This window comes from Sphingobium sp. BS19 (assembly GCF_027925545.1).
GTDB lineage: Bacteria > Pseudomonadota > Alphaproteobacteria > Sphingomonadales > Sphingomonadaceae > Sphingobium.
The window spans coordinates 57,320-114,577 of sequence record NZ_BSEF01000011.1; the positions used below are offsets into that span (position 1 = coordinate 57,320).

General features: G+C 60.0%; 51 protein-coding genes, 1 tRNA gene and 1 pseudogene (1 of these 53 running past the window's edge). 23 read left to right on the plus strand and 30 right to left on the minus strand.

Annotated features, from left to right (window positions below; all coding sequences use genetic code 11):
- Positions 1–55: 55 nt before the first annotated feature.
- Positions 56–1,057, plus strand: a complete 1,002-nt coding sequence (locus tag QMG56_RS14050) for an adenosine kinase (protein ID WP_281822932.1) — start codon at positions 56–58, stop codon at positions 1,055–1,057.
- A gap of 50 nt (positions 1,058–1,107) precedes the next feature.
- Here QMG56_RS14050 and QMG56_RS14055 read toward each other — a convergent pair whose 3' ends face one another.
- From QMG56_RS14055 to tsaD, 3 genes are all read right to left on the minus strand, one after another.
- A complete protein-coding gene (locus QMG56_RS14055) occupies positions 1,108–2,619 on the minus strand; it encodes a lipopolysaccharide biosynthesis protein (protein ID WP_281823043.1) in 1,512 nt (503 codons plus the stop codon).
- 109 nt (positions 2,620–2,728) lie between these two features.
- The gene (locus tag QMG56_RS14060; protein ID WP_281822933.1) at positions 2,729–3,715 is read right to left on the minus strand and encodes an NAD(P)H-dependent glycerol-3-phosphate dehydrogenase; all 987 of its coding nucleotides are present in this window, start codon (positions 3,713–3,715) and stop codon (positions 2,729–2,731) included.
- The gene (tsaD, locus tag QMG56_RS14065) at positions 3,712–4,746 is read right to left on the minus strand and encodes a tRNA (adenosine(37)-N6)-threonylcarbamoyltransferase complex transferase subunit TsaD (protein ID WP_281822934.1); all 1,035 of its coding nucleotides are present in this window, start codon (positions 4,744–4,746) and stop codon (positions 3,712–3,714) included. Before tsaD ends, QMG56_RS14060 begins: the two co-directional genes overlap by 4 nt.
- A 44-nt stretch (positions 4,747–4,790) precedes the next feature.
- Between tsaD and hemC the strand changes: the two genes are divergently transcribed.
- From hemC to QMG56_RS14085, 4 genes are all read left to right on the plus strand, one after another.
- Positions 4,791–5,735, plus strand: a complete 945-nt coding sequence (gene hemC, locus QMG56_RS14070; protein WP_281822935.1) for a hydroxymethylbilane synthase — start codon at positions 4,791–4,793, stop codon at positions 5,733–5,735.
- A 20-nt stretch (positions 5,736–5,755) separates the two neighbouring features.
- The gene (locus QMG56_RS14075) at positions 5,756–6,412 is read left to right on the plus strand and encodes a uroporphyrinogen-III synthase (protein ID WP_281822936.1); all 657 of its coding nucleotides are present in this window, start codon (positions 5,756–5,758) and stop codon (positions 6,410–6,412) included.
- 40 nt (positions 6,413–6,452) lie between these two features.
- Entirely contained in the window at positions 6,453–7,436 is a 984-nt protein-coding gene (locus QMG56_RS14080) for a hypothetical protein (protein ID WP_281822937.1), read from the plus strand.
- A gap of 70 nt (positions 7,437–7,506) precedes the next feature.
- A complete protein-coding gene (locus QMG56_RS14085) occupies positions 7,507–8,217 on the plus strand; it encodes a triacylglycerol lipase (RefSeq protein WP_230186316.1) in 711 nt (236 codons plus the stop codon).
- A gap of 21 nt (positions 8,218–8,238) precedes the next feature.
- Here QMG56_RS14085 and QMG56_RS14090 read toward each other — a convergent pair whose 3' ends face one another.
- Both QMG56_RS14090 and QMG56_RS14095 read right to left on the minus strand, forming a co-directional pair.
- Positions 8,239–8,634, minus strand: coding sequence for a thioesterase family protein (locus QMG56_RS14090; RefSeq protein ID WP_281822938.1), 396 nt, complete (start codon positions 8,632–8,634; stop codon positions 8,239–8,241).
- A gap of 4 nt (positions 8,635–8,638) precedes the next feature.
- Entirely contained in the window at positions 8,639–10,699 is a 2,061-nt protein-coding gene (locus tag QMG56_RS14095) for a S9 family peptidase (RefSeq protein ID WP_281822939.1), read from the minus strand.
- A gap of 101 nt (positions 10,700–10,800) precedes the next feature.
- On the opposite strand from QMG56_RS14095, the gene QMG56_RS14100 reads away from it, so the two are divergent.
- Entirely contained in the window at positions 10,801–12,582 is a 1,782-nt protein-coding gene (locus QMG56_RS14100) for an aminopeptidase P family protein (protein WP_281822940.1), read from the plus strand.
- A 278-nt stretch (positions 12,583–12,860) separates the two neighbouring features.
- Positions 12,861–12,935, plus strand: a tRNA-Thr gene (locus QMG56_RS14105).
- Positions 12,936–13,630: 695 nt separating this feature from the next.
- On the opposite strand, the gene QMG56_RS14110 is transcribed toward QMG56_RS14105, so the two are convergent.
- On the minus strand, positions 13,631–15,217 hold the full coding sequence (locus tag QMG56_RS14110; RefSeq protein WP_281822941.1) for a xylose ABC transporter: 1,587 nt from the start codon (positions 15,215–15,217) through the stop codon (positions 13,631–13,633).
- 23 nt (positions 15,218–15,240) lie between these two features.
- On the minus strand, positions 15,241–15,603 hold the full coding sequence (locus QMG56_RS23485; RefSeq protein WP_375713700.1) for a LysR family transcriptional regulator: 363 nt from the start codon (positions 15,601–15,603) through the stop codon (positions 15,241–15,243).
- A 491-nt stretch (positions 15,604–16,094) separates the two neighbouring features.
- Between QMG56_RS23485 and QMG56_RS14120 the strand changes: the two genes are divergently transcribed.
- From QMG56_RS14120 to QMG56_RS14135, 4 genes are all read left to right on the plus strand, one after another.
- Positions 16,095–16,751 carry a hypothetical protein gene (locus QMG56_RS14120; RefSeq protein WP_281822943.1) on the plus strand — a complete coding sequence of 219 codons (657 nt, stop codon included), beginning with the start codon at positions 16,095–16,097 and terminating at the stop codon, positions 16,749–16,751.
- Between the two features lie 569 nt (positions 16,752–17,320).
- Positions 17,321–17,677, plus strand: a complete 357-nt coding sequence (locus QMG56_RS14125) for a transposase (RefSeq protein ID WP_281822944.1) — start codon at positions 17,321–17,323, stop codon at positions 17,675–17,677.
- Positions 17,674–18,027, plus strand: a complete 354-nt coding sequence (gene tnpB / locus QMG56_RS14130; protein WP_281822945.1) for an IS66 family insertion sequence element accessory protein TnpB — start codon at positions 17,674–17,676, stop codon at positions 18,025–18,027. Before QMG56_RS14125 ends, tnpB begins: the two co-directional genes overlap by 4 nt.
- Before the next feature lie 67 nt (positions 18,028–18,094).
- Entirely contained in the window at positions 18,095–19,654 is a 1,560-nt protein-coding gene (locus QMG56_RS14135; RefSeq protein WP_281822946.1) for an IS66 family transposase, read from the plus strand.
- Between the two features lie 150 nt (positions 19,655–19,804).
- Here QMG56_RS14135 and QMG56_RS14140 read toward each other — a convergent pair whose 3' ends face one another.
- From QMG56_RS14140 to QMG56_RS23490, 3 genes are all read right to left on the minus strand, one after another.
- Positions 19,805–20,230, minus strand: a complete 426-nt coding sequence (locus QMG56_RS14140) for a MarR family winged helix-turn-helix transcriptional regulator (RefSeq protein ID WP_281822947.1) — start codon at positions 20,228–20,230, stop codon at positions 19,805–19,807.
- A gap of 303 nt (positions 20,231–20,533) precedes the next feature.
- Positions 20,534–21,655: a mechanosensitive ion channel family protein gene (locus QMG56_RS14145; protein ID WP_281822948.1), complete on the minus strand. Its 1,122-nt coding sequence runs from the start codon at positions 21,653–21,655 to the stop codon at positions 20,534–20,536.
- Positions 21,656–21,795: 140 nt separating this feature from the next.
- Positions 21,796–22,095, minus strand: a complete 300-nt coding sequence (locus tag QMG56_RS23490; protein WP_375713701.1) for a DUF4168 domain-containing protein — start codon at positions 22,093–22,095, stop codon at positions 21,796–21,798.
- Between the two features lie 388 nt (positions 22,096–22,483).
- Between QMG56_RS23490 and QMG56_RS14155 the strand changes: the two genes are divergently transcribed.
- Positions 22,484–23,677 carry a chloride channel protein gene (locus tag QMG56_RS14155; protein ID WP_309298567.1) on the plus strand — a complete coding sequence of 398 codons (1,194 nt, stop codon included), beginning with the start codon at positions 22,484–22,486 and terminating at the stop codon, positions 23,675–23,677.
- Positions 23,678–23,978: 301 nt separating this feature from the next.
- Here QMG56_RS14155 and QMG56_RS14160 read toward each other — a convergent pair whose 3' ends face one another.
- Positions 23,979–25,253, minus strand: a complete 1,275-nt coding sequence (locus QMG56_RS14160; protein WP_281822951.1) for a mechanosensitive ion channel family protein — start codon at positions 25,251–25,253, stop codon at positions 23,979–23,981.
- A gap of 221 nt (positions 25,254–25,474) precedes the next feature.
- The gene (locus tag QMG56_RS14165; protein WP_281822952.1) at positions 25,475–25,954 is read right to left on the minus strand and encodes a hypothetical protein; all 480 of its coding nucleotides are present in this window, start codon (positions 25,952–25,954) and stop codon (positions 25,475–25,477) included.
- A gap of 975 nt (positions 25,955–26,929) precedes the next feature.
- On the opposite strand from QMG56_RS14165, the gene QMG56_RS14170 reads away from it, so the two are divergent.
- Positions 26,930–27,325, plus strand: a complete 396-nt coding sequence (locus tag QMG56_RS14170) for a PRC-barrel domain-containing protein (RefSeq protein ID WP_281822953.1) — start codon at positions 26,930–26,932, stop codon at positions 27,323–27,325.
- Positions 27,326–27,548: 223 nt separating this feature from the next.
- Here QMG56_RS14170 and QMG56_RS14175 read toward each other — a convergent pair whose 3' ends face one another.
- From QMG56_RS14175 to QMG56_RS14210, 8 genes are all read right to left on the minus strand, one after another.
- Positions 27,549–27,866 carry a hypothetical protein gene (locus QMG56_RS14175; RefSeq protein WP_281823044.1) on the minus strand — a complete coding sequence of 106 codons (318 nt, stop codon included), beginning with the start codon at positions 27,864–27,866 and terminating at the stop codon, positions 27,549–27,551.
- Between the two features lie 272 nt (positions 27,867–28,138).
- A complete protein-coding gene (locus QMG56_RS14180; RefSeq protein WP_281822954.1) occupies positions 28,139–28,552 on the minus strand; it encodes a Na+/H+ antiporter subunit G in 414 nt (137 codons plus the stop codon).
- Complete coding sequence (locus QMG56_RS14185; RefSeq protein WP_281822955.1) at positions 28,549–28,818, minus strand: K+/H+ antiporter subunit F; 270 nt, start codon at positions 28,816–28,818, stop codon at positions 28,549–28,551. The genes QMG56_RS14180 and QMG56_RS14185 overlap by 4 nt, the downstream gene beginning before the upstream one ends.
- Positions 28,815–29,306, minus strand: coding sequence for a Na+/H+ antiporter subunit E (locus QMG56_RS14190; RefSeq protein ID WP_281822956.1), 492 nt, complete (start codon positions 29,304–29,306; stop codon positions 28,815–28,817). Before QMG56_RS14190 ends, QMG56_RS14185 begins: the two co-directional genes overlap by 4 nt.
- On the minus strand, positions 29,303–30,829 hold the full coding sequence (locus QMG56_RS14195; RefSeq protein ID WP_281822957.1) for a monovalent cation/H+ antiporter subunit D: 1,527 nt from the start codon (positions 30,827–30,829) through the stop codon (positions 29,303–29,305). Before QMG56_RS14195 ends, QMG56_RS14190 begins: the two co-directional genes overlap by 4 nt.
- The gene (locus tag QMG56_RS14200; RefSeq protein WP_375713705.1) at positions 30,826–31,188 is read right to left on the minus strand and encodes a Na+/H+ antiporter subunit C; all 363 of its coding nucleotides are present in this window, start codon (positions 31,186–31,188) and stop codon (positions 30,826–30,828) included. Before QMG56_RS14200 ends, QMG56_RS14195 begins: the two co-directional genes overlap by 4 nt.
- Positions 31,189–31,190: 2 nt before the next feature.
- Complete coding sequence (locus QMG56_RS14205; RefSeq protein ID WP_281822959.1) at positions 31,191–34,010, minus strand: monovalent cation/H+ antiporter subunit A; 2,820 nt, start codon at positions 34,008–34,010, stop codon at positions 31,191–31,193.
- A 155-nt stretch (positions 34,011–34,165) separates the two neighbouring features.
- Positions 34,166–35,464, minus strand: coding sequence for an SLC13 family permease (locus QMG56_RS14210; RefSeq protein WP_281822960.1), 1,299 nt, complete (start codon positions 35,462–35,464; stop codon positions 34,166–34,168).
- A gap of 126 nt (positions 35,465–35,590) precedes the next feature.
- Here QMG56_RS14210 and QMG56_RS14215 point away from each other — a divergent pair, with 126 nt between their 5' ends.
- Positions 35,591–36,415: a hypothetical protein gene (locus tag QMG56_RS14215; RefSeq protein ID WP_281822961.1), complete on the plus strand. Its 825-nt coding sequence runs from the start codon at positions 35,591–35,593 to the stop codon at positions 36,413–36,415.
- Positions 36,416–36,423: 8 nt separating this feature from the next.
- On the opposite strand, the gene QMG56_RS14220 is transcribed toward QMG56_RS14215, so the two are convergent.
- The 6 genes from QMG56_RS14220 to QMG56_RS14245 form a co-directional block, all read right to left on the minus strand.
- A complete protein-coding gene (locus tag QMG56_RS14220) occupies positions 36,424–36,930 on the minus strand; it encodes a DUF421 domain-containing protein (RefSeq protein ID WP_281822962.1) in 507 nt (168 codons plus the stop codon).
- Between the two features lie 31 nt (positions 36,931–36,961).
- On the minus strand, positions 36,962–37,360 hold the full coding sequence (locus QMG56_RS14225; protein ID WP_281822963.1) for an MgtC/SapB family protein: 399 nt from the start codon (positions 37,358–37,360) through the stop codon (positions 36,962–36,964).
- A gap of 68 nt (positions 37,361–37,428) precedes the next feature.
- Positions 37,429–38,739, minus strand: a complete 1,311-nt coding sequence (locus QMG56_RS14230; RefSeq protein ID WP_281822964.1) for a DUF2254 domain-containing protein — start codon at positions 38,737–38,739, stop codon at positions 37,429–37,431.
- Positions 38,736–40,139, minus strand: a complete 1,404-nt coding sequence (locus QMG56_RS14235; RefSeq protein WP_375713706.1) for a L,D-transpeptidase family protein — start codon at positions 40,137–40,139, stop codon at positions 38,736–38,738. Before QMG56_RS14235 ends, QMG56_RS14230 begins: the two co-directional genes overlap by 4 nt.
- 388 nt (positions 40,140–40,527) lie before the next feature.
- Positions 40,528–41,913 (minus strand): mechanosensitive ion channel domain-containing protein, encoded by a 1,386-nt coding sequence (locus QMG56_RS14240; RefSeq protein ID WP_281822965.1) that lies wholly within the window; start codon positions 41,911–41,913, stop codon positions 40,528–40,530.
- Positions 41,914–41,949: 36 nt separating this feature from the next.
- On the minus strand, positions 41,950–44,355 hold the full coding sequence (locus tag QMG56_RS14245; protein WP_281822966.1) for a membrane-bound PQQ-dependent dehydrogenase, glucose/quinate/shikimate family: 2,406 nt from the start codon (positions 44,353–44,355) through the stop codon (positions 41,950–41,952).
- 54 nt (positions 44,356–44,409) lie between these two features.
- Between QMG56_RS14245 and QMG56_RS14250 the strand changes: the two genes are divergently transcribed.
- Together QMG56_RS14250 and QMG56_RS14255 are read left to right on the plus strand one after the other, a co-directional pair.
- A complete protein-coding gene (locus QMG56_RS14250; protein WP_281822967.1) occupies positions 44,410–45,165 on the plus strand; it encodes a cytochrome c oxidase assembly protein in 756 nt (251 codons plus the stop codon).
- Complete coding sequence (locus QMG56_RS14255; protein ID WP_281822968.1) at positions 45,162–45,833, plus strand: cytochrome b; 672 nt, start codon at positions 45,162–45,164, stop codon at positions 45,831–45,833. The genes QMG56_RS14250 and QMG56_RS14255 overlap by 4 nt, the downstream gene beginning before the upstream one ends.
- Positions 45,834–45,936: 103 nt before the next feature.
- On the opposite strand, the pseudogene QMG56_RS23495 reads toward QMG56_RS14255, so the two are convergent.
- Positions 45,937–46,311, minus strand: a pseudogene (locus QMG56_RS23495) (c-type cytochrome); the annotation flags it as partial.
- Here QMG56_RS23495 and QMG56_RS14265 point away from each other — a divergent pair.
- From QMG56_RS14265 to QMG56_RS14295, 7 genes are all read left to right on the plus strand, one after another.
- Positions 46,255–46,464, plus strand: coding sequence for a hypothetical protein (locus tag QMG56_RS14265; RefSeq protein ID WP_281822970.1), 210 nt, complete (start codon positions 46,255–46,257; stop codon positions 46,462–46,464). The pseudogene QMG56_RS23495 and the gene QMG56_RS14265 overlap by 57 nt on opposite strands.
- A gap of 105 nt (positions 46,465–46,569) precedes the next feature.
- Positions 46,570–46,857: a cytochrome c family protein gene (locus tag QMG56_RS14270; protein WP_281822971.1), complete on the plus strand. Its 288-nt coding sequence runs from the start codon at positions 46,570–46,572 to the stop codon at positions 46,855–46,857.
- Positions 46,844–47,791, plus strand: a complete 948-nt coding sequence (gene coxB, locus QMG56_RS14275) for a cytochrome c oxidase subunit II (RefSeq protein ID WP_281822972.1) — start codon at positions 46,844–46,846, stop codon at positions 47,789–47,791. The genes QMG56_RS14270 and coxB overlap by 14 nt, the downstream gene beginning before the upstream one ends.
- A complete protein-coding gene (locus tag QMG56_RS14280; protein WP_281822973.1) occupies positions 47,788–50,322 on the plus strand; it encodes a cbb3-type cytochrome c oxidase subunit I in 2,535 nt (844 codons plus the stop codon). Before coxB ends, QMG56_RS14280 begins: the two co-directional genes overlap by 4 nt.
- Before the next feature lie 2 nt (positions 50,323–50,324).
- Complete coding sequence (locus QMG56_RS14285; protein ID WP_281822974.1) at positions 50,325–50,609, plus strand: hypothetical protein; 285 nt, start codon at positions 50,325–50,327, stop codon at positions 50,607–50,609.
- Positions 50,610–50,657: 48 nt separating this feature from the next.
- Positions 50,658–51,554: an AI-2E family transporter gene (locus QMG56_RS14290; protein ID WP_281822975.1), complete on the plus strand. Its 897-nt coding sequence runs from the start codon at positions 50,658–50,660 to the stop codon at positions 51,552–51,554.
- A gap of 950 nt (positions 51,555–52,504) precedes the next feature.
- Entirely contained in the window at positions 52,505–53,608 is a 1,104-nt protein-coding gene (locus tag QMG56_RS14295) for a sensor histidine kinase (RefSeq protein ID WP_281822976.1), read from the plus strand.
- Positions 53,609–54,122: 514 nt separating this feature from the next.
- Here the strand turns inward: QMG56_RS14295 and QMG56_RS14300 are convergent.
- The 3 genes in view from QMG56_RS14300 to QMG56_RS14310 are tightly spaced (at most 15 nt apart) and all read right to left on the minus strand, a layout consistent with a single transcriptional unit that may run on beyond the window.
- Entirely contained in the window at positions 54,123–55,463 is a 1,341-nt protein-coding gene (locus QMG56_RS14300; protein WP_281822977.1) for an MFS transporter, read from the minus strand.
- A 4-nt stretch (positions 55,464–55,467) separates the two neighbouring features.
- Positions 55,468–56,745: an MFS transporter gene (locus QMG56_RS14305; protein WP_281822978.1), complete on the minus strand. Its 1,278-nt coding sequence runs from the start codon at positions 56,743–56,745 to the stop codon at positions 55,468–55,470.
- A 15-nt stretch (positions 56,746–56,760) separates the two neighbouring features.
- Positions 56,761–57,258: the 3' portion of an aspartate kinase gene (locus tag QMG56_RS14310; protein WP_281822979.1), read on the minus strand. It continues 945 nt past the right edge of the window; only the last 498 of its 1,443 coding nucleotides appear in the window; its start codon lies off the right edge, out of view; the stop codon is at positions 56,761–56,763.

Consider the following 57,258-nt stretch of genomic DNA (forward strand, 5'->3'; position numbering starts at 1 on the left):
GCCGGGACTTCACTACGACGCCGGGCAACCGCTTCTTTCAGGATCAGGATATACTGTGACGCAAAACCCCGCCAAATATGATGTAATCGCCATCGGCAACGCCATCGTCGATGTCATCGCGCGCGCCGACGACGCTTTCCTTGCCACCCATGCCCTCACCAAGGGCGCGATGCAGTTGGTCGATGCCGAGATGGCAGAATTGCTGTACGATGCGATGGGCGCGGCGGTCGAAATCAGCGGCGGATCGGCGGCAAATACGCTTGCAGGCATGGCGGCGCTCGGCAAATCCTGCTCGTTCATCGGGCAGGTGCGTGACGATCAATTGGGCGACGTGTTCGCGCATGACATCCGTGCACTGGGGATCGCGTTCGACACGCCCGTTCGTACCGAAGAACCGCCGACGGCGCGCTGCCTGATCATGGTGACGCCCGACGCACAGCGCACGATGAACACATTCCTTGGCGCGTCGCAGTTCCTGCCCGCTCAGGCGCTGGACAAGGCAAGCATTCAGGATGCGCAGATCCTGTATCTCGAAGGCTATCTGTGGGATCCTGAAGAGCCCCGCGCCGCAATGCGTACCGCCATCGGCTATGCCAAGGAAGCAGGGCGCAAAGTTGCCTTCACGCTTTCGGCGGATTTCGTCATTTCCCGCCATCGCGACGATTTCATGGCGCTGATCGACGAAGGGCTCATCGACATCCTGTTTTCGAACGAAGATGAGATCGGCACGTTGACCGAATTGCCCGATTTTGAGGCCGCCGTCGCTGCGATAGCGCCAAAGGTGCCGGTGTTGGTCTGCACCCGCAGCGAAAAGGGTGCGATTGCGATTGTCGATGGCGTGCGGTCCGAAACGGCGGCAGCGCCGGTAGCGCAGATCGTCGACACTACGGGTGCAGGCGATTTGTTCGCGGCGGGATTCCTCACCGGCTATGTCGAGGGCATTTCGGTAGAAGACAGCCTGAAGCTGGGTGCCCTCGCCGCAGCGGAAGTCATTTCGCATTATGGCGCACGACCGGAAGCAGACCTTCAGATTCTGCGCGCGCAGAATCTGGGATAATATTCCGCCTCATCGTCATTCCCGTCGCTATGGGAATGACGATGAGGCGATCACATCGCTGATTTTCGGAACAAGGCGCGGTCTTCCGGCCCAAAGCCCCGGTGCCAGATAACCAGCGCATACACGCCCAACACCACTGGCACACCGAATACCAGCTCGACCCATTCGAGACTGTGGGGCAGCGCGACGAACGCCGCACCGGCCAGCGCCGCCACCAGTGCCGCCCAAAGCAACGCCCACCGCCACGCATTTACCGGCGCATTCAACAACCGCGAGAGCAGCTTCGCCTTGACCAGCGAACCCAGGCCAAGCGCGACGGTCAGTGCCAGTGCGGGCGCAGCGGCGATGACCATTGGCCCAAGCTGCAACCGGCGCGCGGCGATGATGAGGATGAAGCTCAACCCCGCCTGCACCGCAATCATGCCAAGAGAAATCATCAGATTACGGTGGCGCGCCATGTATACGAGCGCCGATTCGCTGACGACGGCAGTTGCCGCCACCACTTCGGCCGCGAGCAGGAAAGCAAGCGCGCCTGTCCCACCCACGAAATTCGGCCCCACCAGACCCATCACCGCTTCGCCCGGAATGCCGAGCGCCAAGGCAATTCCTGCTTGTGCGGCGATGATCCAGAAGCCGACCTGGCTCACCTGCCGCGCGATGGCGGGCAAATTGTTCTCCGCCAGATTGCGCGTGATGACCGGACCGAGAATGGGATCGAAGCTGGTCTTCAGCTTTTGCGGCAGAGACGCGACCTGTTGGGCCACATAATAGATCCCGACGATATAGGGGGCGGCGAACAGGCCCAGGATCGCCAGGTCGAGCCTGCGCGATCCCCATTCCACGGCGTCGGCGGCGGCGAGCGGCAGGTTGTGTCGGGTTAATTGCGCCATGCTGCCCCATTGCGGACGCCATCCGCGTGGAAGGCCATAGTGGCGGATCATCGGCACCAGCGACGCGACCAGAGCCAGCACCATCGACAGCACATAGGACAGGATCAGCCCGTCCCGCACCGAGTAGAAATAAAAACCGAAGGCACCGATGCTGATCGCCCAAGGCTCTATGATCGATCGCGCACGCACGGTGGCGGCAATATCGAAGCGATAGGCGCATGCCGCCAACGCGATGTCCGATCCGGCCACTGCGATGATGATCAGCGGCAACAGCCGGTCGAGGCCGTTGATACCGCTGTTGGGGAACATTGCCTGCGGGAACAGGATAAGCAGTCCGGCTGCAGCGAGCGAAGCCAGCACCGTCACCAATATCGCTTCGGTGACGACGTGGCCATGCGGCCGCTCGGTCCGGCTGAGTTCTCCGGCAAGGCCGCGCTTCAGCCCGAGCGTAGCAAGCTGTGCGGCAAATTCGACGACCAGTATCGCATAGGCAAAGCGGCCCAGCACCTCCGCACCATAGAGCCGTCCGGCGATGAACAGAAACGGCAGGCGCGCCGCCAAACGCAGCAAGAAGCCGAATATATTGGTCCGTCCCCCTTTGGCGAGAGCGGCAATATCTTCCTCATCGCTGCGCACGCGATCGGCGGCGGCATTGGCCTGCCCCGCGTTCATTGCGCCGGAAGATGCCTGTACGGCCAAAATTCAGTAATCCCCTCTCGTTCAGCGACCGTCTGTATGGGATAATTACGCAGACGGGAAAGGATAAGATGCGCCGAAACGGTTAGCGGCCCGTCGATTCTGCGCGAATGGGACGCGAAAGCAACGCTTCCACGACCTCCGCCACCGGCTGGCTGCCTTCCAGTAGCGCACAGACGGCCTCAACGATGGGCATTTCCACGCCCGCAGCGCGTGCCACCTCGCGCAGCACGGGCGCAGTGAATGCACCTTCCGCCACCGTCCGCCGATTGGCGAGCAGTTCGGCGGCGGGCCGCCCTTCACCCAGCGCTTTACCTAGTGAAAAATTGCGAGAATCGGTGGAGGAGCAGGTCAGCACCAGATCCCCCAGGCCGGACAGTCCCGACAACGTCTCGGCGCGCGCGCCACGGGCAAGGCCGAAGCGCGTCATCTCCGCAAAGCCCCGGCTGATCAGAGCCGCGCGCGCGTTGAGGCCCAGCCCTGCACCATCCGCGACGCCGCAACCGATAGCGAGCACATTCTTCACCGCTCCGCCGATCTCGGCCCCGATCACATCGTTGGACAGATACGGGCGAAAGGCGGGCCGCTTCATGCGCGCTGCGATCCGTTCGCCCAGCGGCTTGTCTTCGCACGCCAGCGTCACGGCTGTGGGCAATCCGCGCCCCACTTCATGCGCGAAGGTGGGGCCGGACAGCACTGCCACCGGGGCATCGGGACACACCGCTTGCGCCGCTTCCGACATTAGCAGGCCCGTCCCTGCCTCGATGCCCTTGCAGCAGAGGATCAGGGGACGATTGCCGACATTGGCCGACGCCAGCACACTGCGCAGATGCTGTGCAGGGGTGACGAGCAGCAATGCGTCGCAATCAGCCAGGTCGTCGATGTCGCCAGTCGCCTGTATCCCCGTATCGAGCGCAATGTTCGGCAGATATAGCGGGTTTTCGCGACTCTCATTGATGGCAAGAACAACTTCCGGCTCCAGCGCCCATAGACGGACCGCTTCGCCGTCCGATGCAGCAACCTGCGCCAGTGCGGTGCCCCATGCGCCTGCACCGATGACTCCGATCTTCATGCTTTCACTCCTGCACTGCGCGCGGCCTGTGCGTCCGGGTCGAGCGGCCAGCGTGGACGCGCGGCGAAATCCAACGCATCCGTCATCCCCAGCGCGAAGCGTTCCGCCCCTGCCCATGCGATCATCGCGGCGTTATCCGTACATAGCCAGAGCGGCGGTGCCACGAAACGCAATCCTTGCGATGCGGCGAGCGTTTCGAGCGCCCCCCGAATCGCCTGATTCGCGGCAACCCCGCCTGCTACTACGAACGCGGTCACATCAGGGTATGCAACAAGCTGCCGCCGCGCCCGATCCACCAGACAGTCGATCACCGCCTGCTGGAAGCTTGCGGCGATATCCTCCACCGTATGCTGTCCCGATTGAGCCGCGCGCATGACTGCGCTTTTCAGCCCTGCAAAGGAGAAATGGGGCTCGCTTGTCCCCAGCAACGGGCGCGGCAAGGGTACGGCCTTGGGATTGCCGCGCGATGCCGCTTCCTCGACTGCCGGACCGCCGGGATAACCCAGCCCCAGCAATTTCGCGGTCTTGTCGAACGCTTCACCCGCTGCATCGTCGATGGTGGTCGCGAGACGCGCATAATTGCCCACACCCTTCACCAGCAGCAACTGGCAATGCCCACCGGAAACCAGCAGCAGCATGTAAGGAAATTGCAGCGTCGGATCAGACAAGCGCGGCGACAGCGCATGGCCCTCCAGATGATTGACTGCGACGAGCGGCTTGCCTGCCGCATGGGCCAGTGCCTTCCCCGTCACCAGTCCCACCATGACGCCACCGATCAAGCCCGGCCCCGCCGTCGCCGCAATCGCATCGACATCGGCGAGCGTCAGACCCGCATCGGCAAAGGCGGCCTCGACCAGCGGAGTCAGCATCTCGACATGCGCGCGCGCGGCAATCTCCGGCACGACCCCGCCATAGGGGCGATGCGCCTCCTCCTGCGTCGCCAGCCGATGCGCCAAAATCCGCCCGTCATGCGTGACCAGCGCGGCCGCCGTTTCGTCGCAACTGGATTCAAGGCCAAGGATGATTGTCATGGGGCTTCCCTCTAGTGCCTGTGCTGGATAGAAGGAAGCGACATATGGTCGAACGCCCTTCCCCTCTTCGCTTAGGCACACGCGGATCGCCGCTGGCCGTCGTCCAGGCCAATATGGTCGCGTCAGCGCTGTGCGCCACCCATGGATGGGAGCCGGAGGCAGTCGAGATCGTCACGGTGAAGACGAGCGGCGACCGGATTCAGGATCGCGCACTGGCCGATATCGGCGGCAAGGCGCTGTGGACCAAGGAACTGGACCGGGCGCTGATTGACGGCGACATCCATTTCGCAGTCCACTCGATGAAGGACGTGGAAACGATCCGTCCTGCCGAAATCGCTATTGCCGCCATGCTGCCCCGTGCCGATGTGCGCGACAAGCTGGTGGGGGCGGAGAGCCTTGCGGAATTGCGCGAAGGCGCGGTGCTGGGCACCAGCTCACCGCGCCGTGCCGCGCAGGTGCGCCGGATGCGGCCCGACATCACCACCACCCTGTTTCGCGGCAATGTCGCCACGCGCCTCGCCAAGGTTACGGCTGGCGAAGTCGACGCGACACTGCTAGCGGCAGCGGGGCTGGATCGTCTGGGCCAGCATGATATTGGCAACCCGATCCCGATCGACGTCATGATGCCCGCGCCCGCGCAAGGCGCGGTGGGTATCGAGACGCTGGCAGCCAATACAGAAGTGATTGCATTGCTCGCGGCGATTTCCGACGCCGATACGCTCGATTGCGTATTGGCGGAAAGGGCGTTGCTGCTGGCGCTAGGCGGCAATTGTCATTCGCCGATCGGTGCGCTCGCCCGGATCGAAGGCGACGCCATTTTCCTGACCGCCGAAATCCTGACGGGCGATGGCAGCGAGCGTGTCTCCGACACGGCACTGTTTCCCCGCGACGACCTGTCAGCGGCGTCCGATCTGGGCCGCGCGCTGCTGACCCAAGCCACGCCCGCGATCCGCGCTCTGTTCGATGGCGTGCCAGAGGCGTCGGCATAATCCTGTCTTGCCCCTTGCTGGTGCTGCGCCCGGACCCCGGTGCGGAAGGCACCGTCGCCAAAGCGCGCGAAGCGGGCTTCGACGCGCAATCCTATCCGCTGTTTCTGGTGGCCCCATTGCCCTGGACCGGACCGGAGCCGCATCTGGTCGACGCCGTGATGTTCACCAGCGCCAATGGCGCGCGGCTGGGCGGCGCGCAGCTTGCACGCTACACGCATCTGCCGGCCTTTGCCGTGGGTGGCGCAACAGCGCAGGCGGCGCGTGACGCCGGTTTCGCATCCGTGGAAAGCGGTGACGACGGCGTGCAGCAGCTTGTCCCGGTCCTAGCGCGGCAGGGCCATAGGAACATACTCCACATCTCCGGTCGGGACATTCGCACATTCGATCCGCAAGGGCTGCGCATCGTATCGGCGTGCGTGTATGCGGCGGTCGAGCGCGGCAATGCCGAGGATTTGCTTGCATTGCTGACGCCGGGCATGATCCTGCTGGTGCATTCACCACGCGCGGGCGGGCGGCTGGCGGATCTCGTCCCCCTTGATCGCCGTTCGCATCTGCATATCGTGGCGATCAGCGCCGCCGCGCAGACAAACTGCGGCGAAGGCTGGGCCAGTGCGTCCGCCGCCGCCAGCCCGAACGATCATGCAATGCTGGCTCTCGCCGCCGGATTGTGCGAATGACCATCCTGCTCCTGACTGATTGGGTCGATAAGGAAACGGCATGAGCCAAGACAGCCAAAGCCCCCTGCCGCTCGGCACAGCGGATGTAACCCCCGAAACTATGGTGGGCGATACCGCTTCTGCAGCAGGCGCTGCAGGCCCTGCCCCCCGCGCCTTTCGTGAACGGCGGCGCAGCAATACACGCTGGCTGATCCTGTTGATCGCTATTGCCTTCATTGGCGGCATCGTTGCCGCGATGATTGCCTACCCCAGAGTCGTCGCATGGCGCACGGGCACTACCGCGCAATCTGCTCAGGTTGCGTCGGTGAATGGAACAAATCCGCGCACCGCGAGCCCTGCCGTTCCCCTCGATGCCCAGCGTCAGGATGTGCTCGCCACCCGCATGACCGAACTGGAGGATCGCCTCGCGCGCGTTTCCGTCGCGGCGCAAACTGCTTCGGGCAACGCGACCCGCGCAGAGGGCTTGCTGGTCGCCTTCGCAGCGCGCCGTGCACTCGATAGCGGCGCACCTTTGGGGTATATTGAGGGACAATTGCGGCTTCGCTTCGGTCAGGCACAGCCGCGCGCCGTCGCCACCATCATCAATGCCGCGCGCGAACCGGTAACGCTGACAGACTTGCAAGGCGGATTCGAGGATATCGCGCCATCGCTGCGCACTAGCCCCCCCGGCACAAGTTGGTGGACGTCGGTGGAGCGCGAAGTGCGGGGCATGGTCATCGTGCGCAAGGCATCGACTCCTTCCCCCCTGCCCGAGCGCGTTATTCCGCGCATTCAGCGCCTTCTGTCGGCGGGACGGGTCGCGCCCGCGATGGAGGAAGTCGCCCGTTTGCCCGGTAAGGCCAATGCCGAACGCTGGCTACAGATTGCCCGTCGCTATCGCGAAGCAAGGCGTGCGCTGGATCTGATCGAGACTGCCGCTATTCTGGAAAGTCCGCCGGTGCGCCTCGTTCCAGCAGAAAATATGGCGACACCGGGCGCCACATCGCCAACCGCTCGCCCCACGATGAGCATGCCGCAAAACTAATTGCGTCATCGTCACGCAATCTTCACGTCATAAATCTTTCATAAATCTTCGACGTGTCTATATCGGTGGTATGTCCCGTGCCATCGCCCTTACCGATTCTCGCGCCATTGGCGTTGCTGCGCCCTCCAAGGCGTTGCTGGCGGGCGAAGTGCGCGCATTTGTCCATATGCGTTGGGCCGCAGCGTTCGGTCGAGCCGTCTCCCTTCCCGTACAGGGCGAAGGCCGTCCCGTGCTGGTGTTGCCCGGATTTATGGCTTCCGACAATACCACCGCGCGGTTGCGGCGGTCGTTGACCGCAGCCGGATTTGCAGCACATGGCTGGGGCCTTGGCCGTAATCTGGGCGTCAGTGCCGATATGCTCGAAGCGATCGACCGGCGCGTTGCCACGATTGCTGCCGACCGCCCCGTCACCATCATTGGCTGGAGTCTTGGAGGCTTGATCGCGCGCGAATATGCCAAGCGCGCGCCCGACCGCGTCAACCGCGTCATCACCATGGGTAGCCCCTTTTCGGGCGATCCCCGCGCGAACAACGCTTGGCGCATGTATGAACGTGTCGCCGGTCATCCGGTGGACCGCCCGCCCGTGCAGTGCATATTGTCGGAAAAGCCCAGCGTCACCACCATCGCCTGCTGGTCGGCTCGTGACGGCGTCGTTGCCCCTGCGTCAGCGCGCGGACAGGATGGCGAGCGCGACATGGCGCTGGAATTCGATTGCACGCACATGGCGTTCATTGCCGATCCCAAAGCGATCCGGACAGTGTCCCGACTTATCGTCGGCTGATTGACCGTCCCGACAGGGCGCTCACACCAGAAACGGCGCAGCCACCTCCGGCGGTATGCGCAATATCCTGCCACTGGCACGGTCCACGATCACCCAGGTCGATTTTGCGCTGACCTTTACCTTGCCGTCGGGTCCAGCGAACTCCACGAAGCGGTCGAAGCGCGCGCCGCGAGGACTGTCGCCGACCCATGTCGTCGCAGTCACCGTGTCGCCCATCTGTACATTGCCGCGATAGTCGATCTCGTGCCGGTTCACGACCCACACATATGCGTCTACATGCGCAGGGTCCGCCTTCGCCTGCCAGTGCCGGGTGGCGACCTCCTGCAACCACTGCACCCAGACCGCGTTGTTCACATGCCCCATCTCGTCGATATGTTCAGGGAGCGCGGTCAGGGTAGTGACGAACGGCGTCGGCATAGCTTCAGTCCGTCATGCCCATTTGCCAGAGGATGAACGCGAACTCCTCCGCGGACTCATGCAGGCTTTCGAAGCGTCCCGATTTGCCGCCATGCCCAGCGCCCATATTGACCTTGAGCAATAGGATATTGTCGTCCGTCTTGGTCGCGCGCAGCCGCGCGACCCACTTTGCCGGCTCCCAATAGGTCACGCGCGGATCGTTGAGACCGGCCGTAACCAGCAGAGGCGGGTAAGCCTGCGCCTTCACATTGTTATACGGGCAGTAGGACAGGATCGTTTCGAACGCTGCCTTGTCCTCAATGGGGTTGCCCCATTCGGGCCACTCGCCCGGTGTCAGCGGCAGGCTTTCGTCCAGCATCGTGTTCAGCACATCGACGAAGGGCACATGCGCCACCACCGCGCCCCATAAATCGGGATCACTGTTGATGACCGCGCCCATCAGCTCTCCGCCCGCAGACCCGCCTGAAATGCTGATCCGACCCTTTGCGGTATAGTCGCGCTGGATCAGACCCTTGGCGACATCCACGAAATCATTGAAGGTGTTAGTTCGCTTTTCCAGCTTCCCGTCCAGATACCATTGCTGGCCCAGATCGTCGCCGCCGCGGATATGCGCCAGGGCAAAGGCAAAGCCCCTGTCAAGCAGCGACAGCCGCCCGGCGGAAAAGCCCGGCTCCATAGCTATGCCATAAGCACCATAGCCATACAGATGCAGTGGCCCCGTGCCGTCCTTCGCAAAATCCTTGGGGTAGACGATCGATACCGGAATGTCCGTGCCGTCACGCGCCGGGATCATCAGCCGCTCGGTCGTGTAGAGCGAGGCATCGTAACCGGACGGAATTTCCTGAATCTTCAGGACTTCCAGCCGGTCGTCCGCCATATGGTAGTCGTAGATCGTGTCCGGCGTAACCATGGATTCATAGCCAAGACGCAGCACCTTGACGTCATATTCGGGATTGTCGTCCAGGCTGGCGGAGTAGCTGGCTTCAGGGAAAGCGATCCGCTTCGCACTATGCGTATCGTAATCCCGGATTTCCACCTGATCGAGCCCGTCGTCGCGCCCTTCCGTGACGTAGAAATTCTTGAAGAGCGTGAAATCGGTCAGGTAAAAGCGTTCCGATGCACCTATAACTTCGGTCCACTGGTCCGGCGTTTCCAGCGGCGCCTTGACCAGCCGGAAATTGGGATGCGTATCGTTCGTGCGGATGTAGAGCGTTCCTTCCCGCTCATCGACATCATATTCGCGCCCTGCCTGCCGCGCCGATACCAGCACCGGCTTTGCCAGCGGGTCATTGGCGGGCACCAGCCATGCTTCGCTCGTCACATGATCGCCCGTCGCCAGCACGATCCACTTTTCCGATGAGGTCAGCCCAATGCTGACACGAAAGCCTTCGTCATCCTCATGGAACAACTCGACATCGCTTTCGACAGGCGTTCCCAGCCAGTGGAGCCGCGCATTGTCCGTCCGCCAGTTTTCATTGGCGAGGCTGTAGAGCAACCCCTTGCTGTCGCTCGTCCATACCAGGGACGACAGCGTGCCGGGAATGACGTCGGGGAGCATCTCGTCTGTCGACAGATCCTTGATCCGCGCTTCGAACCGTTCCGATCCATCGGTGTCGATGGCGTAAGCCAGATAGCGTCCGCAATGGGAGACGGACATCGCACCCAGCCGGAAATACTCATGGTCCTGCGCCAACGCAGGCTCATCGAGGATCAACTGGTCCGCGCCACCGCCCACAGGACGACGAAACCATTTGCGGTACTGCGCGCCCTTTTCGAATGCGCGCCAGTACACATAGTCGCCATCCTTTTGCGGAACCGAGCTATCGTCTTCCTTGACCCTTCCCTTCATCTCGGCAAACAGCGTGTCGGTCAGCGCCTTGTGCGGCGTCATCGCGCCTTCAAAGAAAGCAGTTTCCGCTTTGAGATGGGACAGCACATCTTCGTCCGTAACCTTAGGATAGCCCGGATCGCGGAGCCAAGACCAAGGATCCTCGATGGTTATGCCATGAGTCGAAAAGCTGTGCGGACGGGTAAGTGCCTTTGGAGGCGTCGTGTTTTCTGTCATGCGGGCCTTTTGTCCTGACAGCGGCGCTGGCGCAACTGCCTGTGCGTGGCTATGTTAGGGTGGTAACCCACGATACAAGTCGCACAACCGGGAAATTTTGCATGTCCACTTATGAAGCACGCCTGACGGCGTTGCGCGAACAGTTGAAGAAGGATCGTCTGGACGGCTTCGTCGTGCCGCTGACCGACGAGCATATGAGCGAATATGTGGGTGCCTATGCGCAGCGCCTGTCCTGGTTGACGGGTTTTCAGGGATCGGCCGGTAGCGCCGTGGTCCTCCCCGAAGCCGCGGCGATCTTCATCGATGGCCGCTACACGCTGCAAGTGCGCGAGCAAGTCGATGGCAATCTGTGGCAGTATCAAAGCGTCCCGAAAACCAGCGTTGCTGCGTGGCTGGGCGAGCATGCCGCCGATGGTGGCCGCATAGGCTATGACCCTTGGCTGCATACCCGCGCATGGGTGAAGCAGGCGACAGAAGCCTTGGCCGAAAAGGGCGCAACTCTGGTGCCAGTGGACACCAATCCCGTCGACACGATCTGGCCCGACCGTCCCGAGCCGAGCAAGGCGCATCTGGTCGCGCACGACGATATCTATGCAGGCAAGAGCGCGCGCGACAAGCGGCAGGACATGGCCGACTGGCTAGAAACGCGGAAGGCCGACGCGGTCGTGCTCTCCGCGCTCGACTCGATCGCCTGGGCCTTCAACATTCGTGGCGCTGACGTGGAGCGGACGCCGGTCGCGCTGGCCTATGCCATCGTTCATAGCGATGCGACCGCCGACCTCTATGTCGCACCCGAAAAGATCGGCGAGAGCGTGATCCAGCATCTGGGCAATGCCGTGCGCGTCCATGACCGCGCCGACTTCGCCGATGCATTGGCGGACCTGTCGGGCAAGACAGTCGTTGCCGACCCTGAACGCGCTGTCGCAGCGATTTTCGACGCGCTGGACAAAGGAGGCGCCAGAATATTGGCGCTCCGCGATCCTGCAGTGCTGGCGAAGGCAATCAAGAACGACGCTGAAATCACCGGCCACCGTGCGGCGCAGGCGCGCGATGGCGCTGCGCTGAGCCGTTATCTGCACTGGCTGTCTGTCGAAGCGCCCAAAGGTGCACTTACCGAACTGACTGCAGCGGCAAGGCTTCAAGAGTTTCGCGAGGAAACTGGCAAGCTCAAGGATTTGTCTTTCGACACCATTTCCGCCTTCGGTCCCAATGGTGCAAGCCCACACTACAAAGTCGACGAGACATCCAGCCTACCGATCCAGCCGGGGTCCTTATATCTGGTCGATTCGGGCGGTCAGTATCTTGACGGTACCACGGACGTAACGCGCACGATTGCGGTGGGTACGCCCACCGATGAAATGCGAACCCGTTTCACCCTCGTTCTTAAAGGGCATATTGCTCTGGCCCGCGCGGTCTTCCCGACCGGTACAAGTGGCGGACAACTCGATGCCCTCGCGCGGCAGCATCTTTGGGCCCACGGCTTCGATTACGCGCACGGCACCGGCCATGGCGTTGGTAGCTTCCTATCGGTGCACGAGGGGCCGCAACGGATTGCGACATTCGGCGGTGCAGACGAGCCATTGCGCGCGGGCATGATCCTCTCGAATGAGCCGGGTTACTATAAGGCAGGCGAATATGGCATTCGCATCGAAAATCTGGTGCTGGTGGAACCACGTGACGTCCCCAATGCCGAACATGCGATGCTGGGTTTCGAAACACTAACGTTCGCACCGATCGACAAGGCGCTCATCGATGCGCAGTTGCTGTCGCCGGAGGAGCGCGACTGGCTGAACAGCTATCACGCCCGCGTTCTGGAAGTCGTCGGCCCGCAAGTAGAAGGCGATATCCGAGCTTGGCTCGATGCTGCCTGCGCGCCGTTATAGGCCGTCTTTCGGCTCGTCTTTGGGGGCAGGCGTTGTACCGTTTTCACGCGCCTGCCCTTTGCGCTTTCTCAGGTTTTCGCGGAGCGCCTGCGCAAGCCGACGCTTGCGGTCTTCATCATTACTCATGCGTGCTTTAATAATGGGGTTTGGCCTGTCCCGGCAAGTCGTTATGCCGGGGCTGTCCGCCAATCCAGCGCTTGACAATAGGGTCCAGAGAAGGCCATAGGCCCGCTTCCCGCGCAGTACGCAGAGCCGTTCTGTGCGCCAGAAAATGGTATGCTGCCGTAGCTCAGTGGTAGAGCGCATCCTTGGTAAGGCTGAGGTCGGGAGTTCAATCCTCCCCGGCAGCACCATTTTCCCCTTAATAAACAAGGACATGTGTTGTTTATTTGCGGGAATGCCTGCTGACAGTGGAAGTGTCAGATACTTTGTCAGCAAAATGTCAGCATCCTTCGCGAGCGGCCTTGCCGACGTTAGGGCTGAGGGTTCGACTCCCTTCCCCCGCACCACTTTTTAATGACTTAGCGGGCTAATTTGAATGGCCTAACGCGGTTAGGGTCGACTACGAGAAAAGCCTGCCGTTAGCCCTATCGCTGGGGAACAGTCGCTAAGTAACAGCTACCGCCTACCAAGATCGACCCTTGCGTGTAGATTGGCGTTGAAGCCGGATCCCACCTAGACGAGACCTACTGATTTGATTTTCATATACAACTAGCCTTGGGCCGGGGTCCTGATCGGCGCCTATCGGGACCCGGCTAAGTTCGGAATTTTTTGTTGATTCAGAATGTGACTGCGCATGGGCTGGGGTCCCACTTCAACGCCGGTCCACAATCGTTGCGCCCTTTAAGGTCGGGATCAGCTTAAACGCCGATTCACACGCTAAACATTGCTGAGCTCGCAACCGAACAGCGACGTGCCACCAACTGCCGTCCGTTCAGGTGCTGATCTATGGACAATGCCGGATCCTAGACTATTTTCACGCCGCAAGCATGTTGGTCCTGATACTCAGCAAGAGCGTCGACGCGCAGGCTCCCTAACCATGAACGACTTAACGACGCGATTCGACAAAGGTCGTCATCCTCGGCTGAATCGGTCGGACGGATGTGCGCAATTCTCGCTCTAACATCGTTAGCATCCAGCTCCGGTGCTGAAGAATAAAGGTGGTGAAATCGCCTGCGCGGGAAGGATCGAAAACCGGCACTGCCCAGTCCGCTTCGGGCTCGGCATAGGCTGCCTCGAAAACGCCGCGCTCATCTGTAGGCGGATCGATATGGCGGCCCAGAAAGCTATTGCCCCGGAACCGGATATTTTCTGCCGGCGAGAACCCCGGCGCTATCACATAGTCAGGACCGCTTCGTCCCGCCTCATGGCCGTAACGCCCGGTGCCTGTTACCGCGAACCGGTTGTCGATAAACCGAACATCATTTGCCCAACCTTGCCATTCGGTAGCAATGACCATTTGTGCATCGATCTGCTGTCCAACATGCACGACATTATCCTTGATTAACACATCCGACACAGGGCCGGAGAGCTGAAAAATGCGACCTGCGTCGTTGCGACTGACGTTGAAGCGTGCGGTCGTTCCGTAATTGCCCAGATTATCGGTATTGTTTCTGCGCGGAGAACAGATGAGCAGAAAGCCGCCTGCGTTATCATGACTGTAATTGTAAACGAAGGTTGTTCGTCGAGAGTTGAAATCAGAATCAAATCCCTGACCATCGTAGCGGGTAACAGTAAACGCCGCCTCGTTGAGCTGTATAAGACTGTGGTCTGTGCTCCACTGCCAGATCGCAGCGTTATAGCCAGGCGCTCGGCTGCCCGCGTAGCGCACTATATTATGTTCTATAAACGCGCCGTCAGTCCCGCGCGGGACGATGCCGTCTCCGCCTACATCTTCGACAAGATTATCGCGGATCACAACCTTTCCGCTGGGAAACCATCGCGCTATCGTCACCTGATCGCTGATCCCGGCGATGCCTGACCTGTCGACGCGCCAGACGATATTGCGCTCGATCCGCAAATCTTCGAACCGGGTCGCCCGTTTCGGTCCAAGAGCGCGGAACACGATCCCGCCATTATCCTTGCGGTCGTTGGTCCCGCGCACGTCATGCACATACATGTCGGTGATACGAATGCCGCGCTTGACGCCGCTGTCTTCCGCTGAAACGAGAACGCCATAGCGCGGCTTCACGGGCGTCGCGTCATTCGTGACCTCAAGTCCACTGATGGCCACGAATTCTGCATTGAAAATAGCGATGCCATAGTCTGCGACACCACCTGCCTCAATCCGCGGTCGTGGGCCAACTCCGGCCACGCGGACCGAAATTGGCGCATTGTTGCGCCCGGAACGCGTAATAACCAGGGGCTCTCGCCACACAGAACCTGCAGCGAGCAGGATCGTATCGCCTGGTTGGAAGGGCGTGTCCCTTACCCGTTGAAGCGAGCGCCATGGTGCGGCGGCCGACCTACCGTCATTTCCGTCGTTGCCCACGCTGGAGTCGACATAATAAGTTGCGGCCCATCCGCTCGTGGAACCGATCAGCCCAATCGCCGCAGCGAATATCGCGAGACAATGCCAGAGCACGCGGTGTCGGGCTGTCTGCAACAACGGTAAAATATTCACGGTGGTGCTCATCCCGCCTCAAACAATTTGAAATTTTATCGCGAGCCTTCTGATAGCGCGTAATATCTCTCGTTCAATTTGCTTGCCGCATTTTTTTGCCGAGGGTCGAATCGGATTGTTCCGATGGGTTCGCCGACGCTGCGCCGAATTATATCTTCCACGTCGCGTATATCGAAAAGCCGTTTGCACGCTCGCGAGGGCACCTCACGTTCAACTGCTGTCAGGTGCGCGGTGGCGTGGCTGCGATCGACGAGCCTGACGCCAAATTGATCGTCGAGCTTGCAAAGCTGCATGCCCAGCGTGGGCAAAGAAACGTGCAGCGAACTGGCGGCGCGTCCGAAATGACCGTGATCAGCAACCGCGACTATTGCGACTGAAGGAATGAGAGGATTGTTCAACGATGGATTAAACCTATCGGAAAGTCCCTGTCATTCCGATTTAAACTATCGGTAGCGGTATGCAAGCTGGGGAGCTTATAGAGAAGTGATATGACGAATTGAATTGAAGAGCTTTCGCCAAACCGACGTCGGCTCAATCTTTGGTTAGACACTTGCAAGCCGCTAGGCCAGCAGAGCGACATGCAAAAACTTGAGCGACTCGGTCCTGGTATTAGTTGCGCTGCGATCCTGGTGCAGAGGCGAAGCGCACATTCTGAAATTTAAGTTCATGCATCCCGCCCGGAAATGCCGCGCCTGCTGCCTGCCGCATGATTTCACGTAAGCCGAGCGCGCCGCCGTGTGACGGCGCCGCCAAGTAGTTGCGCTGCACCGGATGATATTTAGGCGACCTAGATCAGTCGGGTGCACACTTCGACAAAGCCGGCGGATCTCAACATGTCCGGCAACACAAAAAGAGATGTCAGATGCTAGAAAAACGAGCTGCAAAAGATATGGGCACTACCATTTTCAATGGTGTGCGCAGCATCCACCACTTCTGTTACGGACGCTATCAATCAGCCGAACGACTAAACTGGGGCAATCTGCGTGTCTTGAACCACGTTCGGCTGGAACCGGGCGCTGCGCGTAGCCCTAACTTTCTTGGTAGCATGGAGGTGATCATCCTTGCCGAGGCAGGTGAAATCGAGATTCAGTGCGGCGACCGAAAATTGCGGCTTGCCAACGGCGGATGCGCCATTCTCACTATGGGGTTGGGTGGGGACTATGGCATCGCCAATGTCCAGAACACCGAAGCCGCCTATACTGAAATCTGGGTCAACGTGTCGGAAGCCGGTGCGTTGTTCTCCGGCACGGGGAACGACAACCTGCGGCACGCCGCATCGATCAGTACATCGCGTTCACGCGTTAAATTCTTAGCGTTGACGCCCCTCAGTCGAGCGCAAGCATCAATCCTTACCCTCGCCGATAGCGAACTGGTCGATTGGCGGCTTGAATACCCCCTCGCCTATGTCACCGTCCTAGACGGTCAGGCGCGGATCGAAGGAATATGGTGCGAGACCGGAGACGCCATTGCTCTCAATGATGAAAGCCAAATAGCGATCGTGGCAGAGGGACCTTGCGAAATCCTCACAATTCAGTTGCCGGTCTGAGCAAAAATCGCGATCGGGAAACGCCATGAACACAAGTGTGTGAACGTTGCGCATAGACCGCGTCCGGATGCACGGTTTGCCCTGGCTCTTACCAATACTGGGCTGAAGTTGGTGGTTCGGTGAACGTTTAAGTTATTATCATTGGAAATTCGCTGGTGTTCCCAGTTGTGACCGTGGCTGGCGGAACTGTGACGAACACTGGCCTTCCGGCGAGAGACTGTGCTTCAACCTGTTCTCGAGACCGGCCAAACATGAAGCATTGATCTGGGGCACGTGTGGAAGCAGTCAGCAAAACGCTCGCTTGCCTAGCAAGTAAGGGGCACGGTCATCCATACGGAACATTTAAAATCGCGAGGTCGGATGGTTAACATGAATCCGTCGGCCCTTCGATTCCCGAGGTTGTCTGCTTTCAGAAGGCCCTTGAGGGTAAGCGCGAAAACCTCCCCACATTTTCGTAAGCGCTAATCTGGCTATGTTTTGCCCCTCATCCGAGGGGTATCGTAGTGACCGATGATGTAAGAACATTCGAAACAGGTTTCGAAAGGCAGGAGGGTCATCGACCCTCGCGTATGGACGTCATCCCAGCAGGGCCGATGCGGCGTCGCTGGTCGGCCGAGGCCAAGGCCCGGATCATCGCGTCGAGTTTTGAACCCGGCGCAAACATCGCGGAAATTGCGCGCACACATGGACTGCTGCCACAGCAGCTCTATGCCTGGCGGCATGACAGCGTTCCGGGCAAGCGCCTGACCAGCAAGAAGCTGGGCTTTGTCCCTGCGGTGATTGAAGATGCAGGCGGCACCGGCACTGCTGATGGTGGAGGCGATGAGATCGTGATCCGCACGGCCGCCCTTGCGATCCATGTGCCGCCAGGTGCGAGCGAGGATCATATCGCCCGGGTGCTCGCCGCTGTGAGCCGGGCGGAATGATCATCCCGCCAGGACCGCTCAAGGTGATGGTAGCGACAAAGCCGGTCGACTTCAGGAAAGGTGCCGTCAGCCTGGCGGCGCTGGTCGAGCATGAACTCGGGCTCAAGCCTTTCTCGGGGGTGGTCTTCATCTTCCGCTCGAAGCGGGCGAACAGGATCAAGCTGCTGGTCTGGGACGGCACCGGCCTGGTACTTGTGAGCAAGGTCTTGCAGACCGGGGGCTTTCATTGGCCACGGGCGCACGATGGCGTGATGCGACTGTCGGCGTCCCAGGCGTCGGCCTTGTTCGAAGGGCTGCAATGGTCGAAAATGCACATGCCGCGCACCCAGGTTCCGGTGACGACACTATAGGTCGCACGCCTGATTCTTCTGGTCGAAATAGCGTTGCCGTCCACTCGAAAACTGCCAGAAATGGGGCATGTCCGCCACCGCAGCCGACCTTCCTGACGATGTCGCCACCCTCAAGGCGATGGTCCTGGCCGGCCTCGAGCGTGAAGCTCGGATGCAGCATATCATCGACCAGATCACCCGCACGACATTCGGGAAACGGTCGGAAAAGCTGAGCGAAGATCAGCTGGCGCTTGCCTTCGATGATCTTGACGTCGCCCGTGCTGAACTGGAGGCGCTTGGCGAGCAGGCGGCAGGTCAGAAGAAGGAACGGGCGCGAAGGGAAAGCGGGACAGCGCGGGCGTCGCTGCCGGCGCACCTGACCCGCGTTGAGGAAGTGATCCTTCCAGGCGAGAAGGAATGCCCCTGCTGCGGAGGCGCGCTACACTGCATAGACAGCGACATATCGAGTCGGCTTGACGTCATCCCGGTCCAGTATCGCGTGATCGTGACGTCCCGCCCGAAAATGGCGTGCCGCGCCTGCAGCGATGGCGTGTTCCAGGCACCCGCGCCCAAGCATGTAGTGCCAGGCGGCCTGCCCACCGAGGCGCTGATCGCCGACGTCCTCGTCAAAAAATATGCCGATCACATGCCTTTCTATCGGCAGGCACAGGCGCTTCGGCGTCAAGGTATCGAGATCGACCGGGGAACCATGTGCAACTGGGCAGGCCGAGCTGCGGGCTGGCTCGGGCGCCTGACCAACCGGATGAAAGCCGATCTGCTGACGGGCGCGAGGCTGTTCGTCGATGAGACCACCGCCAAGGTCCTGGCCCCCGGCACCGGCAAGGTGAAGACGGGATATCTTTGGGCGATCGCACGTGATGATGGCGCGCATGGCGGCACCGATCCACCGGCGGTTGTCTACACCTACATGCCGGGTCGCGGGAAAGTCTGGGCGGAAAGGTTGCTTGGCGACTTCACCGGCATTGTCCAATGCGACGGCTATGGCGCCTATAAGCATATCGAAGCGCCGGACCGTAAAGGCGGCTCGGGAACGCTCGCCTTCTGCTGGGCGCATGTGAGGCGTGGCTTTTTCGACGATACCAAGGGCGGCAACGCCCCAGTCGCCGATGAAGCGCTGCGGCGGATCGCTAGCCTCTACAAGATCGAGGCGCGTATCCGAGGTTCCAGCCCCGAACACAGGTTGGCGGTCCGCCAGGCTGAATCCGCTTCGATCATCGCGGATATGCTGCCCTGGTTCGAGGGAATGCTGCCCAAGCTGCTCCGAAGCTCCAATACGGCTGAGGCCATCAGATACACCCTCAACCACTGGAAAGGTCTCGTCCGCTTCCTTGAGGATGGGCGGATCGAACTGGACAACAACACAGTCGAGCGATCAATCAGGCCGCTTACCCTTCAGCGTAAAAATGCCCTGTTCACAGGTCATGATCTGGGGGGCGAAAACTGGGCGACCTTCGCCAGCCTCATCGAAACCTGCAAGCTGGGCGGAATCAACCCTCAGGACTACCTCACCGATGTCCTCGCCCGTATCGTCCTGCGCAGCGACGCAGATCCGATCGATGATCTGCTCCCCTACAACTGGGTAGATAGTCGCGCCGCCGCCAGTGCTGTCATCGATCAGGCCGCTTAGCGCCGCCCGGTGGGGGTATTTTAGCGCTTACCCTTGAGGCGATAGATATCGACCATCACGTGCGAACCCTAAAACACTTTTAACCGCGCACAGCGCCGGATGCGACTTCCTGGTGGGGCGCGTTATGAAGATACGGCGCGTAAATCTCGCTCAGGTCGACTTAGGTCGTGAAAGCTTACGAAGCGCCCGCAGTAGGGATGGCTGGATACGTTCGATCTCCGAGCGATGCACGCTGGATAGTTCAGCAAGGATTTGCTCGGCTAATGGTGTCAGCCGCAAGCAGACCCTGCGTCCATCATGTTCGGAGCGCGAGCGGATCACCAAGCTTCGTGACTCGAGCCGATTGACCAATTCGCTAGCGCTGTGCGGTTTGATCAACAGTCGCTCTGCAACCCAATTAATGGAAACGTCTCCAGCGTAATGCCCCCTTATTGCCAAAAGCAGCTGATGTTGTTGGACAGTTAATCCCTTCTCCCGGGCGTTATCTTCGGCAAATGCGAGAAAGCGACGCAATTCATATCTAAAGTCGGATAGCGCTTCATAGCCGGCATCATCGAGCGGCGTAATATCTGTCATTTCTATGAAACCTTAGCAGGTTTGTGCGGTTAGTTACATCGTAACACGATTTACTATCGGGATGGATAAGGAGTGGCGAGCCAGATATGGCTGCACTCGCCTCAGCAAGCGGAGCACATGAAAGATCGGTTCGTAAGCCTTTGGACTGCTGCAGCAATGCTCCTTGTTATTGCCGGGGTGATCAATCAGCTCGGCGAGCCCTTGAGTAAGCTTGCGGCTCAGACCTCGAGTGACATAGTTGTGCGGGGCCGTGAACCTATGGAAAGCATCTAGCCGCTCGGGGATGGCATTACACGCTCGATCTCAGGATTGGCTCGAACCGTACCTCGTCGTTGCTCCCTGCATTTCAGACCATTCTCCTGGTCTTCCTACGATTTCGTTGCGTCTGCGTGGCAAGCTACTCACCGCCTCCTGCCCAAGATACGCCATCATCGCCTCGCGAACCTCGCATCGCAAATCGAAGGCGCTTCCCGCGTCAGCGGCACTGACTAACGCGCGCAATTCCATGACGTCTGGCGTCACATCCGTAACCTGAAGTCCCACCACACGTCCGTCCCAATTCTCGTTGGCTTCCACAATTGACCGAAGTTGGGTGCGCAACTTCGCCACATTGGCCGTAGGGTCAACATAGAGAAATGCTGTTCCTAGAAGCGCACTACTTTGGCGCGTCCAGTTCTGGAACGCATCCTCAAGGAACTTGCTCACCGGGACAATCAGTCTGCGGTCGTCCCAGATACGCACCACAACGTAGGTCAGCCTGATCTCCTCGATCCGGCCCCATTCACCTTCGATGATAACGACATCGTCTATCCGGATTGGCTCACTGAACGCCATCTGGATTCCAGCAATGAGATTCTTCAGTGCGGGTTGGGCGGCGGCACCTACCGCCAGCCCAGCAAGACCAGCCGATGCCATTAATGTCACGCCGATACTGCGGACACCGGGAATACTCAGAAGCATCATGCAAATAGTAAGGAAAATGATCAGAAAGCTGCCGATGCGCGTGAGGATGCCCGCGCGCGTTCTTTGCCGACGTGCAGCCAGGTTATTTGACGCCGTGATATCGGCGCGCGCCTCTATTGCATCCCTCAACACGTTTAGCAGGCCTAACGCTAACCATCCGAAGAGAAGTGGCACGACAAAGCCTGCCACCTGGCTCAGGATGGGTGCGCTTATCCGGCCAAATGGCGTTATGGGTACGGCCACAGCGATGATCAGTACTATCAGCGACCAGCGAACCGGCCTGTTGAGGCGAAGAATAACGATGTCGTCTATCCGATTACGGCTTCCTCTCGCAAATCGTCTTACGATTTTCCAGATAAGCTTGTGAATACATAGACCGAGCGTAACAGAAATTATTATAACAAGAGCGGTGGCTGCGGTGTTTTCAGCCCAATCTGGTATGCGTTCCAAAACGTCCTTCACACTTGAAATCCTTAAAAAATAAAACGTGCGATAAAATCGTATCGATCATCTCATTCGCATCTGACTACTTACGTTCCCATCATTTTGTTCATTGCCATCTGGCGAACTCTGCGTGCCAATGACGGATCATGTTCGACGCGCTAGCTCAAGGCATTGAAGGTTGCGATTGTTAGCCCGGTGCGGCGAACCATCGCCCGCGCTTGTTCCTCGGCCGTTTCAGTTATTTTTTGGCGCTCGGATTGCGGGAGAGAACGCAACCTGACATCGGCCCCTCGTTGTATTGTCCTGATCCCTATCAAAGCCTCTACATACCTTTGGATTTGGACAGGTGTGAATGTTTCCGTGCCGACAGCGTCACCCGACATGGCTGCGCGTGTCGACATCGTCGCGCCAACCGACGACGATGCGGATACCAGAATTCCAGCAGCTAAAATGATCATGAATTTATCCGAATTGGGGCAATGGCCGATGCAGCGATATTTCTGATTCGACGTTGGTCGTTAGTCCGGCTCCATCAAAGGAAGCCCCCGACTTGCTCCGGGTATATCGGAATAGCTTGCATTCCTCCGCCAGAACGGCGATCCGGACCACGCCAATATATCGTATCACGACTCTTTTAAAGCGTTCCGTCGCCGGGATCAACCCAGAGGCAAGAAACGTGCTGCTAGAGAATCGCTTTCCACAAAGGTCCCATGGGTGGCTCAGAAGGTATCGAGTTTTGCACGCAATTTTCGACGTGCCCGAATATTACTAAGGCGGCACGGTCCCGCAGCACCCGTTTGGCGGCGGCGGCTGGCGATGGGGGCGGGCGCGGTGTCCATTGGTTTGATGGCTCTTTTGTTCGCGCGCTTATCCGATGATGCCAGCACCGCTTTTGACGGAATTGTCCATGCCGCCTGGTGGCTGCCTCTTATCGTCACACCCTTGGGATTTGCCGCTTTGGTGGCACTGGTGCTTCGCTTTGCTCCTGAAGTGTCGGGTTCTGGCATTCCGCAGGTTATCGCATCCGTTCACGACCCTAAGGCGGCGAGTTCTTCCCTCATATCGGGCCGCGCTGCTGTGATTAAGTTTGTTCTTACGGTCACTGCCCTGCTGACCGGTGCGTCTGTGGGCCGCGAAGGCCCTACGGTCCAGATTTCCGCTGCCATAATGGCAATGTATCATCGCCTTTTGCGGGTACCGATGCGATCTTCTATGATAATCGCAGGAGGAGCCGCAGGCGTCGCGGCCGCGTTCAACACGCCGCTTGCAGGCGTCACTTTCGCTATTGAGGAACTGGCCGACGCTTATGAGCAGCGTGTCGCTTTGCTCGTCATGACTGCCATCCTCATTGCCGGCATGGTCAGTTTGGGGCTGGCTGGCGATTACCTGTATTTCGGGGTTGTGCGCGAGACTCTGCCTATCGATGCCGTCGCGCGCATCGCCCCTGTAGCCGGTGTTCTCGGCGGACTTTTTGGGGGTCTGTTTGCACGAGCGATGTTAAGTTTTTCCGACCATCGAGACAGGTGGCTGCCGTTTTTCAAGACTCGCCCGGTTGCATGGGCGTATTGCTGTGGAGTGCTCGTTGCAGTGATAGGCGTAGCCACAGGCTTGACGTGGGGTACGGGATATTCAGCTGCACATGCCATTATAGACGGGACCAATGCGCCCTACTGGTACGGACCTGCTAAACTCATGACGACATTGGCGACTGCTATTTCAGGCATCCCTGGAGGAATATTCGCACCATCACTCTCCGCAGGGGCAGGCTTCGGTGAGATCTTGCGCATTTGCTTCCCCGACGACCCCGGCGGTGCGGTTGTCCTACTGGGGATGGTTGCTTACTTCACCGGCGTGGTTCGGGCACCACTCACTGCCGTGATCATTATCGTGGAAGCCACTGCAAGCAGGGGATTGATCCTGCCGCTCTTCACCGTTGCGTTGATAGCCCAAACGGTGTCGAGTTTGGTATGCAAGGAGAGACTGTATCACGGGCTGGCGAGAGGATGGCGGAAAAAAGGGAGTATAGGCCATCCAGCTTAGATAGGCTGATTGCGCACGTGGTTTTCACCGGGCGGCTTCGTATCTACAGATGATCAGGTTCACGACGACCCTCTTCGGCATATGTGTGAAGCGCAGTGCTAAGCAAATGCACCGCTGAGCCTGCAGATGAGGTGTGGATACACCGTGCCGATAGCCAGACCTCGCACAGCGGTCAGCCAGTTCCGCTATTGGCGACGTGACGGAGAACCGCAGCGCATGCATGGCATGTCCGCTAACTAACGCCGGACGTATTGCGTGAGCATCTTTTACGGACCGGGCGCCGATGCCACGCGAACGGCCGCTATGCCGGTATCGCTGCTCCGGACCGAATATGAATGTCGCGTTGAGGGAACGGAATTTCGATACCGTGCTCTGAAAACAAGACCCATACTCTGTTAAGAATCTCAGACCTTACGTTTCCGACACCTAGCTCCGGGTCAGCGATCCAGATGAGAATGTCGTGATCGATCGAGCTGTCACCGAACGCTTTGAGCCAGACCGACGGCTTAGGATCGACAAGGACCCGCTCAACGGCGGCGGCTGCCTCCATCATTAGCCGCTGGGCAAGAGCAAGATCGCTAGAGTAACTGATGCCGACCGGGACATGCACGCGCACATTGCGACTTGAATAAGACCAGTTTTCCACAGCTTCAGTCATAAGTTGCTCATTGGGGATGAGGTGTTCCTTGCCGTCACGCGTAACAACCGAAACAGCCCGCACCCCAATCTTACTGACGGCACCAAATGTTTCGCCGACGACGATGACATCTCCTGGTTTGACGGACCGGTCCATCAGCAGGATCAAACCGGCGATAAGGTTGCCGAACGTTTTCTGTAGACCAAAGCCGACAGCGAGACCGACTGCACCGGAAAAAACAGTCAGTGCAGTCAGATCGACCCCTAACAGATCAATCCCTATCAATACGGCGATGACGATCACCGCAATGCCCGCGAGCTTTTGAACGAGTACGCGTTGTGAAATATCGAGCCCACCTGTGCGGCTGATCAGGTGTGAGAGAACCCGGTTCGCAGCTTTTGCGAGCACATATAAGATCGACACGATCATTACGGCGTTGATGACGGCAAGGAGAGAAAAGCGCCTCACACCGACTGAGAAGCCTACCTCGTCAAGTCCATCAACGAGTGGCTTCATTCCCCCCAAAGTGGCGGCTGTGGTTGCTACCAACGCAGACAGCGCGAACGCCACTGCCGGCCCCCTTTGAAGGCCGAACGCTTTCAGAAGGGCATAGACCAGCAGGCCAATCGCTGCGCCCAGCGCGACCGCAAGGAGCATCAAAGCGAGGGCGCCAAGTGGCACTGCATTCCCCACGATCATCAGGATCAGCGCGACAATGGAATATTGGATAACGGTCGTGATAAGCAGCGAATTTACGCTTTCAGGGTTCCCGCCGAGCCTGAGGATTCGGTCTGTCAGCACTGGACCTGCCCGGCGCGCAGCAAACCAACCGATCGTAAGGGCTCCCGCGATCAAGACAGCGGCGACTATAAGTGATCCAATATCAGGCGAAACCGGAATGGGAATACCCAGTTGTTCGATCCAAACATGCCAATCCATTTGAACCTCCTACCGAACAGTTGCTTAGGGCCAGCAACGATCCTAACGGAAGCATTGCCGACGATGAATCTATGATGAGCTAGCTCCGAATGTTTCGGTAAAATCAGGGCGCGGCTAGCCGCCGGGGACTCAACGGCACTTTGAGACAGCCGACATTCATTCGCGAAGGTTTCTTGCCGGGAACCTTTGATGTGGCTACGACCAAAACCAAATAGAGGTGTCTATGCCATTCGACTTGGACCGAAACGCTTGATCGAATCCCGAATTTGATTGGCCTCGTGCCTGCGCGTATCTACACCAACGACGATCGTTCTTTTCTCGGCGGGGTTACTGTCCTCGAACGCAAGCTCAAACTTCCTTTGCGTCAACCCAGCCATTCCACCGCAAATGGCTCCGAGGAGCGCACCCGCGCCCACTCCTGCCAGTCCCATCACCAGCAAGCCAACTGATCCGTATTCTTCTCCCAAAGCGGTAACGGCGGCCATCGCAAGAAGCACGCCTCCCCCTACCCCGCAAATGGCGGCGGCCTTTGCGGCATATTCGACAAATCGCGTTTTGTCCGAAACGACGAGATGTCGTGGCCCTCCTGCCCCTGACAGCAAGGATATCTCGTCTTTTTCAACACCGGCAGCCTGAAGCGCATCGACGGCCTTAGCCGCTTGAGCCGGGCTAAAGAAAACTGCTGTGATCTCATTATTCATTGAACGCTCCTATGATTGAGGACGGCGATACTAAATTCGACCGATCCACTGTTCTCCAGGCGTGTGGGCTTTCGTGTCGGCCTGGTTCATCTCATTCCCCGACTTTAAGCTTTCAGAGCCTCGAAGATGAGCATACGCCAGTTCGAACACGCTTTAACTGCTTACTCGTGGCAAGCTGACGTCTGAGATTTTTGACGATGAGACGCATGGGCGTAACGCTTTAGTGGGACTGAACGCGAACGATCATCAGCATAAGCCCAATGCCGCCGACGTTGCGAGCAGTGACGCCTACGGCCGAAAGAACGTCGCCGACCCCTCAGAACTCCAGTCTTTGTACACTGGGTACATCGTTGGCAGCCAGGTGAAGTCCGAGAAAGAATAAAGGGAACGCCCCTGAATTCTATGAATGTTAACCCTATTTTGATGCTTTTTGTTCCCACGCAACTGACAATTGTTCATTCGATGCGAGAGCATCCGGAATGGCGGGCCGCGAAAGCTTTTTACCAAATCTCGTGCATGCGAAACAGACCCGGAAAGCTTGATGCGTTCGGCAATGGGCAATGGCCACGAGTTGCGCAAAGCTGGATATTAAATGGCCAAAGATTCAGTGATTCTGGACGATTCAAGGTTAAGCTGGCGGACGAAAAGTCGTCGAGCCTCAGTGAGCTAGCGGAGCGTCGTCCACGTCTTCGCCTACCGAGCCACTTAGGCTTTTATCCATGTCATTCGTCGCACACCGCGGAAGGATCCAATCTAACCGTGAATAAAAACCAAAGGGATCTAAATTTACCGCTGATGAAACAATTCGAGCCCCAGCCCGTTAAATTTTCATTGCGGTGCTATTCGCCCGAGATGAGTCCACATCGCTCGAATTGTTTTCTCCCTTCGTCCGCGGCACCGCTGAGCGGATGGGAAGAGCGATATCGAGGTACGCGGGAGCGCGACGTGGCTACCCAAAACCAGAAAGGACACGTAATGACTGTCACTAGATCTGAGTATCCTGAGGATATCGCTGACCGTTTGCCCAAGGAAGAGACTGATCGGACCATCGCATCCGACAAAGTCGAAGGCACCGTGGTATATAATGCTCAGGATGAAAAAATTGGTACGGTCCATAATGTAATGATCGACAAATATAGCGGCCAAGTAGAATATGCCGTTATGTCATTCGGCGGATTTCTTGGGATCGGCGAGCGATATCATCCTCTGCCCTGGAAACTTCTTCGCTATGATGAACGACTGGACGGCTACGTCGTGGGAATAAAGAAAGAAGCATTGGAGACGGGCCCAAGTTTTGCCCGGAATGCTATGCCGTCTTTTGATCGTTCTTATGGGATGGGCGTTTATGGGCACTATGGTCTATTTCCCTGAGCGCTGTAGCGGTCGCCTAGCGTAATCGGGGTTGTCACACTGCAAGGATCGTCGATTAGCGGTGAGGCAACCCGCGCTCGCTCAATCGACCTTTTAAATTATGCGCTAAGCGTCGCTAAACTGCTTCAACCCGCGGGCGTCTTTGCCCTCGAAGTGTCGAGATGCCGAAGTGTGGGCTATGCCCGAGCGCGATGCCAATCACACTCTAGGAGCGGAATACTGCTCAACGACAACGGACGTCGCGGTTGTTGCCCCGGTCAATTGCCCGCCCCGCAACTGCGCCACCCGCCGCGCCTAAAAGTGTCTCTGATCGGCCAGGAGATATGATGTTTCCAATGATGCCACCAGCAACTCCGCCAATGATCAATCCGGTCGTACCGTCGCTCCGACGGCAGTAATAACGTCCATCTTGGCCACGGTAGACGCGTTCGTTCCGCCCAAGCCGACGTTCGCGGTACCGACGATCGTCGCGATAATAGCGGCCGGCATCATAGTTCCCATATGTCGGGTCGGGACGATTATAGTTGTAATTTCGATACATCGAGGCCTGGCCCACGCGAGAATTGCCCTCCTTTGCACAACCCCCAAGCGCAGCAACAATCGATATGGAGGCTATGGAAAGGACGCGCACAGTAAGCTCCCACGTTACAAGTGATTGTCTGGGTATATCCAGCGAACGCGGCGACTTGGCGGTGCGTTCCAAAACTCGCCCATATATTTAAGCGAACAATTCGGATCGGCGAATCTTAAATTGTGAGCGGATTGTTGGCTATTGGAAAGGTGTGACTACCAGCGCCCTACGGGTGTAGGCTCTCAGGTGTTCGCCGTCGAGCCTCGGGTATTTTGTTCAGGTGCCTCGAACGTCGCCCAATCGCTTTCGCCCGGCGGACGCGGTGGTGGTCCGGCAATACTACGCGTTTCCCCAGTCGCTCCGGTCTGTTCCCGATGCAGATGGACCTTAGCGATCATGTTTGCCGAAATGGGGGCCGTGATGAACAAGAACAACGAGATGAGAAGCTCATGGGCCGACCAGACCCCAAGTCGTGCCTGGAAGAAGACCATCGATGCGGCCAGAAGTGTGCCCAGCCCCAGGGTCGTGGCCTTGGTGGGGCCATGGAGCCGCTCCATCGTTGATGGCAAGCGTACTAACCCCCAACTGCCGATCAGCACAAAAGCCGCACCAACCAGCACAAGCGCGGCCACGAAGAAATCGACGACATTGCTCATTCGACAATGTCTCCCCGCAGAATGAACTTACAATAAGCGATGGTGCTCACGAAGCCGACCATCGCCAGCATCAACGCTGCCTCGAAATAGGCATTGCGGCCAGTCACCATGCCAATCAGCACGATCAGCGCAATGGCATTGATGACCATCGTATCGAGTGCAACAATGCGGTCTCCCAACGCCGGTCCCTTGAACAGTCGCCAGCCATTGAACAACAGCGCCAGCGCAACCGCTACGACCGCAATTGAAAGCGCGATGGTGATCATGCAAACACCCTTTGCAGGCGCGTCTCGTACCGGGTCTTGATCCGCGCGATCTCGGCCGCCTCATCGGCGACATTAAGCGCGTGGACCAGCAGATAGCATCCGTCCGCCGATACGTCAGAAGATACGGTGCCCGGCGTCAGGCTGATTGTTCCAGCAAGCACTGTAATTGCCTCCGGGGTGGTCAGGTCCATCGGGATCACCAGCCATCGCGACCTTAGATCGCGATTGCGCCGGAACAGGATCAGCCATGCCACCTGGAAATTGGCGAGGACGATGTCAAAAAGCACGATGCCGATATACGCCACGAACGCGCCACCAAACCGCACTTGCGGTCGTGACGGCCAGAACGGCTCGGTAAATTTCGGCAGAACCAGGCCAAACAGCGTTCCGAGCACCATGCCGCCGGCAGTGATTTTGTTGGCCATCAACAGCCAGACTATCAGCAGCAGTATCGACAAGGCGGGATGGGGCAAAATGCGTTTCATCATCGCTGCCGTCCCGTAAGCACCGCCGCAATATAGCGCTGGGGTGCGAATATCTGTGCTGCGCTTGCCTCCGCCTGCCCGGTGGCCCAGCCGGCGCCGAGCGTCAATAGGGCCAGCAGCGCAATCAGCGCGGTCGGCGCAATCAACTCCGCATCTGATCGCTCTGGGCAGGTAATCGCCGCGGCATCATCGGAAGCTGTCTTCCAGAAGATGGCGCTACCGCTGCGCGCGAAACCGATCACGCCGATCATCGTCGAACCGAGCACTACCGCCCAGGTCAATGGCCAGCCTGAGGTCAAAGTGACGCTCTGGAGGATAAAAATCTTGGCGACGAAGCCGGACAATGGCGGCAAGCCGACCGCGCCAATCGCCCCTGCCAGGAACAACAGGCCCGCTGTTTGCTGTCCGGCGAAGCGGGGGCTTGGCACGGTGGCATCGCTATACTGGCCGCGCCGCCGCAACGTCACGTCGGCGACCAGGAACAGCGCCGCGCCTGCAAGCGTGGCATGAACCAGATAATATAACGCCGCTGCTGTCGTCGCCTGCGTCCAGGCCGAAACTGCCAACAGCAACGTTCCGGTCGATCCGATGATCGCGAATGCCGACTGCTCGCGCATCGCCCGCGCGGCCAGCACTCCAAAGAATCCGACGATCGTCGTCAGCACGGCTGCCGGTAGCAACCAAGGCCCTGGCACCCACGCCGCGGCGCGGGCATCGTCGCCAAAGATTAGCGGCACAGTGCGGATCATCGCATAGACGCCGACTTTGGTCATGATCGCGAACAGCGCAGCGACGACCGGAGTGGTCGCGGCATAGGTGCGGGGTAACCAAAGATGCAGCGGCACGATTGCGGCTTTCAACGCGAACACCACGAGCAGCAGTAGCCCCGCAGTGCGGGTCAGTCCTTGATCCTCGCTGCCCAGCGCCGCGACGCGTAGTGCGAGATCGGCCATGTTGAGTGTGCCGGTCAGGCCATATGACAATCCCAAGGCGATAAGGAAAAGCGCCGATCCGACAATATTGACGACCACATAGGCGACTCCCGCCTTCAATCGTGCGGCACCCTGGCCGTGAAGCATCAATCCGTAGGAGGCGATCAGCAGCACTTCGAAGAACACGAAGAGATTGAACAGGTCGCCCGTGAGGAAAGCGCCGTTGAGGCCGAGCAGCTGAAAATGGAACAGCGAATGAAAATGCCAGCCCTTGCGATCGACAGCCGTGATTATGGCGTGGATCATCACCAGCAGCGCCAGCGCCGACGCAAGCACAAGCATCCCCGCCGACAGCCGGTCCAGAACCAGTATGATACCGAACGGCGCCGGCCAATTGCCCAGAGGATACGCGCGGATCACATCGTCCTGAGCTATGCCGAACAGCGCCAGCGCGGCGAGCAGCATGGCCGTGCATCCGATCAGCGAGATTGCAACACCCGCCCGCCGGCGGCTTCGCATGGCCAGCAGCGCTAGTGGCGCAGCAATAGCAGGGATCACCACCGGCGCGATAATGAGATGGTCAATCGCCGTCATAGGACGTCTTCGCTTTCGCGATCGAGGGGGCTGGCATCGGCGATGCCATCGACCTGGTCGGATCCACTTTCCAGGAAACTGCGCAGCGACAGGATGACGACCAATGCCGTCATCCCGAAGGTGATGACGATCGCCGTCAGTACCAACGCTTGAGGCAGCGGATCGGCATGTTCGGTTACCGTCTTGACGAAAAGTGGAGGGCGATCAACAACCAGCCTGCCCACCGCGAAAAGGAACAGGTTTACGGCATAGGACAGCAAGGTGAGCCCGAGAACGACTTGAAAGGTGCGGCCGCGCAGCGACAAATAGACGCCGCCTGCAGTCAGCAAAGCGATTGAAGTCGCGACCAGAAACTCCAGGCTCACGACTCCACCTCGATCAAATCGACATTGCGCGCCGCGCGTTGCGAGACATGGCTGAGTTGCGAAAGCGCCATCGTCACTGCGCCGACCACAACACAAGCGACGCCGGTGTCGAACAGCATCGCAGTGGCCAGTTCGAACTCGCCTATGAGGGGTAAGTTGAAATAGCCAAAGCTGCTCGTCAACAGGGGCGCCCCGAAGGCGAGCGAGCCCAGGCCGGTGGCGGTCGCGATCAGCACTCCGGTTGCGATCAGCCGGTGTTCACCGATGCGCCGCCGCTCGTCAGTCCAATCGAAGCCCGAAGCGAGATATTGCAGCAGGATCGCGATCGAAAAGACCAGTGCTGCGATGAACCCGCCGCCCGGTTGGTTGTGGCCGCGCAGGAAGATATATATTCCCACGAGCAGCACCAGCGGGAGCAGTAATCGCGCCGCCATCACGAACATCATGGGATGTCGTTCGGGCGAATGCGGCATGTCCTCGCGCCATCCACGCAGCCGCCGTCCAGCAACGCCCCGTGCAGCAGGTTCGAGCAGCGCGAAGATGGCCAGGCCCGCGATCCCCAGCACGATGATTTCCCCTAGTGTATCGAACGCGCGGAAATCGACCAGGATGACGTTGACGACATTGGTGCCGCCGCCTCCCGAATAGCTGTTCGCCCAATGATAAGATGACACCGTATCTCGCGCGTTGCGGGTCATCATCGTCCATGCGGCCCAGCCCGTCCCGATCCCCAACCCTGTTCCAATCATAGCGTCGCGAATGCGGCGTCTCAGGCTTGACAGCGTGGGTGGCGTTTTGGGGAGCAAATGGAGGGCGAGGAGCATTAGCAGGATCGTGACAACTTCGACGGCGATCTGCGTCAGCGCGAGGTCGGGGGCGGAAAGATGGATAAAGGCCAACGCCATTACCAGGCCAATGACGCTGATGAACACCAGCGCCCGAAAGCGCTGCCGCTGGGCGATGACGACTGCAACCGTTGCAGCCACCAGTGCGAACCAGGCTACGATCGCCGCCGGAGATGCCGGCAATGTTGGACGCGCTCCCGCAGGCAATCCGCCGGGCGTCAAGACGCCGTCTATGCCCATCGCAATTACCACTGCGAACAGGGCAAAGAGGTAGCGTTGGAGCGATCCTGCATGAACGGCAAGCGACGCGCGGCGGGTTGCACCGACAAGCGATTCCATCGTTGTATCGAACATCTGTTTGGCATCCAGCATCCCGTAACGGGAAATACTGGCCGCCCGGCGTGCCTGTCGCGACAAAAGCAAAACGCCTATACCGACCGCCCCAAGGCTCATTGCCAGCGCGAGGTTGACGCCGTGCCATAGCGCGAGATCCAACTCGGGAGGAGGGCCGCCGGTTACCGCGCCGGTCGCGGCGGCGACGAGAGGCCCGGCTACGATCATCGGCAGGACACCGAAGACGACTGCCAGTAGCACAAGCAGAAGAGGCGGCCCGAGCATCGCTGCGCCTGGTTCATGCGGTCTGACTACGTCTCCGGTATGTTGCGGACCAAAGAACAGCCCGGCAGCGTAGCGCAGCGAATAGGCGACCGACAACGTCGCACCGATCATCGCAACCACCGGCACCAGCCATGCCTGGCCAAGAAAAACAGTGCTTGTACTCTCCTCCAGCATCATTTCCTTCGAGATGAATCCACCCAGGGGCGGTAGCCCCGCCATCGCGGCAACAGCGATCGTACCAAATGTTGCGGTGATAGGCATCAACCGGGCAAGGCCACCCAGTCGGTTGATGTCGCGCGTTCCCGTCTCATGATCGATGATGCCCGCGTTCATGAACAAGGCGGCCTTGAAAGCGGCGTGATTGAGGATGTGGAAGATTGCCGCCGCCGCCGCGGCTGCGGTCCCGAAACCAAGCAGCATTACGATCAGCCCCAGCTGACTGATCGTCGAATAGGCAAGGATCGCCTTCAGATCGTCGCGGAAAAGCGCGACACCGGCCCCGAACACCATTGTCACAAGTCCTGTCGAAGCGACGAAGTAGAACCACCAATCGCTTTCCGCCAGCACCGGCCACAGCCGCGCCAACAGGAAGATTCCGGCCTTTACCATCGTCGCGGAATGCAGATAGGCGCTGACTGGCGTCGGCGCGGCCATCGCGTGCGGGAGCCAGAAATGAAACGGAAACTGCGCTGATTTGGTGAATGCTCCGAGCAACACCAATAGGAGAATCACGGGATAGAGCGGCGACGCCTGCACCGCTGCGCCGCGTTCGAGAATTGTCGCCAGCTCGTACGAACCTGCTGCCTGGCCCAGCAGCAGCAGCCCGGCAATGAGGGCAAGTCCGCCGCCGCCGGTCACCGTCAGCGCCATGCGCGCGCCCTGTCGCGCGTCTGCACGATCGCTCCAGAACCCAATCAGCAGGAAGGACGACAGGCTAGTCAACTCCCAGAAGATCAGCAGTAGCAACAGGTTGTTCGACAAAGCGATGCCGATCATCGCGCCCTGGAACAGCATCAGGAAGGACAGGAAACGGCCGGTCGATTCAGTCTTGCTGAGATAACCCTGGGCGTAGATCACGACGAGCAAACCGATACCGACGATCAGCCCAGCGAAGAGAAGCCCGAGCGGGTCGAGCCACAGGCTAAAATCGAGACCGAGTGCCGGTATCCAGCTAAGCCGATTTACCAACGGCGTCCCCGCCAGCACATTGGGTGCCGCCAACAGCAGCAAGGCCAGCCCAAGCCCGCTGGCGCCGATCGCAATCGCCATATGCACGCCGCGCGACGCGCGCGCGCAAAGCGCGAGCAGCACCGCAGCGACGAATGGCAACAACACCAGCGTCATCAGAATCATGGCGCACTTCCCCTAAGCGACATCGACGCATTGCCCTAATGCACGGATAGGAACCTCGGGTCGACCTCGCGCTGCGCGACGTTCCGGATTATGCCATTGGCGAAAAGAGAGACATCTCCCTATTCTCGGTTCGTTACCAAGCCGACGGCGACCGGCTAGAACGGGAAGAAATAAGGGATGGCGACAACTCCGGCAACCCAGGTGAGCAGGTTCAGGGGCACACCGACACACACGAAATCCATATATTTATACTTGCCCAGCTGGAAGACGAGGACATTGGTCTGGTAGCCGAAGGGGGTCGCGAACGCAGCGCTGGCGGCCATCATGACTGCTACGAGGAAGGGGCGCGGCTCGACGCCCAAGCTCTCCGCCAGCGCCACCGCCACCGGCGTGATCAGGACAGCTACGGCCGCATTTGAGAGAAACTCGGTGGCGAACAACGTCACACCATAAAGAACCGCCAGGGCCGCCAAGGGTCCGAAAGGACGAATAAATTCGATCAGCAACTCCGTGCCTGATTTTGCCAGCCCGGTCACCTCGATCGAGAGGCCGACCACAACCATACCTGCGATCAACAGCAGCACTTCGGGCCGCAGGCCAGCATAGGCTTCTTCTGCGCTGATCACGCGCAACAGGATTAACGTGATGGCGCCGGCGAAAGCGGTTGCGGCGATTGGTGCGAAGCCGGTTGCCGCCCCGGCGATCACCAAGACGAAAACGAGCATCGATATCAGCGCACGTTTCGGCTCAAACGGGCGATCGACTGCGAACAGTTCAACATCGCCCATGGCGCCGTCCCCCGTCTGCTCGTGCGGTTCGCGAACAGTCTCGGAACTGCCGTGGCTTTTGGCCAGTTGCGGCCCGCCCAGGAAGAACAGATAGAGTCCTCCCACCGCAGCGACTACCAGCGCCACGGGCGTAATCTCGAATATGCCGAACACTGGCTGCCCCGCATTTCGCGCCATGTCATTAACGAGCAAGTTGGTGGACGTACCAATCAGCGTACAGGCGCCGCCCAAAATCGTGATGTAGCTGAGCGGTATGAGAAATCGCTTTGGCGACATGCCCAGCGAATTAGCAACGTCCTTGACCACTGGGGCAGCGAGCACCACGATCGGCGTATTGTTGAGAAATGCCGAAGCTGCGCCGCATGCGGCCATCATCAACCAAACACCAAGCGCCCCGAGCCGAGCGCATAGTTTTGTTGCTTGCCGGATGAGCAGACCGAGTAACCCAGACAACTCAATCGCGTAGGCGATTATGAACAGGCTGGCGAGCGCAATGATCGCCGGGCTGGCAAAAGCGCCCTGCACCTCCACCGGTCGGATAACGCCGAGGAGCAGCAACGCCGCCGCAGCGGTAAGGGCCGCGACATCGGATCGCAGCTTGCCATGGATCAACACGCCGACCACGGCGACCAGGACGACCAGCGCCGCGATCTGATTAAACTCCATGCAGACCTGCAGACCCTTGTCGAGCCGCTCCGTCAAGTATCAAAGATGCACCCTCCCAATTTGAAGGGAAGCTGCTATCGTGGGCTCATGTACAGTCGGAAGCCGAACTCCCCAAAGCTTCGCCTGGTGCGCGCAGTCATCGGTGCTGCGCCTCTTGCTCTGGTCCTGGCAAGCTGCGAACAGCAGCAGCCCGAGCCGTCAGCGAATGTGCAATCGGCAGCACCGCCAATGCCTGCGCCGCTACTTCTGCCCGCGCCGGATCCCACACTTTCGCGCGGCGATCTGATCAGCGCCGCCGGGCGTGAAGCATCGCGCTATGCTGAGGGCGACGATCAGGCAAGCAAAGATCCACTGGTCGGGCGGACCTTCTCGGTAAAGCTCGCCTTTGGGTGCTCGGGTCCGGCGCCTGCATCGACCGATGCCAGAGATGCTTCGGGTCTTGCGCATTGGTCATGGGACACTGAACGCAAGACCATAGAGTTGAGCATGGTACCTGGAGATTGGGCCAGGTCGGCGCTGATCGCGGAAGGCGCGGACGCTCCGGATTGGGAAGCCGTGGAAGGGTTTTGGATTCCGCGCCCTTGGCTGGCTTCGGAGTCATGTCCCAATGTCCGCAGCGATCCGTTGCAAACCGCAAAAGCTGACGCGGCGCCCCAGACGGTAGGCTTGGCGGCAATCTTCGAGGCTGGTGGATCGCGCATTGGCCGACGGAATGGCCGCGCTTACACGTTTACGGTCCGCCCTGAAGGCGATGTCCCGCTGAAGCCACCTGCCCAGGGATATCGTCTCGTTTTGGAAGGGCGTATTGCCTCCTATCCCAACAATCGCGCTATCCGGTGCCGAGCGGCAGGGCCTGACCAGCGTCCCGTCTGCGTGGTCGCTGCCAAGTTGGACAGGGTTGCCTTCGAGACTCCCGAGGGCAAGATGTTAAGCGAGTGGCGTCCTGGCTAAGTTTTTGCCTACCGCTTGACCGAGCGTAATGCTGTCAGGGTGTCTTCCCGCCCTCCCGCTATCACGCTCAAGCTACCGTCAGTCTCCAGCACTACAGCGGCGATCGCCTCTAGCTTTCCATGTCCAGCATTCCGTACAGCGGAGTCGATCTCTGCGGCCGTTACACGTTCCTTCGCCATGGCATCGCGTCGATACTCCCCGTTCTCGAAAAGAAGCCGGGGATCGGAACGGACGAGCTTACGAAACCGGTCGCTGCGTATGGAAAGTTGGGAGACGAGCCATTGCAATGCTGCGAGCACGATAAAAGCAAGAATACCCTCCGCCAGCGCCACATCCTTGCTAAGCAGGACCGTGGCGAGGGTAGAGCCTAGCGCAACTGTCACCACCAGATCGAATGCATTCAGCTTGGCAAGCGATCGTTTTCCTGCGGTTCGCAGGATCAGGACCATCGCCCCGTAGGCTAGAAGAGAGACGGTTATGACCCGCAGCAAACCGTCGAGACTGTCGAAGAACATGGTCAGCCAACCCTTTCAATCGCGCCCGGCCCTAGTCAGCATCATATTTGCCTGTAAAAGGCGCGCTGATGATCAGAACGATCAACACCCCGCCAGCCAGCAGGCCAGCAAGCCATAACAGCCCAACTCCGCAGATAAGGCCGATTGCCCCCGCTGCCCAGATTGACGCAGCCGAGCCTGCACCCTTGACGTAACTGTCTTCGCGAAACATCGCCCCAGCGCCCAGAAAGCCGATGCCGGTGATGACGCCCGAAAAGACTCGACTGAGTCCAAGGTCCACATCGGGCCCCGAGGCACGCGCGCCCAGTTCCATGATGGTCAGCGAGAGGGCGCACGCAGCAAGCGCCACGATCATAAATGGCCGGAAATCGATCGGCTTGCGACGTAAGAAGCGGTCTATGCCAATAAGCAACGGCAGCAGCATTGCCATGCTTATGCGCAGCAAAGCCTCAGCCCACGAAATATGGATCGGAGAAAAGGTGCCTGCCTCCACTGCGATCACACCTTCCGGCTTGGTGCGGGGTCACTCTGATCCGGCACCAAGGCGCTGGTCCAGTGCTCGCGATAGACCGCCCGCACGGATTGCAGGTCCGAGATGCACGTCATTGCCGATTCGCTGCGGGCCAACGCATCTGCTGCGCGAACCGCAAGCAAGCCCCGGGCGAGCGGCGCTACCGCAGCGATCTCTGCCAACGACCTTTGAAGCTTGATGGCAACTTCGACTGTCCCAGCGCCGTCGCGTGCAATCGGGCGGAATAGATCGTCGAGAAGGTCTCCGATGCTCAGTTTAGGAAGGCTAATGCGTTCAGAGCCCGCCCCCCCCGGTCTTCCCTCATCCAGCATGGACGTCACCACCCGAACGCCCGATCCCAACACCGCGATTGCCGTTCCGGGATCGTTGACCGCAGGCGACAATGCGCGGCTGGCAATCTCTGAAAGCACGATAAGGCCAAGGCGCGGATCATGGTCGAACTGTCGATGATGGTCGAAGGTGAAGGCTTCACGTATCTTTGCATCACTCTCCATGTCGCCGCGATCGAGCCAAGCAATTTGCCGAGTTGTTGTCACAAAGGCCCCCGGCATGGCCTGAACGTCGATCGCGCAGTCGAGACCGGCAGCAACCTCCTCGAGTGCGCGTATGTCTATATGCGTAATGTAGCCGATCTTGGTCGCGAACACGGGGCGCCTGCCCACCGTCGCAATGGGCTTTTGGGGTGCGACACTAACCGAATAGCCGGAGCGATCAATCGCGCCCGTTGTCGCCTTTTCGACGCGGTCAATCGTACTGCCGACCCGTCCAAAGCTGGACAGATGCCCGATCCAGCGAAGCAGCGTGATCACGATGATCGCGATCACCAGTATCGTGCCGATGAACAGGATGACCCGCCCCGACTTGCCGTATATTCCGGTCGAAAGTGCGCAGATGCCGACAATCGAGAACAGGAACGCGCCGATGAAGGTCGATAGCGCATTTTGTGCGGTGGAATCTTCGACCAGCAACTGGGTCGCGCGGGGGGTGATCGTGCTGTTGGCGCCCGAGAAGGCCGAGACCATCGCGGTAAGAGAAAAGGTGGTCACTGCCAGCATCGACGAAGCAAGCACGCCCAAGATATTATCGACGGCGTCCGAGCCGATCTTAGTGCTGATGTCGTACGGAACATAGGGCGCTACGAACGCTGCAAGCAGCGCCAACGCGACAGAGGACAGCGAAAACAAAGCGGCACGAAACCAAATTTTGCGGAAGAGCAGTCGTACCACCCAGCGCCAGCGGGAGGTCATCCCCTTCACAGGATCTGCCAGCTGGCTCATGGACTGATATCGGCTTTTTCGAAGCGACGCGGGGCGACCGCACGGTCCCCGAAGCCGAGTTCCTTTGCGATCGCTTCGTTCCATCCATAAGGGTCGGTACGGAATGCCAACTTGCCGCCTGCCTCGATAAACACATTCCAATATATCAGCCGAACCGGAATATATGTTTTGAGAGGCACAAACTGCTCCTCGCCGGCTGACTGCGCGTTCTGCCATTCCAACGATAACCCTTGGTCATCCGCCAGTAGTTGCGCAAAGCCCAAGGCGTCCTCGACACGAACGCAACCGTGGCTGCGATAACGTTGACTGCGATCAAACAACTCCGGCGACGATGTGTCGTGCAAATAGATCGCATGCGCATTCATCATGTCGAATTTGACCAGACCCAGCGCATTGTCCGGCCCGGACCGCTGGACGATCCAGCCGTTCCTTAGTTCCATATTGTTGCGCTCTAAATAGTTCACGCCAACATTAGCCAGTTCGCCATTCTGGATAGATTTAGGCACTGTCCATGTGGGATTGGCGACCAGCCGATAGATCGGCGATTGCAGCGGCGGCGTCTCCGTTCCCGGGCTCCCCACGATTACCTTGCGCGTATCGATAAGCTGTCCGTTGCGATAATAATAAAGCGCCGCCGCCGCAGTATTGACATCGATCCGTGTTGCGGGGGGCGACCGGTCGAGCCAGCGCCGCCGTTCCAGCGCCACCGCAATCGCGCGAGCGTGGTCCGCAACGCTCATATTGAGGATGCCAAGAGTATCCGGCCCGATCACGCCGTCTTCCGTAATGCCGTAATCCCGTTGCATCGCCTTGATCGCATCAGCAATCGGGGGACTGTATATCACGGAGTTGCGATGGCCTGCAGCGATCAAATAGCCGCCTGCAACCAAGCGATCGACAATCGCAGGTATCCGCGTGTCGCTATCCCCAACGTTGATGACACCGTCTGGGATTTTTGCAAGCACCTCACCCCCAGCGATGGCTTGCAAATTGCGATAGGATGCAGAAAGCTTGGCATACTCCGCATCTTGCGGGGGCAGTTCGGCCAACCACTTCCCTAACGTACCGGTGGCAAGCGCGGTCTCAAGCGCCGAAGCAAGATTTGGCTCTGCGCGTCCGAGCGTAAAAGGATCATGAACCACGGTCGGATTAACTAGTCCACTTGCCAGCGCCTGTGCATAACGAAGAGCCATTGCACTGAATGCCTCGTCCGATGCCGCCTCATCCATCTCGAATGATCGAACAAGGTCCAGCCCATGGCCTACTCGATCCGCAAGGGCCGTGCTCAGCGCAGCCTTGGATGCCTCAGTCCATAAGTATGAATATTGGGATGACCCGCCAGGCGCTGAAGTTTTTTGGACCAGCGGGGCTGCAGCAACGGCAATGGCGGCGGGCAACATCGCACAGATTGCCAATGCGCCGCCAAGCGCAGATGCCCAGCGGAGGCCAACCAGGCGCGTCAAGACGCGCCGTCGGATCGCATGGCGTTCGTCAGCGACGATCGCATCCCGCCAACACATTTTGCATCAACGCTTTTTTCGCTAGTTTCTCGAACGTCCATTGCATCTATAAAGCGAGCGCCAGCGGAGCGAATCAGGGTCGGTTTCACTAACAATCCTTATGTGTAGCCGGATACTGTGTGGGTCGGATGGCCGATCGCGTTAGAGGGCGCGCTGAGCTCTCACACTTGGTCTTCTATCGACCGCTACAATATAGTCTCTAGCCAACGGGCCTCCCGCGGCATTGTTCCAAGAACGCAAGCCTTGCGACCCGGAGTCCGGCAGCTATTCATTCGATGGGGCGGCGTTTATCAAGCAGATCTCCACCGCCTGAGGTTTGTGCGCGTTCATCCTCGACCAGTTTCGCGACATGAATATCCGGGCTAGAATCCTCTTCGGCCAAGTCGATCAAGCGCGGCACGCGAGGGCTTTTCTGAGTCTTCTCGGCCTCCGTTTCCGGGGCGTGCGTTGGCCAGGAAGGCGTCCCGTCGAAGCGAAGCCGATAGATAGGCTCGGGCAGCGCGAAGCCGGCACCTTCCAACGCGCGCTTGGCCGTATCAAGCGCGAGGCTGCGTCCCTTGAGGAAATCAGTGCGGGATTGATCGAGCCAGCCGAAAAAGCACAGCACGATATTCGAGTCTCCAACGTCGCGGATGATCGCGGTCGCGGGCGGTGCGGACAGCACGAAAGGCAGTTTGCGCATCGCATCCAAGCCGACGTTCATTCCGTCTACCGGGTCGTCCGCACCATCGATTCCCAGGCAGAAGTCGAAACGCCGCTCAGGGTTGCGGGTGTAGTTCAGGATAACTGCCTTGAAGACGGTTGAGTTGGGAATGCGCAGGTGATTGCCGTCTAGCGTCATCAGGATAGTCGCGCGGCTGGTCAGCCGAACCACCCGCCCCTCGTTTCCCTCGATCACGACATGATCGTTGGCGCGGAACGGCTGGCGAAGGCTCAGCATCAGGCTTGAGACGTAATTGTCAACGGTATCGCGGATGGCGAAACCGATCGCGATGCCGATGACCCCGGCACCGCCCAGTACCGCGCCCAGCAGCGCGGTTGCGCCAAGCACTTGCAGCCCGGCTACGATTCCCAGCGTTACGAAGATGAAGCGGGCCAGCGTGGCAAGTAATTCGGCAAGGAAGGGATTGGGCGCGACCCTTCGCCACAGCCACTGGAACGACGCCAGCAAATAGCCAAATGCGCCGATGATCAGAGCGATGGCCAGCGCCGCCCCGATGAGCGGCAGGCCCCGCATCAGCCCCCGAAGGTCGTCGCCAAACTTGCCCAGTGCCGGTGTCAGGTTGCTGTCGATATTCAGGTCGCGCTCGACGTCATTTTGTACCGTCACTACCCCCGCGACCCGCTCGGCAATAGCCGCTGCGCTTGCAATATCGTCGGCGGTGGGAACGGCACCGTTCAGCGTTACCACGCCCGCCGAGACGCGAACCTCGACGTCTCTCAGCCCCTCGATCTCAAGGAAGATGCTGCGGATGCGACTGCGGATATTCTCATCGGACCGAAGATCCGTTTCCGCCGCAATAGCCGCCGAGGGCGCCTTGGCCGGGACCGGGGCGGGCGCCACCTCCTGCGCGGCCGCTGGCACCGCGAAGGGCATCGCCGCGGCGATCAGCAACGCGGCGGCGTGGCGGCATATCGCTCTGACGCCCCTCAAAGCGCGGATTCCGCTCAGTGGAGCGCTGACCTCCATCTAGTCGGGAAGCGCGTAGGCAATCACCGCATCCCCGATCGGCGTCTCCATGAAGTGGTGGCCGCCGGCCATGATAACGAGATACTGCTTGCCGTTCACTTCATAGGTCATCGGCGTAGCCTGGCCACCCGCCGGGAGGACATCCTGCCAGATTGTTTTGCCGGTGCGCAGATCGATCGCGCGAATGAGGTCGTCGGTGGCTGCGGCAATGAATAGCAGGCCGCCTGCAGTGACGACCGAGCCGCCATTGTTCGGCGTGCCGATCGTCACCGGGAGCATTGACGGAATGCCCCTGGGCCCGTTTTGGCGGGCTGTGCCGAACGGGCGATCCCAAATGGTGCGGCCCGTCCGCATGTCGATCGCGCGAATGCCTCCATAAGGAGGCTGTTTGCAAAGCAGCCCCGTGAGCGGCAGACGCCAGCCCGGGTTGACCGAGATCGCATAGGGCGCGCCGGCCTGCGGATCGAGCGAGCCATGGCCGCCACCCATACTGCCACCGCGCGGATCACCGCGGGGGAACGCCTTTTTGTCGTTCGCCTGCTCGCGGGGGATCAGGCGGTTATAATTGGGCATGTCGTTATAGTTGGCGACGATCACGCCGCGAACAGGGTCGACGGCGATGCCGCCCCAGTCGGTGCCACCATTATATCCGGGGTATTGGATGAAGCGGCGTTCCGTCGTCGGCGGGGTGTACATCCCGCGATACTCCGCATTGCGGAACTGGATGCGGCAAATCATCTGGTCGATCGGCGACATGCCCCACATGTCCCGCTCGGTAAGCGTCTCTTTGGCAAGCGTGTGATAGCTCGAAAAAGGCTGAGTCGGGCTGCGCTGCTCGGGCTCAACCCCGGTGCGCGGTGCCGGACTGTCCTGGACTGGGAAGAGCGGCTGCCCGGTGCGCCGATCGAGGATGTACATGTCACCCTGCTTGGTGGGCAGGATCAGCGCCGGAACCGTACCACCACCTGAGGGAAAATCCACCAGCGTCGCCTGTGCGCCCAGATCATAGTCCCACACGTCGTTGCGTACGGTCTGGAATTTCCACCGCGGACGACCTGTGTTGACGTCTATCGCGACGAGAGACGTACTGAAGGCTTTCTGCTCCGGGCCGCGACTGCTGCTCCAGTAATCAACCGAGGAATTGCCCATCGGCATATATACCAGGCCCAGCGCCTCGTCACCGCTGGCGATCGTCCACATATTGGGAGTACCGCGGGCATATTCCTGCCCAGCGGGAGGGTCGCCGGTCCATGCGGGGTGAACCATGTCCCACGCCCAGCGCTTGGCACCGGTGATAGCGTCGAAGCCTTGGAGGACGCCAGAAGGCGCACTGAGCTTTTGGCCATCGAGTACCTGATGCCCGGTGACGATTACGCCCTGCACGATCGTCGGCGGCGAGGTCATCGAGACCATGCCCGGATAAACCTCGCCCATGCCGCGCTTGATATCGACTTGGCCTCTGACACCGAAACCCGAGCAGGGCCGACCGGTCCGGGCATCGACTGCGACAAGGCGTCCGTCGAGCGTGCCTTCGATGATCCGCGCCGCGCATTCGCTATTGGCGGCGGCACCGGGCGTGGCGTAATAGGCAACGCCCCGGCAGGCAGCGGTATAGGGGATCCATTTGTCCGAAACCTGCGGATCAAAGCGCCAGCGCTGCTTGCCGGTCGCCGGGTCAAGCGCGATTATGATATTCATCGCCGAACAAAGGTACAAGGTGTCGCCAACCTTGAGCGGGGTAGTTTCGGCGCCGTATTTGCTGTCTTTGGAATTACCCTTCGGCATGTCCCCGGTGTTGTAGAGCCATGCACGTTTTAACCCGGACACATTAGCCGACGTGATCTGGTTAAGCGATGAATAGCGCTGTGCCGCGTAGCTTCCGCCATAAGCGGGCCAGTCCGTGCCCGGGGTCAACAGCGAGGGGTCCGCAACCGTCGAGGCGTTGACTCTGGGCAGCGCGCCGATGTTCGGCTCGTTGATCCGCGAAATCGCAAAGCCGCTGATCACGAGCAACAGGATAACGCCGGCAGCTGCGCTCAGCGCGGTGCGCCAACGCCATCCACGGAGAATCGGCAGGACAAGCAGCACGAGCACGAGCAGTACGCTGGGTCCAACCACGCGCGGGATGAGCGCCCATCCGTTGAGCCCGGCTTCCCAGAGCGCCCAGATGACCGTCAGCACCCAGATCGTGACATAGATCCAGGCACCGAGCGACCTGCCGCGCGCGAGCAATGCGCCTGAGCCGACAAGGCCAACGCCGGCAAGAAAATAATAGAGCGATCCGCCAATCGCCGCGAGCCACACGCCGCCGACGACAAGTACGGCGCCGATCAATGCTAACAGTCCGCCCACAATAAGAAGCGGTATCGAATATCCACGGGCTCGAGTGATGGTCTCATCATGCATGCGCCGCATCCCTTTCCTCCAAAGGGAACCGACTCGATCCCGAACGGTTCCGAAATGATTAAGTATTTTGGCAGGGCAATAGAGATGGGCGATGCGATCTGGTTACCCTATTGCGGCGCAGCGCCTTTCCCGGCGGAATTGTGGGCGCGCTGGAACCTGGATCCTGTGCTGTTACTCGCGCTGGCGATCAGCGCAGGCGCGTTCGTGCGCTGGAGCGGTGCAGATGCAGCCCGCTGCCGATGGTTCGCCGCCGCGATGGCGCTGTTCGCTCTGCTCTTTGTTTCGCCTTTTTGCGCATTCTCTTCTGCGCTATTCGCCGTACGCGTTACGCATCACGTCCTGCTCACTGCGCTGGTGGCACCGCTGCTCGTCGCAGCCTTGCCGACCAGGGTGCACGGCGGCGTCGCTCTCTGGGCAGCGCTCCACGCGGTGGTGTTCTGGGGCTGGCACGCGCCGCCGGTCTATAGCTGGGCGCTGTCGAGCGACGCCGCTTATTGGCTCATGCAGATCAGCTTGCTCGGGAGCGCATTCGCGCTGTGGAATGCGATCCGCGCCGAGCCGCTTCCAGGTGCGATCGCCGCATTGCTCGGAACGATGGTACAGATGGGATTGCTCGGGGCGCTGATCACCTTCGCGCCAACCCCGCTCTATGTGCCCCACTTCCTGAGCACCGTTGCCTGGGGATTGACCCCGCTCGACGATCAGCAACTGGCTGGGCTAATCATGTGGGCGCCCGGCGCGGCAGTGTATCTTGCCGCAGCGCTGCTGCTGCTGTCCCGCTGGTTCGCGCGCGAGCAGGCCGCGGCATGATCCGCGCACTTCGCGAGTGGGCGCGCCGCCACACCGAGCGCAGCCGCTATTCGCCGGTAGGCGTTGCCTTCCACTGGATCATGGCGTTCCTCGTTCTGTTCCAGCTCGGTTGGGGCTATTATACGAGCTGGATTCCCGCCGGTGGCGACAAGCTTTACGCCTATCAAGTGCACAGCGCCGTTGGCCTGCCGATCCTACTGCTGGCGCTCGCTCGCTTCGCCTGGCGGCTGCTGATCCCTGGGCCCATGAACGACGCGGATACGCAGGGCTGGCAGAGCCAGTTCGCCTATGCGATCCATTACGTGTTCTACATCGCTTTCTTCGGACTGCCGCTCACCGGCTGGGCGATGTGGTCGGCGACCGCTGAGCCGGGGCCGCTCTATCTCGCAGGGGTGGTTCCCTGGCCCCAGCTCCCGTTCGACCAGTTATCGCTGGAGCAAAGCTGGCGGATCATGCAGGCCGCCGAAACCATTCACTTTTGGTTGGTGATCACGCTGCTGATCGTCATTCCACTCCACGTGGGAGCTGCGTTGAAACATCATTTCTGGGACCGTCACGATGTTCTTCGCGGGATGCTTCCTGAGATCCCGGACGCCGAGGATCCCCGGGCAGCGCCGCAGCATAGGCCGCGAGAGCCGCGGATTCCAAACGAGAAAGCTGCTGGCTGATGCGTAACATCACGTTCTGCGGATCGTTGCGCCGCGCGCTGTGCCGCCAACGCTCGAACTGCTCGGCGATATAGGCCGCCGACTGGCCCGCCAGCGGCGGGTTGGCCGGGCCTAGCCCCTCGCCCCGAACGCCGTGACACGACGCGCAGGCCGCGAGCCCGCGCTTCGGATCGCCCCGCTGGTAGAGGCGCGCCGCTGGACTATTTCCCGGCATCCCCTGCGCTTTGGCCGCGAAGGGAAGCGATGCGTAATGCGCGGAAACAGCCTGGCGCTGCGTAGGCTGAAGATGCTTGGCGATCCGCTGCATCTCGGGATGCTCGCGACGTCCATCGGCATAGGCCTGAAGCTGCGCCTCCTGATAACCGCGATCGAGCCCCGCGAGCCGCGGCGTACCTGAGCCGTTGCCGCGGCCGTCTATCCCATGGCAGGCGATGCAGGCGCTGGCCGCACCGGCATCGCCGCCGCTCAGCGCAACCAATTCGCCGGTGGCGGCAAGGCGATCTGCCGCCGTGCGGTTGATCGGGCCGCAACCAGCCAGGGGAATCGCTGCCAGCGAAGCGACAAGGAGGCGGTCGAGCAAATCCATCATGCTTTGGAACCTCCGCCGCTCGCGGTGGTTCCGCAAGTGTAACGCTAAGTTGCGCGAAAAGGGGGAAACGTGCCGACAGCCCGCTCTCTGCTTCCCCTATTGTTGTTGATCGCGTCGTGCAAGGCGCCGCCCGATGAGGAGCACCATATGCCACAGGCAAGCGCGGTGCGCGGCAAGGAGGTGATTCAGCGAGCCGGATGCGCCGCATGCCATCGCATTCCCGGAGTGCGCTGGCCAAGGGGCGCAGTAGGCCCCTCGCTCGAAGGATTCGCTGAACAGGGGCTTATCGCCGGGCGCCTGCCCAACCGGCCTGACCTGCTGGCCGCCTTCGTCCGCAACGCGCCCGCCGCCCTGCCCGGCACCACCATGCCGACGATGCCGCTTAATGAGCAGGAGGCGCGTGATGTCGCGGCCTATCTCTATGGCACGCGCTGAAGCCCAGGTCGGCTGGCCGGCCTCGGTGTTTGATCCCGCAGGCCCCTATGCCGGATCGGTGACGATCCTGAGCTGGATACTGATCGCGATGAGCACGGCAGTGCTCGCAGTGGTGGTCCTTGCCTTCTGGACGGCGCTGTTCGGCAACGAGCGGCTGAAGAAGCGCCTGGGCGGCACGCGGGCCATCTGGATCGGCGGTGTGGCGTTTCCGGTTGTGGTGCTCACCGCGCTGCTGATCTACGGCCTCACCCTGACGCGAAACCTCACCGCTCCGGTGTCGGCAGAGGCCATGCGCGTGCGCGTGACCGGCGAGATGTGGTGGTGGCGCGTCGCCTATCTCGATACCGCTGGACAACCCTATCTGCTCGACGCCAATGAACTGCACATTCCCGTGGGCCGGCCGGTGGTCCTCGAACTTGAATCGAACGACGTCATCCACAGCTTTTGGGTGCCGCAGCTTTCGGGCAAGCTCGACATGGTGCCGGGGCGCCGCAACATCATGCCGATCCAAGCCGACCGCCCGGGGGTGTTTGGCGGGCAGTGCGCCGAATTCTGCGGCGGTGCGCACGCGCTGATGGGTTTTGTCGTGGTGGCGCACGAGCCCGCCGCGTTCGACCGGCTGATGGCGCAGCGCCGGGCACCGCGGCCTCAGTCGGGATCGGGGAACGGCGCCGAACTTTTTACCGCGAAGGGCTGCGCGGCCTGTCATCGCATCGCCGGCACCCCCGCCAATGGCGCGGCCGGGCCCGACCTCAGCCATGTCGCCACGCGGCGCACGCTGGGCGCGGGCATTCTGCCCAACAACCGCGGCACGCTGATGGGCTGGATCGGAGACAGCCAGTCGATCAAGCCGGGCAACCGCATGCCCTCCTATCAAATGCTCTCGGCCCAAGAGCTGCAGCAGCTCGCTGATTATCTGGGCCAGCAGCGGTGAAGTCCGAAACCGGGTTCGACCCCGCGCTCTACGATCGCTTTCCTACGGAGGGCGAGCGGCCAGGTGGCGAACTCGAAGAGCTTGAGCGGATATGGCGCGCGCCAAAGGGCTGGGGCCTGCTTACTGCGGTGAACAACAATTATGTCGGCACATTCTATGTCGGCACAGCCTTTCTGTTTTTCCTGCTCGCCGGCATCCTCTCGCTGGTGATGCGGGTGCAGCTTGCGCTGCCGCTGCAGGGCATATTGCCGCAGGAAACCTACAACCAGTTCTTCACCATGCACGGCTCAGTGATGATGTTCCTGTTCGCCGTCCCGATGATGGAGGCGCTGGGCGTATTGATACTGCCCCAGATGCTCGCGGCGCGCGATCTGCCATTTCCACGTCTCTCTGCTTATGCCTTCTGGGCCTATTTCGTCGGCGGACTATGTTTCTTCGCCTCGCTGTTCTTTGGATATGCCCCCAACAGCGGCTGGTTCATGTATCCGCCGCTGACCAGCATGGCCTATTCCCCCGGCATCAACGCCGATTTCTGGCTGCTCGGGATCGGCTTTATCGAAATATCGGCGATCGCGGGGGCGATCGAGATCATCGTCGGCGTGCTGCGAACGCGCGCGCCAGGCATGACGCTGGCGAAAATGCCGATCTATGCCTGGGCGATGCTGGTGTTCGCGGTGATGATCATCATCGGCTTTCCTGCGGTGATCCTCGCCACGCTGCTGCTCGAGCTCGAGCGCGCGTTCAATTGGCCGTTCTTTGACCCCACCCGCGGCGGCGACGCCTTGCTATGGCAGCATTTGTTTTGGTTCTTCGGCCACCCGGAAGTCTACATCATCTTCCTGCCAGCGTCAGGGCTGGTCTCGATGATGATCGCGGCGATGGCGCGGACCCGGCTGGTCGGCCACGAGCTGATCGTGCTCGCCTTCCTCGCGACCGGCTTCATCAGCTTTGGCGTCTGGTCACATCACATGTTCACTACGGGCATGCCCGCGCTGTCGATCGGCTTCTTCTCCGCGGCGAGCATGGCGGTGAGCGTCCCGGCGGGGATTCAGGTGTTTTCGTGGATCGCGACTTTCGCGGTCGGCAAGCCCCGCTTTAACGCGCCGACCTTGTTCCTGCTCGGCGGGATGGTCACGTTCGTGATCGGCGGGCTGACCGGAGTGATGGTCGCGATGGTCCCGTTCGACTGGCAGGCGCACGACAGCTATTTCATCGTTGCCCACCTCCATTATGTCCTGATCGGCGGGATGGTATTCCCGCTGTTCGCCGCCTTCTATTATTGGACGCCGATGATGAGCCGCCGCGTGCTTTCCGAGCGCATCGGCAAATGGGCATTCTGGCTGATGTTCGTCGGTATGCAGGTGACCTTCTGGCCGATGCACCTGACTGGGCTGATGGGGATGCCCAGGCGCGTTTATACCTATCTGCCTGGCCGCGACTGGGAAGTGCTCAACATGATTTCGACAATCGGCGCCTTCCTGATCGGCGCGGGCGTGCTGTTGTTCGTCATCGACCTCGCGCGCAATTTCCGCTTTGCGGCGGAGGGGACCGCCGGCAACGTCTATGAGGGCGGCTCGCTCGAATGGTTGCCAACCGGGCTCTATTCGGCGCGCAGCATCCCGGTGATCACGAGCCGGGAGCCGTTATGGGACCAGCCGGGGCTTGCTGACGACGTCGAGGCGGGGCGCTATTTCCTGCCCAATGCGCCCACCGGAATGCGCGAGAGCCTCGTCACCAGCCCGATCCGCGCCGAACCTCAATATCTTCAGATCATGCCCGGGCCTTCGGTATGGCCGTTCCTGGCCGCGGTGTTCACCGCCGGCTTCTTCATGCTGCTCACGGTCCAGGCCTATATCGCTTCCTTCGCCTGCGGAGTGCTGATGGTCGTCTGCATGCTGCGCTGGCTGTGGGATACCGACCGCCAAGTCCGCGAAGACAAGGTCGATGTGGGCGCGGGGATCATTCTGCCGACCTATGTCACCGGGCCGGGCAGCCACGGCTGGTGGGCGATGGTGGTACTGCTCGTTGTCGTCTTGATGATTTTCCTGATGGCGGTCTTCGGGTTCCTCTACCTCTACGGTGTGCATCCGCAGTTCTGGACTGCGCCGCCCGGCCTAGCGTGGCTGGCGGCGATCCTGCCCGCCTATGCCGGGGCCGCCGGACTGGCGATGCTGTCGCGCGGCATGCTGGCACGCAAGGCTACCCGGCTGTGGACGCCGGCTGTGCTGTACGTGCTCGGCGTTGCGGCGCTAGTGGCAGGCATTGGGATCGACCTGTGGAGCTGGCTCGAGTCCGCAGTTCGGCCCGACATGAGCGGGCAGGGGGCAACAGTCTTCGCGCTGCTCGCGCTGGTGGCAATACTCGCGGCAGTGGCGGTGTTGATGGCCGGCTATGTCTCGGCGCGCAACGCTCGCGGACTGATCGTGCGGCCGAGCAACAACAGCCTTGACCTGTGCGTGCTGTTCGTCGGCTATGCTGCCGCGCAAGGGGTGGTAACGGCGGTGCTCACCCGCCTGGTTCCGTGGGGCTGAAGATGGAGCGCTGGACCTTCCTGCTCGGCGGGATGATCGTCTGGACGGTGCATTTCTTCGCGCTCTACGCGGTCGCCAGTATCTTCCTGACCACGCCGCTCGCGCGTTGGCTCACGCTTGTCGTCTCGGTCTGCTGCCTTGGCGCGGACGCTTGGCTGTTCCGCCGCGCGCTGACGGCACCGCACAACGACGGCGTGGATAGGTGGAGCAGGACGACCGCGTTGCTCCTGATTGGTGGTTCGACGATTGCCGTTCTCTGGCAGGCGCTTCCAGCGGTGTTAATCTAGAGCGGTGTCGGCTCGCTGCTTATCAATCGTTCTCCAGTGAGAAAACCCATGAGTGACCCTTTGGAAGCTGAGCAATATCGCAATCGCCTGTTGACGCTGATTGGGGTGCTGGTGGGCATTGCTGCTCTACGCGAAAGCTATTCGGTCACCATGCCGATCCTGTTCGCCGGTGTCATCGTCGCGGCGCTTTGGCCACTCAAGCTGTACCTTCAGCAATGGTTGCCGACATGGCTGAGTTCCTTTCTGGCGATATTGACAATGATTACGGTGATGGGCGGTTTCGCAGTGGCGGTCTATCTATCGCTGGGGCAGATCGTTGGCGTCGTCGCGGATCACTGGCCGATGATCGAAAGAACCTATGCATCGGCTTTGCGCTTGGCCGGAAGGTTGGGTTTTCCGCTCAGCGTGGGTATTGATCGCAACCGCATATTGGCCGCTGTTGGGATGCTCGGATCGAGCATCTACGCCTTCACGACCTATGTAGGCTTCATAGGCATCTTGGTAATGCTGGGTTTGCCCGAAGTGCCCCGCTTCTACGAAAAACTCCGCACCGATTTGAGTTGGGATGAACAGAGGGAGTTGCGCGCGACATTGGTCGCCATTTCCGAACAGATCCGCAGCTATTTTGGCGTCACGCTCGCTACGAGCATGTTGACCGGGGTTGCTTCCACACTCTGGGCCTTGGCGATGGGGCTCGACCTCGCGCTCGTCTGGGGCCTGCTCAACTTCATTCTGAATTTCATTCCGGTGATCGGTAACATCATCGGCATCGTGCCGCCGGTGCTCTATGCAGTCATGCAGTTTGGAAATGTTGGCGTCCCTCTAGTCATATTGATCGGATACATCATCCTGCAGGTGGGGATCAGCAACTTCGTCTATCCCATCTTGCAAGGGCGCCAATTGTCGCTTTCGCCGTTTGCCATCATCATCGCAATGACGTTCTGAAGTTGGACGTGGGGAATCGCCGGGGCTCTGATCGCTGTTCCGCTCACGGCGGGACTCGTGGCTGTCTGCGGCCATTTCAGGCGCACTCACTGGGTCGCCCGGCTATTGTCGGCCTAAGCCCCGCTCCTGCTCATTCGGTAGACGCGCTTTACCCAACCCGCGGCGACATTGCGCGAACCGGACGACACTGAAAATCACTTAAAAGGAGAAGGCCAGCCTCGTTGGCGGACACGGGTAAGGCGCCGTCTTCGATATGCGCTGCCCGCGCAACGGTGATTGGCCATAGTCCATTGCCATTGTCATTGCCCTTTCGCTGGCCTCGGGCACGAAACGTGAGGACATCCGCTCCCATTGGTCGGCGGGCGGTAGCTATCACCTTGCGCTGACAACCATCTGCCTCCTGCGATAATGCGATAGCCACTGCGCCTTTGGACGGCGTGTACTTGGTCGCTTCTAGCCCGTTAAACGGGCAAGCAGTGCACGCCAGCGTGCGGCGGGGCAGCGGCAGCCATCCCATACCCTTTTGGAAAAGTTAGCGACCGGCTCAAATGGGCCGACGCGTTTTCGCGCGGTGGCACTGGCGCGGCTGACAGCTTTTCGGAGTTGCTGGCGCGACCTTATGAGGGCAACCCTTTGGACACCACAGATGAAGTTGCGTCACTTCGAAAAATTATCTGTCCCCCCCGGGTCTCATCACCAATAAATGGAACCGGGTCGTGCGGAACCATTGATACCGCTTGCCGTTAGTTTTTTAGCCGAAACAAAAAAGTATCAGCTGCGCTTCATACCTAAAATTTATCGGGCACCAGCTCGCCAAAGCGCGAATCTGTGACAGCGGTCACAAACGGCGTGGTCGTCACGTGAAGGGACAGCACCAGTACGTCAGGCAAATTCTCAAGGAGAAAGCCGATGAAAAAGCGAATTTCGAATAGCGCGATGCGAATATCGAAATGGATGTGAGCGCCAAAAAGCCTACCAACGATATTACTGGCAATGGTGCCAATGGCAGAGACGTTGGCACACTAAGTCCTGTCAGGATGTGGTGGCAAGTTAAAGCCGGCGAGGAAGTACCTTCTGTTGCCTTTGATGAGGCGTTGCGCGCGTGGCCGTTATGGGGAAGGCTAAGTGCCGCGTCGGCCGCAGGTATCGCATCCCTTGGAATTAGTTACCTTGCAGGGCTTCCCGCCTACGGCTTTGCTGTGCTCCTGCTCTATCCAACGGTGCTCGGATCAGCCTTTTATTGGGGTCGAGTGGCCGGCTTTGCCTGCACTTTGGTCTGCGCTGTTTGTCTGGCATTAGTTATGCAGCTTGACGACAGTCTCCCAACAGCGATCTCGCTCCCAAGCGTCGGCGCCCTGATCCTTTTTATCCTGGCCGGATTCTCAGCGTCGGTATTGATCTCTAAATTGAGACGTGCATTGCGGGAGCTTAAGGACGCTCACACAGCGGCCGTTTCGATGGAGCATGAAAAAGACCTGCTGCTTCGCGAACTGCGCCATCGGATCAAGAACGATCTTGCAAATGTCAGCGCCATACTTGAGATCGAGGCGCGTAATCTTGATGATGGTGCGGCGGCAGCTCTACGTCGGGCGGTGGACCGCATCCATGTGATCGCGCGGCTGCATGAGCGCATGGAGCGTGATCGCCACTCGCCTGTCGTGGAGGCCGGGGCGTTCCTTCACGAGTTATGCTCGGACTACAGATCGACGTTCCTAGCAGGACGCGAAGTCAAGCTCGAAATTGACTGCGCGGCCTTCCCACTTAGCGCTGAGCGAGCGGTCTCACTGGGCCTGATCGCTAACGAACTTATCACGAACGCTCTCAAACATGCTTTCCCAGCGGGTCGACCAGGCGCAATTAACATTGCGCTCTCGCGCAACGCTATAAATGGCGAATTAATCGTGCGTGACGATGGGGTTGGGGCGCCGAAACGGCCTACTTCGGGTTCGGGCCACCGTCTCATTCAAGCACTTGTCCGCCAGCTAGGTGCAAATCTCGAGCGCGAGACTGTATCCAATGGCACGAGTTGGCGACTGACATTTTCTATTAGCTGAGCAGATCTAAGACTTGCGCATCTTGTTGCGAAGCCAATCAAGAACGCAGCAGAAGACTAACGAACCGTCATACGCCCATCTACACGCCGGTCTTGTCGTGAAGCGCGAAGCGGCTGACGAGGTTGGCGCTGGCCCGATTATAGCCCACGACCTTGTCCTCTTTGCCGTCACAATGAAGTCGCTACGATCTTCTCGATGACGTCCCCGGCCAGGAATGTGCTTCTGAAACGTCGAAGAGAACCGAGTCCGCGGCGTCTGGGGTTTGCAAGGCGCGCGTGAAACGCTCGACCTACGCAAAAAATCTGGCCGGTCACGCGATAGACGGTAGGGTAGCCTTGGGCTGCCGGGTTCTGATCCACTGCAAGCATGCGCTGAACCGTGCTGGTAAAGTAGATGCCCCCGCTGGGTCTGACCGACGATTTTACAGCCAGAGCGACCATGGCGGGAGACAAGTGAGCGCTACCCCTAGCTACAATGACGCTCCGGCCATTTCGTCCTCCGTTCCCCGGTAAGATCAGGTCCTTGAATTCACCTCCGTGCCAGCGTCGCGCAGCGACAGGCGAGCAGTTTCCGGCATGAAGCGCAGGGCAACCAGCCCCACGACGCATGCCGCCATCATGTAGAAGGCTGGCATCAGTTCGTTGCCGGTCAGACCAATGAGGCTGCTGCCAATGGCGGGAGCCGTGCCCCCGAAGATGGACGTCGCGACATTATAGGCGATGGCGAAGCCTGCGAAGCGGACGGACGTTGGAAACAATGCGGGGAACGTCGCCGATATCGTCGCGAGTTGCGGCACATAGAGCAGGCCCAAAAGGGCGAACCCGGCTACGGCCCCGACGAAACCCGTTGCCATCAGCAGATAGGCCGGCACGACCAGCAGGAACAAGCCGATGAGCGAGAAGCGCCACAGCGGCTTGCGGCCGACCCGGTCAGACAACGCCCCGGCGAAGGGCAGCAACAGCATCATGAAGACCATGCCGATGATCGGCACGATCAGCGCGTCATTGGCGGACAAGCCCAGCCGACGCTGCAGATAGGTCGGCATGTAGCTTAGCAGTGTATAATTGACGATGTTGAGCGCGACCACGAGCCCGCCCATCACCAGCAGGGTGCGCCAATAGCCCGTTATCAGCGCGCTCAGTGTCGGTGAGGGCGGCTTGGCGCCCTGCGCCGCTTGCTCGGCTTCCAGGAAGACCGGCGTGTCCTCCATTTTCGATCGCAGATACATGCCAACTAGACCCATGGGACCAGCCACCATGAAGGGAACGCGCCAGCCCCAGTCATGCATCGTTGCGTCGCCAAGCATCAGCGAGAAGCCGAGCATCAGCAATGCGCCAAGCGCGAAGCCAGCCAATGTCCCGAATTCCAGGAAGCTGCCGCAAAAGCCGCGTTGGTCGTCGGGCGCATATTCGGCCATGAATGTCGCCGCGCCGCCATATTCGCCGCCGGTGGAAAAGCCCTGCACCATCCGCAACAGGATCAGCAGCGTCGGTGCCCAAAAGCCGATCGTGGCATAATCGGGGATGAGGCCAACGCACACCGTGGCTGCCGACATCATCAAGATGGTGAGAGCCAGCACCGATTTGCGCCCCATCCGGTCACCCAACGGTCCCCAGAACAAGCCACCAAGTGGGCGCACCAGGAACGAAATGGCGAAGGTCGCCAGCGCGAACAGCACAGCTTCCTCCGTGTCGCCGGGAAATAGCGCGGCCGAGATATAGGTCACGCCATAGGCATATATGCCATAGTCGAACCATTCGGTCGCATTGCCCATTGCGGATGCGCCGATCGCCCGGCGCAAGATGGTCCGATCAACGGCGGGTCGATCCGGGGCGGTAGGAATAGGCGAAGCCATGTGTTTATCCTGAGATGGGAGACGGCGGTCGATCGGTGGGTTTGCTCTCTTCGGGGCCGATTAGTTGCTGCGCATGAGGGTCGAGCATCGCGGCCATCGGTGTGGTGCGGGGCAGGATCTGATAGCCTTGCTGGTCGTCGCCCGGCACCGGCAGGGACGATGCCTGACGCCAGAGGCCGAAGACCAGTGTGCTGCCCGCAACCACGGCGATGAAGAGGAACAGCCCGCTTGCGCCGAGCAGTGTCATCGCCGCTGCCGCGCCGGTTGGTCCCAATGCCGCGCCGATCGAATAGAGCAGCACCAGCGCGCCGCTGGCGGCGACGCGAGCGGCCGGGTCGAGCCGGTCATTGGTGTGCGCGACACAGAGCGGATAGAGCGCGAAGCTCAGGCCACCGAACAGGCCGCCAAGAGTCAGCAAGGGCAGACCGATGCCGTCGACCATGCTCAGCGCAACGCAGACGGCCATGGTCCCGCCAAAGCTGATGACGATGACCCGGCGGCGATCGAAACGATCCGATAACCGCCCCAACGGCCATTGCAGCGCAACCCCACCCAAGATGACGGCGCTCATGAAGCTGGCGGTCTGGGACAGGTCAAGTCCCAGGCGGCGGACATGGACGGCGGCAAGGCCGTAAAAGGCGCCCAGCATCAGCCCGGTGGTCATCGCGCCAATGAAGCCCAGCGGGGAGGCTGTGTAGAGTTTCCGCATCGGACAAGGGGCATTTTGCCCCGGCATCGGCGCGGCGATGCGCGTGAGGACGACGGGAATGACGGCCAGCGAAATGAGGATGGAAGCGATCAGGAAAGGAATGGACGCTGTGCCGCCGAAGTTGAGCAGAAACTGCCCCAGCGCCTGTCCCGAATATAGGGCGATCATATAGCCCGCCAAAATGCTGCCGCGTGTTTCCGGCTCGGCCCGCTCGTTCAGCCAACTTTCCAGGCATATGAACACGCCCGCCACGCACAGCCCGTCGATGAACCGCAGCGAGGCCCAGAACAACACATTCTGGAACAGAGCATAGGCCAGCGTGCTGGCCGACAACAGCGACACGAACGCGGCAAAGGCTCTGATATGCCCGACCCGCTGTACGACAGGCCCGGCGCGCAACGCACCGACGGTCAGCCCGGCGAAGTAGGCGGTTGCCACCGCGCCGATCATAAGCGTGCCGCTACCACCCCGTTCCACCCGCAGGCTGACGAGGGTGGACAGAAAGCCGCTGCCCGCCATCAGCATGAAGATGGCGACCAGCAGGCTGCGAACCGGGAGTATCGATGACAACATGCAAAGAACGGCGGCTTAGGCTGCCTGACGCCCCTCGGTCTGATCGGCTACATCCTCGATCAGCCGCTGGTGCAGGACACGCACAGCGGTATCGAAATGGATGCAATCGATAATGAACTGAATATCCACGTTGCGGATCTGATGCTGCATCGCAATCATATCGACATTGGCCTCAGCCAGCGCATTGAGCGCATCGGGTACCAGTCCTGGCCGCGATATGTCGCTGCCAATCACCGACACCATGGCCACAGGCTGCGCGGAGATGGCGGCATCGGGGTAGAGCGATTGCAGGTCGGCCATGATCCGCTTCACCGTCGCCGCGTCGATCGACAGATAATGGGTGATCGTATTGGCGTTGGAGGATTTGCTGACGATCCACGCGCCATGGCGAGTCAGTGCATCCAGGATCGCGGCGTCATAGCCCTTTTCCCCGACCATATCCTGTTCGAAAAACTGGAGCGCCTGCATCGATCGTACGCCGGTGATGATTTCAACACGCGGCGTGTCCGACAC

What these genes read in the sequence shown, in the direction of transcription:
- QMG56_RS14055 (WP_281823043.1), bottom strand. Translation starts at nt 2,619, where the DNA reads ATGAACGCGGGGCAGGCCAATGCCGCCGCCGATCGCGTGCGCAGCGAT.
- QMG56_RS14060 (WP_281822933.1), bottom strand. Translation starts at nt 3,715, where the DNA reads ATGAAGATCGGAGTCATCGGTGCAGGCGCATGGGGCACCGCACTGGCG.
- tsaD (WP_281822934.1), bottom strand. Translation starts at nt 4,746, where the DNA reads ATGACAATCATCCTTGGCCTTGAATCCAGTTGCGACGAAACGGCGGCC.
- hemC (WP_281822935.1), top strand. Translation starts at nt 4,791, where the DNA reads ATGGTCGAACGCCCTTCCCCTCTTCGCTTAGGCACACGCGGATCGCCG.
- QMG56_RS14080 (WP_281822937.1), top strand. Translation starts at nt 6,453, where the DNA reads ATGAGCCAAGACAGCCAAAGCCCCCTGCCGCTCGGCACAGCGGATGTA.
- QMG56_RS14085 (WP_230186316.1), top strand. Translation starts at nt 7,507, where the DNA reads ATGTCCCGTGCCATCGCCCTTACCGATTCTCGCGCCATTGGCGTTGCT.
- QMG56_RS14090 (WP_281822938.1), bottom strand. Translation starts at nt 8,634, where the DNA reads ATGCCGACGCCGTTCGTCACTACCCTGACCGCGCTCCCTGAACATATC.
- QMG56_RS14095 (WP_281822939.1), bottom strand. Translation starts at nt 10,699, where the DNA reads ATGACAGAAAACACGACGCCTCCAAAGGCACTTACCCGTCCGCACAGC.
- QMG56_RS14100 (WP_281822940.1), top strand. Translation starts at nt 10,801, where the DNA reads ATGTCCACTTATGAAGCACGCCTGACGGCGTTGCGCGAACAGTTGAAG.
- QMG56_RS14110 (WP_281822941.1), bottom strand. Translation starts at nt 15,217, where the DNA reads ATGAGCACCACCGTGAATATTTTACCGTTGTTGCAGACAGCCCGACAC.
- QMG56_RS14120 (WP_281822943.1), top strand. Translation starts at nt 16,095, where the DNA reads ATGGGCACTACCATTTTCAATGGTGTGCGCAGCATCCACCACTTCTGT.
- QMG56_RS14125 (WP_281822944.1), top strand. Translation starts at nt 17,321, where the DNA reads ATGGACGTCATCCCAGCAGGGCCGATGCGGCGTCGCTGGTCGGCCGAG.
- tnpB (WP_281822945.1), top strand. Translation starts at nt 17,674, where the DNA reads ATGATCATCCCGCCAGGACCGCTCAAGGTGATGGTAGCGACAAAGCCG.
- QMG56_RS14135 (WP_281822946.1), top strand. Translation starts at nt 18,095, where the DNA reads ATGTCCGCCACCGCAGCCGACCTTCCTGACGATGTCGCCACCCTCAAG.
- QMG56_RS14140 (WP_281822947.1), bottom strand. Translation starts at nt 20,230, where the DNA reads ATGACAGATATTACGCCGCTCGATGATGCCGGCTATGAAGCGCTATCC.
- QMG56_RS23490 (WP_375713701.1), bottom strand. Translation starts at nt 22,095, where the DNA reads ATGATCATTTTAGCTGCTGGAATTCTGGTATCCGCATCGTCGTCGGTT.
- QMG56_RS14155 (WP_309298567.1), top strand. Translation starts at nt 22,484, where the DNA reads ATGGCTCTTTTGTTCGCGCGCTTATCCGATGATGCCAGCACCGCTTTT.
- QMG56_RS14160 (WP_281822951.1), bottom strand. Translation starts at nt 25,253, where the DNA reads ATGGATTGGCATGTTTGGATCGAACAACTGGGTATTCCCATTCCGGTT.
- QMG56_RS14165 (WP_281822952.1), bottom strand. Translation starts at nt 25,954, where the DNA reads ATGAATAATGAGATCACAGCAGTTTTCTTTAGCCCGGCTCAAGCGGCT.
- QMG56_RS14170 (WP_281822953.1), top strand. Translation starts at nt 26,930, where the DNA reads ATGACTGTCACTAGATCTGAGTATCCTGAGGATATCGCTGACCGTTTG.
- QMG56_RS14175 (WP_281823044.1), bottom strand. Translation starts at nt 27,866, where the DNA reads ATGTATCGAAATTACAACTATAATCGTCCCGACCCGACATATGGGAAC.
- QMG56_RS14180 (WP_281822954.1), bottom strand. Translation starts at nt 28,552, where the DNA reads ATGAGCAATGTCGTCGATTTCTTCGTGGCCGCGCTTGTGCTGGTTGGT.
- QMG56_RS14185 (WP_281822955.1), bottom strand. Translation starts at nt 28,818, where the DNA reads ATGATCACCATCGCGCTTTCAATTGCGGTCGTAGCGGTTGCGCTGGCG.
- QMG56_RS14190 (WP_281822956.1), bottom strand. Translation starts at nt 29,306, where the DNA reads ATGATGAAACGCATTTTGCCCCATCCCGCCTTGTCGATACTGCTGCTG.
- QMG56_RS14195 (WP_281822957.1), bottom strand. Translation starts at nt 30,829, where the DNA reads ATGACGGCGATTGACCATCTCATTATCGCGCCGGTGGTGATCCCTGCT.
- QMG56_RS14205 (WP_281822959.1), bottom strand. Translation starts at nt 34,010, where the DNA reads ATGATTCTGATGACGCTGGTGTTGTTGCCATTCGTCGCTGCGGTGCTG.
- QMG56_RS14210 (WP_281822960.1), bottom strand. Translation starts at nt 35,464, where the DNA reads ATGGAGTTTAATCAGATCGCGGCGCTGGTCGTCCTGGTCGCCGTGGTC.
- QMG56_RS14220 (WP_281822962.1), bottom strand. Translation starts at nt 36,930, where the DNA reads ATGTTCTTCGACAGTCTCGACGGTTTGCTGCGGGTCATAACCGTCTCT.
- QMG56_RS14225 (WP_281822963.1), bottom strand. Translation starts at nt 37,360, where the DNA reads ATGGCAATGCTGCTGCCGTTGCTTATTGGCATAGACCGCTTCTTACGT.
- QMG56_RS14230 (WP_281822964.1), bottom strand. Translation starts at nt 38,739, where the DNA reads ATGAGCCAGCTGGCAGATCCTGTGAAGGGGATGACCTCCCGCTGGCGC.
- QMG56_RS14235 (WP_375713706.1), bottom strand. Translation starts at nt 40,139, where the DNA reads ATGTTGCCCGCCGCCATTGCCGTTGCTGCAGCCCCGCTGGTCCAAAAA.
- QMG56_RS14245 (WP_281822966.1), bottom strand. Translation starts at nt 44,355, where the DNA reads ATGCATGATGAGACCATCACTCGAGCCCGTGGATATTCGATACCGCTT.
- QMG56_RS14250 (WP_281822967.1), top strand. Translation starts at nt 44,410, where the DNA reads ATGATTAAGTATTTTGGCAGGGCAATAGAGATGGGCGATGCGATCTGG.
- QMG56_RS14255 (WP_281822968.1), top strand. Translation starts at nt 45,162, where the DNA reads ATGATCCGCGCACTTCGCGAGTGGGCGCGCCGCCACACCGAGCGCAGC.
- QMG56_RS14265 (WP_281822970.1), top strand. Translation starts at nt 46,255, where the DNA reads ATGGCAGGCGATGCAGGCGCTGGCCGCACCGGCATCGCCGCCGCTCAG.
- QMG56_RS14270 (WP_281822971.1), top strand. Translation starts at nt 46,570, where the DNA reads ATGCCACAGGCAAGCGCGGTGCGCGGCAAGGAGGTGATTCAGCGAGCC.
- coxB (WP_281822972.1), top strand. Translation starts at nt 46,844, where the DNA reads ATGGCACGCGCTGAAGCCCAGGTCGGCTGGCCGGCCTCGGTGTTTGAT.
- QMG56_RS14285 (WP_281822974.1), top strand. Translation starts at nt 50,325, where the DNA reads ATGGAGCGCTGGACCTTCCTGCTCGGCGGGATGATCGTCTGGACGGTG.
- QMG56_RS14290 (WP_281822975.1), top strand. Translation starts at nt 50,658, where the DNA reads ATGAGTGACCCTTTGGAAGCTGAGCAATATCGCAATCGCCTGTTGACG.
- QMG56_RS14295 (WP_281822976.1), top strand. Translation starts at nt 52,505, where the DNA reads ATGGATGTGAGCGCCAAAAAGCCTACCAACGATATTACTGGCAATGGT.
- QMG56_RS14300 (WP_281822977.1), bottom strand. Translation starts at nt 55,463, where the DNA reads ATGGCTTCGCCTATTCCTACCGCCCCGGATCGACCCGCCGTTGATCGG.
- QMG56_RS14305 (WP_281822978.1), bottom strand. Translation starts at nt 56,745, where the DNA reads ATGTTGTCATCGATACTCCCGGTTCGCAGCCTGCTGGTCGCCATCTTC.